We start from the raw sequence: 56,923 nt of genomic DNA on the forward strand, positions 1-56,923 counted from the left end.
TGAAGTGTATTTATAGTTGCATTTAATCCTGGTTTGAAAATCCCTTGATTGCAGGTTTGACCGATTAGTATTGCAGGTCGCTACATATAGTCTCTAGTTTTTTGTGATGCTTCCTGGTGGTGGACTCCATCAACCTCTAGAATCATGCACTTTTGTTTATGAAATACCAAAAAATCAATTTCTACTCTCTCTTTAGATTGATTATCACTATTAGAAATAGGTAAATCAGTTAAATCCATATAAGCCCGACTATTGGCAAAGAATAAAATCCTTTGACTGTGTAAGGCGTGGGCTATTCTTACTTCTGTTTTTGACCTAAAATTTAAACCACCCCATTGATATTGGGAGTTACTATCATCTGGTGAATTTTGACTTTTAACTAAGTTAATTTCAATTTTTATATGAATTAATATACTTGGTTTATAATCTTCATTGAAGAATAATTTCCACCAATGTTGTGAACCATGTCCATCTCGTTGATCTCCATAAGCTAAATGTAAGTTAGGCGATAATTCTTTATAAAATCCCGGTTTATTTCTGATGTTTAACCAATCACTAATACTTTTTCTGGTATAAGCAGAACTACTGGTTGTATATATTTTTAACATATAATCAATTAGTGCTGTAGTTCTTAATTCGATAAAATACTTCAATCTAGAACTTTGAACTACAATTGCACTGGCATTTAGATTTTGTTCTTCTCCTGATGGATTAAATTTGGTTAGCGGTTTTTGGGCTTCACTCATTTTTTACAGTGCTGGTAGAGCTTCTATTAAGAATTTAGTAGGGACGAGGGCGATCGCTCTTTTTCCCTTAAGAATTTGGTGGGAGTGCGATCGCTTGTTTTCCCCTAAGAATAGTTTCAGATAATAGACCTGAAAAAGCTTTATGGTTTTAGATTTAGTGATTTGATAAAAGATGCGCCATTGTTTTTAAGTTCCTCATCGGATGGAGTAAACACAACTGCTTCAACAACCTGATCATCTTTTATGCACAACATATTTCTTTGGTAATACAATTTACTTTTTATATTTAATCCTGTTTTCTTGGCTTCTCCTTGGACAGAAACACTTGGTTCACCTGTTAAACTAAAATCCTGACAATTGTACCCATCTTTGTTAACAGCAGTTTGAGATAATTTCTTACCTTTGCTAAAATTTGTTTTAGTAGCAGCGTTAATCAGTGCTTGCAAAACCTGTTGCCTTTTGTCAGGAGCAATTTTATTAGCAAATTTTGAATGGGCTACTGTATATAGGGATTCATTTTTAACAGTTGTCCAAGTGCGTACAGTAATACCTTGAATTGCTGTAGTTGTTTCTTCTGGAATAGCACCTGGCATGAATATACTAAAGTTTCCTTCTCTATAGGTAAACAGTTGACCTTGAGACGATGCAGGAGTGCAAGCCGATATCATTAGCAAGCCTAAGTAATTGATTTTCCTAAAATGTTTAAACTTGGTGAGTAAATTCATTGCTTTGTTTCCATTAAAAATAAAAAGTCGGGATTAGCTTTGTCGGTGTTATCTGCGATCGATTGTTTTCCCTTAAGAATTTGGTGGGAGTGCGATCGCTATTCATAAACTACAGAAGTTTCTCCAAACTAGGGACATTCATACTCTATTTCTGGGTATACTTTGTTAGGATCGGGCTTTTTGAGTCCGTACCATTGAACTTTGGTTATTTTTGCAGTGCCATAATCAAAGTATTTTCTGAAGTGAGTTCTTGTAGATACTTTTGCACCTGGAGGTAATTTTTTTTCAATATCAATTATTTCATAACCACTAAAACAAGTGTCATTAGTTAATTTCCTCTTTTCTTTATCATAAATATCTGCTTTAATAACTAAATATCTTTGCGGTTGGCGTGTAGTATTTTGAATGGAAACCCGCAGCGATGATTCGCAGACAACTGTAGTTTTACTACATACAGACTCAATCTCAACTATTTTTACACCTGCAAAAGTATTAACTGGATTAGCCTGTTGTGACCAAGATACTTCTGTTGGTAAATTAGAAAAAGCTGAAAATATAGTTATTGCAAGGGCTATTTTTTTGTTCATGTTAACTCCAAATATTCATTGTGCTTCGCACTAAGCGCTAGACCTGGACTCACTAAATATTTAAAATCAAATATTAATTACTATTTCCAGACATTCTTTTTGCAACCTTATTAACTCCAATGCTTTTGTTTCTAAGCGTTTAAATACATCACTTGGCTGTTCAGCTTTTGTTACTAAAGTAATGATTTTTCGTTCAGCATTGATTTTTTTAGCAATATCACGAACTGAATTGGTTTTGAATTTATTATATTTTTTAATTTCTTTTGTCTGCGCTGATACCAATGGATATGCGAATATACCTTTTATAAGATTTAAAATATATACATGATTATAACTTTTTATCGCTGAATCAACACCGTACTTATTAAAGCCAAAGGATGAATCTCTTTCTTGTAGATAGATATCACTGTATATACTAATTTTTGTAGCCTCTAGTAAAGCAGCTTTAACATTATTCATATCATTAAGTAAATAATGACAAATTGCTAGACCTAAGTAAGCAGAAAAGAGTTTTTCACCCTTTTGAATGCACGTAGCTTTATTAAAACCATTTCTGGCATCATTAATAAGAATATCTCTTTGTTGTTCCAATGCACTAGAATTACACGCCTGAATAAGTGTTTTCCAAGCAGCATTAAATTCTACCTGCATTAAGCAGTCAAGTTTACTTTCAATAGATTCTATTAATCCTAAAGCCTGAGATATTTTTATGAAAATATCACCCCCTGCTTTAGAAATTCCGAAAAATGTAGTTAAAGTAATAGGGTCACTCATGAAAATAACTACCTAATTGATTACAAAATTATAATGTGTGTGGCGATCGCTTCACTCGTTGTAGACATCACCAGATTTCCCCTAAGAATTGGGTGTTAAGTTCTCAATTCATGTACACGCTGCCATTCTTCGGTGTCACTTTGTAGTTAGTGCCATTGGGTACACGAATAACCATTAAATGCTGTAGTACGGGGTCTTGTTTTAAGTTTTTCCTCAATATTGGTTTTTCTAACAACTTACTGGTGAAGCGAATCTTGGCATAGGTTCTGTTACTGGCACGACTGGTATCAATCCAATAACCAATATCAGGAGGGGTGGCGACGTTCTTAGGGGATTCAATAATTTCAGCTATGGCGTAAACTCCAGCTTCTGCACCAGATATCCAAATCAGTACCCCATCACCAGAAACCATGTCTTTGGCATAGCGTGTAACTAACCACAGCATCTGCTCAAAGTCTCTAATGCCGTCCATGATTCGGTAATATTTGGGATTACCTTGAAATAACCAATATGCCATTACTTTATTTTTCCCTTAAGAATTTGGTGGGGATAGGGGAGCGATCGCAATATACTGTCTACTTCTGTCATCTAAATTAATAAATTGCATTTCCATATTTATGTAACTTTCTTAATTACAACTCTTTTTAATAAATAACCGCTGATCACTCTAGGATTGAATAAAATGAACTCCAAATCTTTCTGCAACTGCTGTGACTGCATTAATAAAACCTGCGGCTCCTTGAGCAAGACCCCAGAGTGTCCATAAGGGAGTTTCAACATTTTTAGTTAGTGTAGGGTCATCTACTACAGCTTCTATTTCATCAATTGCTGCATTAGCTATACTTTGCCTATTTGCTGCTAAGGTGCTAACTTGTTGGCGTAACTCTGCGATCGCTTGGGCAATATCAGTTAAATCCGAGTTCGTATTCTGTTGAGATGTCACAGTGTTTGTTACTGAACCAGTGACTTCAGAATTACTTGTATTACCAACCGCATCACGACCAGCTTGAATACTTGTTGATTTATCAATATTAATTCCATTCATATAGCCGTAGTTATCTCCTTGAACTTGTATAATAACTTGATTAGTTTCTGCTTCTTCTATATCAATTTGTAATTTAGTTAGATATTTTTCTATGTGACGATAAAAAGGTAAAATAACACGGCAATTGAACTTATCTAATGTTTGTTGAAATTTCGCTGAATGTCCACAAAAAGCATCAGCCAAATCTAAATAACCGTTGGAATAATCGTACTTTAGCAGTGCATATTTTAATAATTGATAGAAAAAAGATATTTCTTCGGACTCTGATTCATCAGGAATAGGATTACTAAATTCTGGATAATTATTCATTATTGATTCAATAGAAACCTGATAATAGTTATGTTGTTGAATAAATTGATTAATTATGGGTTCATTATCAATATATCTTATAAACCTCTTTAAGTTGCTTGTCCCATCTTCATATCCTGTTCTCATAAGACGACCTGCTACATCTCTAAAATCCAAGGATATTTTTTGAAGTTCCTGTTTCGTGAGTTTAATTTCTTGCATTTTATCTTACTCCACAACATGGACAGTAAATACCAATGACTTTGCTTAAACGTCTAGTTTTAACTGCTAATTGACAACATTGAAGAACATTAGTTTCTAATTCCTCTTGTTCAAATAAAAATTTTTCATCTTCCATCTTGAAAGGTTTACCTGCTTTAAATTTTATATGCTTGTTATGCTGAAAATTTCTCTCTAAATTTTTTGTCCATGTATTAATCAGAGACTTAGCATAGTTTTCAGCAATAATGTGAGCTTGTTCAATAACTTCATCTCGAAGAAAATGACTATGCTCATGTCGCAGTCCACAATATGGACAGAATATCTCAATAATATCTTCTCGCTCAAAGTCTGTAATTGTTAGTTTAAACCTGTCATTACAAAAAGGGCATTGAAGGGTAATAAACCCATCATTGTCACTAGGAATAGTTACCTTAAAAACTACATCACTCATATTTTTACATTTCAATCATTATTAACAATATTTACTAAACAAATGCGATCACATCCTTTAATTTCCCTCAAGAACGGAATCCGGTAGAACTCCTGAAATGAATTTCTGGCATGGTCGTTACCTCTGGTTTCCCTTAAGAATTGGGAGGGTGGGGAGTGAGGGGCGATCGCATGAAAATATTCATAAAGATATTGCTTTTTTATTATGAATATTCATTCAGTACAGAAGTATAATCACCTTTATTTACATCACTAGCTCTAATCATTGTGTATGTCATACCGTTAGCAGAGGCAAGTTGTTCTGCAAATTCTTTTTTAGCCAGCACCACTGAATTATCAAATTGATCATCACCTTTAACCTCAACAATTACATAACAACCATTGTCTTTTTGAAAGAGAAAGTCAGGGTAATAACTTCTGACAGTATGTGATTCAGGGTCAATATACTGAACGTAGAAATCAGATTGTCCATGTGTGAGCATACCTGTAAAGTAAAGTTTCTTGATTTTGTTTTCTGTTAACAGTCTCATGAACAGACTTTTTTCTGGGTAAGAGTCAAAACAATAATTATCTAAATGAAAGCTCTTATCAAGATAAGATTTATTTAATGGATCATTAGCACGGACAATTTTATCAACTTCTGCTGTAACGTGATAATAACCTTCTTTTGACAGCTTAACTAATTCAACTTCATATTCTTCTTTTTTCTCATATTCATCAATTTCATAGAGTTCATTAAATAGTCGAGGAATTACCCAATCATAAAGAAGTTCGTTAAATTCATTTACTGCATTTAATATGTTTTCTGTTGTGTCTTGGGTGGTTGCAAGGATGTTTTCAATAAATAAACAAGATTTATTTAAGTAGCGTGAAATCTCTGAAACTAAGGAAATTTCACTAAACTTTCGTTTCTGTCGAATGTAGGTAATATCTTCAGTTCTCTGCTTACTTTTAGCAGCATCTCTCAAAGATAAACCTTCCTGTTGAGTATGAATTAAAAGATATTTTTCAAGATTATTTGGGTCTAATGCTTGTTTTAACTCAAGATTAATTCCATTGACTAAATTTTTCTCTTTCAATGTAAACTGACGACGCACTCGTTTAAGTTTAATTTTTTCCTGTTTAAGAACACGAACTTCTACTTTTTCTTTATCCTTACCTTTGCTTTCCATTTCAGCGATACTGATACGGAAATTCTGCTGTAATTCATCTTCTAAAATTTGCTTGTTGTCCTCACTAAGATATACATAACCCGTTTCTTGTGCATCTCCTATTGCTCGTAAGCAGCGCATGGTAGCTTGAAGAACAAAGATTTTTGATTTGGGTTGACGGAAAAGAGCAACCCCAAATAGTGATCTACAGTTCCATCCTTCTCTTCCCTTGTTAACCAGTAGAATGAACTGTTTATCTGATTCTGGAGTGTCCAGGCGGTTAAATTCCCTAATATCGTCATTAGTGGTAATTTTTTCATCACCAACGTTAACCAGAATGCTATTAGTAGAAATCCCTCTATCAATTAGTGCTTTTTCAACGGCTGGTTTTAGTTCTTTCTGTAACTCCTCAACCGTGGCTGCAAAAAATGCAAGTTTCGGTAACATCCCTTCATGGAGTTGGTTGTTAGTTTCTTCAATAAAGTTAGCGATCGCAATATCAACAAATTCATTATTACGGGTGTTGTTGTAGCTGTTGATTCTGACTTTTTTTAAGTATTTCTTTTCAATAGCATCTTGTAGGCTAAAAGCGTAAACTACTTCTGGTAATACTTGATTACCAATATAGGGTGTTCCGGTGTAGTTATAACAAGCAACAACCTGAGTTCCTGCCTTGGCTAAACTAGCAGCAAGTTCATCAACGGTATTACGCAAACTGGTTTTACTGTCTTTGACTCCCATATCAGTAGCTAATTGATTACCAAAAGCATGGTGAGCTTCATCAATGTAAATACCTAGTTGGGTAACTCGTCTAAGTTTTTCAAACCGTTGGTTAGTGGTGAGAGAACCTTCATCATCTGGTTCATCAAAACCATAAAGGTCAGCATTTTTGTCATAGACACTATTGGGCTGATACGTTGGTTTACCACTACTGAAAAATTTCTCAATAGCAGTAGCCTCTTTATTTTGACGTTTGAGAATAATTTTTTGAGTATTAGATATAATTACATTAAAGCGTGATTTATCTAAGATTGTTAAAGTTGCACCAGATTCATCTAAAAAGTGAAACTTAATGTGAGAAGTGAGAACGTTAACATAATTAGGAGGAACAACTTTTCTGAGGTCAAAGGTTTGAATTTCTCTTAGGGACTGAAGAACGGTTTTATCAGGTGCAAAAACTAAGGCGTTGTGACAATATTTTTTATCGTTAGGCCATTTATTAGCTAACAAAAATTCATAGAAGATACAGGTAGCCATGAGAATGGTTTTACCTACCCCCATTGTCAAGGCGAAAATATAGTTAGCATAAGAACGCGCATTAGAACTCATTTGTTTAAATACTGCGTCATATTGTTCCTTAGATATTTCTTGAAAGATATCTAACTGCCCTGAACGTTCTGCAATAGTGCGACCTTCAAATTTACCTTCATTAGCTGCCCACTCCTGAAAGATTTGATGAATAGGGGCATTGTCTAAAAATTCTTTGAGAAACACATACATTTCTAATGCTTCAAACTGGGGACGACGCAAAAAAGCATTAGAGTTTTCGGGGTCATTGTAATCTAAAAAGCGTTTAGAGAGATTACGGTAATTTTGACGAATACGCCCTTTATTTTGTTGGTAGAAACTCAGAAGATGCGTAAAAAATGCAAAATCTAAGTTAACAGCCTTACTACTTTTTCTAGGCATTTTGCACCTCTACCTCTAATGATTCTGAGAGTAAGTCAGTAATTTTTACACGAATTGTTCCTGCATCTGCTGGTATTTCGTACCTACCTTTTACCAGTTCATTCTTTTCAGGAATATCTATTAAAGCAGGTTCTAATATTGCTCCGTCATAGTTCCAATCAATCATGATTGACTCAACTAATTCCCGCCAATCTTCTACCGTTTCCTGTTCCATACTGAGTTTTTGTAACAGGTTCATTGGGTAAAATTTCTCAATTACTAGATATTTACCGTTAACCGTAATTTTGGCTTCTGAATCCCGTTTAAATTGGATATCTTGCCTATCACGGAGAATATCAACTACTTCTACATCAATTTTGTAAGGGAATACTTCTTTTTGGAGTAAGTCACCTAAGTTTGCTTCATGTCCCATACAAATTAGAGTAATCTTCTCTACAGGTTTGTTAGGTGCATCTTTTAGACGTTTTTCAAAGGCTTTATAGTCAAATCCTGCTATCAGTTCATTTAAATCAGTGCGTGTTGCAATCCTGTTAACGGGCATAATCTTGATCATCCGCCCGTCTTTTTCTCCATCAAATAGGCTACCCTGTTCTAGTTTTTGAATTTCTAATGCTTCTAATAATAGTTCTTTAGCCTCTATGGGGTTTCTGAAAACATCGTAGTGATTGACGTTATATACCTCAATTCCGGTGTATTTAGTTAAAGATTCTTCTTCAGTAACTTCTAATTTTTGTTGTTGATTTTCTTGGTTGATTTCAGATGCGATCGCTAATAATCTTTTAGTGGTAATTTGCACTGCACCTAAGTTAATATCTGCACCAATAAAGCGACGACCTAGTTTCATGGCTACGGCTTGGGTTGTTCCGCTTCCCATAAAGCAGTCGAAGACGATATCGCCGGGGTTTGATGAGGCTTGGATTATACGTTCTAGTAGGGCTTCTGGTTTTTGAGTTGGGTAATTCAGTCTTTCACTAGAATTTGAGCTTAATAAAATATCATCCCAAATACTTTGAATAGGCATTCCTGGCATTTTATCTAAATATTGTTTTAATCTAGGAACATTTCCTTTTGAAGGCCAATATATATACCCTTCACTATCTAATTTTTCTAATTTTTCTATTGGATACTTCCAATGATTTCCTTGTATTGATGGATCAATATTACGCCAAGGTTTTCCTGATGACCCGTTTCTTATTCCAGGGACTATTAAAGTAATAGCTTGGTATAACCTACCTGTAATTTCTTCGGTTCTATACTGCTTTGCTACTTTTTCTTTATCATAAGATGTAAATAAGCGATTCCAAATAAAATTATTTAAGGATTTTGTATAAAATAAAATTACATCATGTATATGATTATAAGTTTTTTGATCGCTTCTAGCTGTAGTTCTTTTCCAAGCAATTTCATTTTGAAAATTATCCAGTCCGAAAATTTCATCTAAGATAATTCTTAAATAATGAGATTTGTGAGAATCACAATGTACATAAATGCTTCCATCCTCAGCTAACAATTCTCGTATTAAAATCAATCTTTCATACATAAATTGTAAATATTCATCATTATTCCAAATATCTGTATATTGCTTTTCCTCAAAAGCAGTCTGGTCATTATTTACCTGTTTACCTTTTAAACTAATTTTCTTTTTATAATCAGCCTTAGAATCAAACGGTGGGTCAATATAAACTAGCTTAACCTTACCCCTAAACTCCTTTAATAAATGACTCATTACCTGAAGATTATCACCCCAAAAAATCTTATTTATCCAGTTATCAACTTCATTAGCGTGCCGTTCCTTTAATTGAGCAGGATAATAAACTGTAGACGTAAAGGGGCGTTTACCCTGCCAACGAAGCATAGGATAACCTTTAATTGGCTCAAATTCATAATCTTCAATAGAGTCAATCTTTTTAGTATCGGTTAAGTTAAGGTTGAGTTCTGGTTGGTTAGTCATAACATTAATCTGTATTCCTAAGTGAATAGTAAAAAATAAACAAAATTTATCTGTCAGTGCGTTGTCTTATATAAGTCTGGGCTATTTCTCTAGCTATTTGTGTTATTGGTATCTGATTTTGATTACATGAAATCCAGTTAAAATGACTTTCTTCGCCGTCATATAATTCAAATTTATCATTATAAGAAGCCTTACACATAATTTCCTTACACTCATAAGGATGTAATCCTTTAAATAGAAGATGATAAAAAGTTATATAAGCTACTGCTGCATCATTCCAAGGTACAGATTCTTTGTTTCCTATTAAAAATTTAAAAGGAATATTTCCCGGATACATTGTTGCCATACAATTAGCGAAACTACCATAGCAGGAAGACATACAAATTAATAAATCTGATGAATAATTTCCCAAAAATGTTTTAATTTTCACAATAAATGGCAATAGTTCATGCCATTGAATAAACTCTTTATCTGTTAACCCAATCCCCTGATGGTTTCCGTGCATACTAAAATGAAGTATTGGCAACTTATTTTCTTCTGCTATAGCATTAAATAATCGTTGAGTAAGTGCTATATTTAGTGAGTTTTTTGTTGTTACCAAATTGTAGCAATATCGGATCTCTGCTAATTCAAGTGCTGATGCAAGAGAGCGTCCTTCTGTAAGTCCATCAAGCATATCTTCATCACTCGGTGATTCTATAATATAAACAAATGCTTCTTTTTTTCTTAAATCTTGCATATCAATTACTCCTTAAAATACCAATTTTTGGTATCACAATAAAACTTCATATCGCAGGACTTACAGATTTTAACAGGACGTTCAGGAATGCCAAAATCCTTCTGTTCAATCCGATGCACTACCTTATCAAAAGTTTCAATAGTGCTATTAATAGACTTAGCATCAACTGAAAAACTAATATAGGGATTCCCCGATTCTTCGCTAGTATAATAAAGATGGGTTTTACTCACCTTTAAACCTGTTCTCTCCTCCACAATATGAGCATAAACTTCTAACTGACGACGATAGCGGTTAATTTTATCCCTATCCTTGAGGTTGTTGATATCTGGTTTTTTCTCAGACTTAAAATCAATAATCTCAACAGTGTTATTATTCCCCTCAATTAAATCTACACTCCCAGCTAAAATATATTCATCCTTGACTAAAGAAACATCAACCTCAGCCTCCTTAATTACAGACCAGTTACCATTACGCCGACGGTAATAACTTAACACCTGCTGTAAAGCTACATTTTTAATAACAGGAGCAAGATAAACTTTTTCACGTTTGGTTAAATAGGCATAATTAGTATCAAACCAACTGGTAATTTGTGCTTCTGATAATTTATGTTCTTCTCCTCTTAATACAGTTTTATGAATATCCTCAATAGTTTGATGAACCAATGTACCAAATAAAATTGGACTGGTACGAATAGGAGCAAATTCTAATTCTTTAAAAAAGCGATATTGTTCAGCACAGTTTTCGTATAAAGTTAAATGAGAGGTAAAGGAATATTCTTTCTTAAGATTGACATCCTTAATCTTCTCTAAAGGTAAGTTTCTTAATTCAACAGATGGATGTTTCCAGTAAGGAATACTTGCATAATAATCTGCAAAATATTTAGAGGGTGTGCGTCCCTTTCCTGACTTTTCAATACAAGTTAAAACTAATAAATTTTGCGCTCGTGAATATGCTGTATAAAATAACCGATAAAAATCAAAGTTTTTGGTTTCTTCTATTGGTTCAAAAGGAGGACGGGCAAAGTAATTATTTTCTAAAACCTCGTTTAAATCACTGTACTGTTTACGGGGGACTGCATTTAAAGAACTAACAATCACCACCGGGAACTCTAAACCCTTAGATTGGTGAATTGTTAAAAACGAGACACAACCACTAGGGGCATATTCAGCTTCGTCTTCATACTCATTAATTCCCCCATCCTTTAAGAATCTAAAAAACTGATTGAATAAGTCTCTAATATTTTTATCTAAAAATTGAGGTGTTAATACACTAATATGATTAAGATATTCAAACTTACCTATTAACTGAGAAAACAAGGCTAAATTTCGCATAGCTCGACTGCTAATAATTCCCTTCTGATGTAAGAACTTTTCATCTAAAAAGTGACTAAATAACGGGAACTGTAGCAACTCATAAAATAACCCAGAAAAAGCATAGTTAGTGTTTTCTACTAAATTCAAATGGGTTTTAATTATTTTCCTGCCCCATTTGAGCAAATCTAAATTTTCAGGTTTTCTCAGTTCGTTAGCGAATAAACCAAAACAGTCATTATCATAGTAATTCCAAATTTCTAAATGAGCTTCATCATTCCATTTTCTAACTTCCGAGAATTGAGGAAACAGAAAAATCAAAGCTCCAATCATTAGCCTTATTTCTTCCCGTTCAAAAAACTGATTAGAACGTGGCGAATAAACACTAATTCCTTCCTGTTCTAAGAATTGAGCTAACCTGACAACCTGCTCATTCTTAACAGACCTGAACAAAAAAGCTACTTGATTCCAGTTTGTTAAATGTCCTTCATTTTTAAGACTGTGTAAAAATGCTAAAATTTCCTCATTCCATTCTTGCTCATCTGTCCCAGATACCTTAATTACCGTTGGTACTTCTGGGAAGTTATCAGGACGTGGTTGAATCTGTTTCTGAAATCTAAAAACTTGATTATCAACTTCCCAATCCTGCTCTCTCATCCAACGGTTATAGAAGTCAATAATATTGGGATGTGAGCGATAATTAACAGTTAACTTTACCTGCTGACACTGACCACTGGGGAATTTATCTTTAAACTGTAAAATATTACGGATACTTGCACCCCGAAAACGATATAACCCCTGGTCATCATCTCCCACAACACAGAGATTAGGATTATCACCAGCCAATAGAGTTAAAATCATTTCTTGAATAGTGTTTGTATCTTGGTACTCATCCACCATCAAGTAACTAATTTTTTCCTGTAACTCCTTGAGAACTTGAGGTTGATTTTTTAGTAATTTAAATGCTTCATACTGAATTGTTGAGAAGTCTAAGGCGTTTTCTTCCTCTAATTGCTTTTGGTAAAGGTCATAACACTGACCTAATACTTTCACTTCTTCATGAGTTGCATTAATTAAAATCTGTGAATGTAACCCTTCTTCACTGACAGTATTAATCCATCTCATCAAATTTTCTGTTTTGTTCCACGCACTCTGTTGTCTATCTCCAATTACTAGATCAAGATTAGCGATCGCTTGATAAGTAGATAATTGTTTGTAGACAAAATACTGCTGATCAAACTGATCCATCAAGATAAAATTGCGTTTGAGTCGGGTAAACTCTCTATACTCTTCCAGCCACCGTAAACAAATTGAGTGGAATGTCCCTAAATACATCTCATTGAGATTAAAGCGGATGCCAATTTGATTGAGACGGTTAGATATTCGAGTGGTTAATTCCTGGGCTGCTTTATCTGTAAAAGTAACAACTAATAAATTTTCAGGTTTTACAGCTTTGTGTGTAATTAGATAAACAATGCGTTCAACAAGGGTAAAAGTTTTACCTGAACCTGGTCCAGCGATGATTAACAAAGCACCTTCAGTATTCTGAATTGCTTTTAATTGTTGAGGATTAGCTCGACTTATAAAAGTGCTTTGTACAGTGTTCACGTAAATTCCTTTTCGCCTTATTTTCTAAGCTGCCAAATACTTCTGTAACAATTCCTGACCCTGTTCCCCAACTTCCCCAAGCTTCTGCTGAATAAGTTGCATGGCAATTGGTGAGGGCTGCGATCGCCCATTCTCCCAGCGGTTGATAGTGCCATAGGTGACACCTAAACTAGCTGCAAATTGTTCCTGTGTAAGTCCAGTCAACAGCCGCAGTTCCCGAATTAGCCCCCCAATTTCGGGTTGTTTAATTAGTTTTTTTAGCATCAGCCTTACTACTTGATGTAGCAAGTATTATATCTTTTGCCATAATAAGCACGTTTAAAAATAATTGCAATAGGACAATCCTTAACTTCAGGTAAATAAGCTGATTTTTACACATTCTCTATTTTCAGCTTTATACAAATTAAAATTTCTTCTAAGTAAAGTCCGCATATTTGCAATATAAATTATCCCCCAACCTTAAAAATCAGTAAAACCCTTGATTTCTCGCCAGTATCATCTACCCAGCGGCATAGATTAAAACTCACAAAAACATGAAAAACTTTTTATCATCTATCTAAAGGCAGGTATTAAATTATAGGTTTTGATTCTTGGGGGAAATTTATTAGATGCCTACCGCAAAAGCGATCGCCTATGGAACGATTAGCGATTGGCTACGCCAGTGCCGAAGGCATCGCACCCCACGCACCCATTACTCCCCATCCCCTAAGAATGAACCAATGGTACAAACATTCTGGTAAAATTCCTCTACAAACAGAGGTAATGATATGGGTCAAGGATTTGGCAACCCAAAGAAATCAAAACTAGACATATTAGCAGAATCGGCTATCAGGTATTGTCACCAACGATATCCAGAAGCCTTAGACAACATTTTTGATAATCATTCCCCAGAGTTCAATCGGCCAATATTTTCTAAGGTAATAGCTGCGCTGCAAACAGACATAGATACCCTCAGTTGGTTTTGCGGTTATTTAGCATCAGAAATTAATACAAGTGAAGACAATCGCAAAGCTCACCCAATTAGTGAATTATCAGGGTTGCTAATTAGTTGTGGTATGGAACTATTTGAAGATTTTAGCCCTTACCCCGGTCGTCGGCTGGTCATTGGTAATGCTGAGAAATTCCAATCTTTACCCCAAGAAATTCAAGATAGAGTCAATCAGTTTTTTGTAGTTAAGCCAACTTCCAGTGAAGAAGCCCAACAGATAAATAATGCAATACTGCAAAAACTAGAGGCAGTTAATCTAAATTAAGAGCAATGTTTACGGCGATAGCTTCGCCCCCCGCAAACATCGCTTGATGAAACAGCTTCATTTTGAGATACCCAATACCCGCCATTTTTCCCGACTAAGGAAAAAAGTAATGTCATTAGTGTTAGTACAAGTCAGTCCGGTTTTTTGAGAAATGCACTTAAACCCGCCATTTTTCCAAGTTTGACCATAATTAAGGACAGATTTATTCGGGTCAGAGATAGTATCACTAATACAGAGAATTTCCGGTTTACTCGTCGCAGGTAGTAAAAAACCACGTCCCCAGTCAAATTCACAATATCCAGGGTAGGGCTGTGGAGGTTTGGGTTTGAGTGAACTAGCAATTTCACAGCGTAAACTGTTGTTAGTAGTATCACTACCTTCAAGTAGCTCACAGAAAATATTACCACTGGGGGTCTTAAACCCTTTCGGTGCAGCAATACTTACTTGTGGTAATAATAAACTCACTATTGAAGTTGTAACCGCTAGAACAATTATTTTATTGATTTGTTTATACATATTCAGGGCTTACTTGTTATTAATCCATATCTTACTGGGTAAAGTTGATTAGCAGTTAAAAATCAATCAAGTGATGTTTGTCAAGCGATCGCCTATGGCGGTTCCCTAACTCCTCTGCTCCCATCCCTTAAGAATCAATAACCCTGATAAATCCACTCACGCCCTGCTTTTTCTGCGGCTTCTGGGGTGTAGTAAAGTTTGCGCTCACCGAATACCGAACCACCAGCACTAATTAAGCGGAACTGCCAGCAATCCAATTCTGTGTAGAATACCAACAAGGTAACATTCTCAATAATACTAACTAAATGAACTTTGGTAGACATGGTGAGTAGGTTTAGCTGTCTACCTTAATCAAAACATATTTACTCAAAAACTATTATCTTTCCTCCCATTCTTAAGGGAAATTGATATTATGCCTAAAATTCTAGAATGCGATTCCTACGGAGCGCTTCGCTATCGCTGTCTTCTCTATGCCCATAACCCCTACATTATTTGTGCTGTTCATCCATCGGGAGTAGAGAGTGATAGTTGCATTGACTTTAGAGAAGACCCTAATGCAGAAGTCGAGGAACAGTGGCAACCAGAAGGCGCGAGTTATTACAATGGAGAACTAATTTTACAACCGCCATTGTTAACCACAGAACAACAATTAGAAATATTAGATACCCACCCCATGTTTACAGGCACTTGTCCCCAGTGTGGTGCTTTTTTCAATAGAGATTATGTCTCACGGGTTCACTGGGACTGCGACAACTGCGGCTGGAAGGATGATAGTATTTGATTATTAGGGGAAATTTATTAGTAGGTGATTAAAGCGATCGCTTCGCAGCGCAAGCGCTACCCCTGCTATTGTCCTACAAAAATTCTTGGGGGAAGCTTTGGGTTTACAATAGTCGATATCACCCTCAGATATCATGACTGCCAACAACACCCCACCCAGTGAAATGATTCGCGTGCCTACTGTACTAATTTCTGTAGTACGACATTTAGCCAAAATCCACCGCAACGGTCACACAACAGCGCTACTGCAAGCATTACAGGAATTGATTACACAATTTGATAGCAGCTTGGAACTGGAAGCAACCACCGAATTACAGCAAGTTGACGAAAAACTGGGGCAATTGGAAGCGCATCTTTGCCAACAAGATGAAGTAGTGTTTGCTAAACTCGAAACTCTTGCAAAACAACTAGAGAAAATAGAGCGAACTGCTTGCAGCAGCGCTTACGCTATCGCTTGCTTCTGGTAAATACAGTGGTGGTAACTCTAGACCCCGCCGTTCAGGATACGCCTACCAGTATCAACAACCACCAGTAGAAATACAATCTTTTGCCAATGAAAATTTAGCGCAGAGATTGGGGGTCACTGCCCAAAGTCTGATTACAGAACGGGAAAGCAAAACTGAGCAGGAATTTCTGAGTTGGTCGAGAAATCGTGACCCAAGTGGGTTGGGGTGGAAATTTCAGGCTAAAGATGGGTTGTATTATCCAGTGAGGCAGTAGAAAGCTCATTTTCCACTACTATCATATCCTTAAATCAGTTAAATCAGTTAAATCAGTTAAATCAGTGATAAAGTTTGATTTAAAATTTCCTCAATAAAGTGTATAATAAATAGTCATAAAATCTATTTTCACTAATTACTAAATTGAGCTACGATAACGCTTGCAAGTATTTATCAGAACAGTATCCAACCGAATTTATCCGGTGGTTACTAGCAACAGAACCGCAACAAGTAGAAGTCCTCAAAACTGAACTAACCTTAGAACCAATTCGCGCTGATTCTGTGAGTTTTTTGCAAACAGATAACATAATTCTGCATATTGAATTTCAGACTTTACCCAAGTCGAAAACACCTCTAAATTTCCGAATGCTAGATTATTCTGTCAGGTTAAAACGTCAATATAAATCTCCTGTAATTCAGGTATTAATATTTTTGCAAGAAACTGATAACGAAGTAGTTTTTACAGAGGAATTTAGAGATGAAACCACCATACATCGCTATCGTGTGATTAGGATGTGGGAACAAGACTCAGCATTATTTCTGGATAATCCGGCATTATTACCACTTGCACCACTGACCCGCACCAATTCACCATCTACATTACTAGCGCAGGTTGCTGAAAAAATTGCTAAAATTCCTAACAGGGAAGAAAGACAGAATATAGCAGGATGCACAGAGATTTTAGCGGGCTTAAAATTTGAAAAAGATTTGATTCGCCAATTTTTACGGGAGGATATTATGCAAGAGTCAGTAATTTATCAGGATATTTTACAAAAGGGTGAAAAGCAAGAAGCTGTAAAATGGATTACCAGTTTTCTAAATTATCGCTTCGGTGACGTTAATTCATTACTAATAGAAGAAATTCGGGTATTACCCCTGCAAAAATTAGAAGATTTGAGAAATGTTTTATTCAATTTGGCAACAATAGCCGATTTGGAAGTTTGGTTAAAACAACAATAATTGCCAGTTCTAAATTAGCAGATGCCATTACTTCCGTTTAGGAACAATAATAGACTGTACAGCCCGTTGTTTAACTTCCTCACCCCGGCGGTCATATCTTGACGTGAGTTCTGGTGAAGCGTGACCGGCTAATTTCTGCACAGTGACGATATCAGTAGAATCTAACAACTCAGAGATAAAAGTTCTTCTAAAATCGTGAGCAGAGAAATTTTCTACACCAGCTTCCTTACCCCGTTTCTCCAAAATGAACAGCACCGCTTGGGGTGTTAATTGCTTCAAGGTTACAGCCCCGGCTTTATTGATACGACAAATTAAAGCCCCAGCTTCTGGTCCCCTAATTTTTAACCAATCCTCCACCACCGTCACAGCTGTATCTGGTAAATAAACAGTTCTATCTTTACCACCTTTACCATTGCGGATTTTAATACTGCCAGAGTGCAAATCACTCAACATTAAATTCACCGCTTCCCCCCGCCGTAACCCTGTACCCCGCAAAATGGCAATTAAGGCTGCATCTCTATAACCGATGGGGGTAGGGTCACTAAAACATACTTGCATCAGGGCATTAATTTCATCTGCACCCAGATAACGCCCCTGTAATTCCTTAGACACCTTAATATTAGCGATGTCTACCGCCCGCTCAAAGTCCCTAGCATCCATTAATTCCAAACGTAATGCTTCTCTCAAGACTCTCCTTAACGCACTCAGCATTTTATTAGCCGTGGCTGGTGCATACCTCTCCATCAGTATAGAGCGTAATGTTGCTGTATGTTTATACCTGAGTTCAGCCCAATCAAGAGTAATGGCATCACACTGATTGCTGGTTAATATTTGAGCGATCGCATCCAGTGCCTGTTTCATTGCCGGACGCGAACCAGGGGAAAGGGAGGAAAGGTAGACAGCAGCGGGGTGTTCTGTGATGGGAATAGGAGCAGTCAACCCTAGGGAAGCTGCACTTATTTCATCTATATCGGTAGACTCACTCATTTACTTATCCGAAGAGGCATTCTCGCAAGTTATATTCTCATAAGTAATATTGTAGTTTCCCTTAAGAAAATTTTCACGTCTTCCTGGTTTCCCTTAAGAAAATGGTAGGGGTAGGAGGGCGGGGCGATCGCTTATTTGAGATTTCCTTTAAGAATATGGTAGGGGTGCAATCCGTAGGAATCGCCGCTGCAAGCAGTTCGGCTAAGATACTAGCGATTGCCTGCGGCACTGGCGTAGCCAATCGCATCGCCAATCGCTTATGTGAAAGACGCTACTTGAGTGAAGAATTGTTTAGAACTAGCAATACTTTGTTATACAGTTGGTAGTATGCCGTATAGTTACGCAACATCAGGTATGAGCAAACCACAAATCGCTATCAGAATGCCTCCGTCTCTCCTTCAAGAACTCAACAACTATGTTGAGCTAACTGGCACGTCGAAAACTGATGTGGTTGTCAGTGCGATCGCTCAGTATCTTGGTTGTGCTGACAATGTACCGTTGAATCAGAGGGTGGGTGAGTTGGAAAGAAGGCTCAGGGAAATAGAAAACTTAGTCAAAGTGAGAAAATAAGTAATAAATTATAATGTCATACGATCTAAAATTTATTCGGCAGTTAATCAGAGAAGCTCTAACTACAGAAGAATTTAATGACTTGGTTTCTGATGATTTTCCTGAAGTAGCGGGACAATTTACTAATGGACAAGAACAATCTCAGCGAATCCGAACTTTAATTAATTATGCCGATAAACATAGAGAAATAGATAAATTACTCGAAAGTATTAAAAATATTAATCCGATAGTTTATGAAGAATATGTACCCAAATTAGGGATTCCTGAGAACTCACCTACCAATACCCAAGAAGATAATCTCCCACCAAAAATCAATAGATGTGATATTCTTATTCTTGCTGCTAATCCTATTAATACCCAAAAACTACAATTAGAAAAAGAAGCAGAATTAATTAGGGAGAGATTACAAGAAAATGAAATAGGAAGGCAGTATATTGTTAAAGACGAAGCTACTGCTTGTATAGAAGATTTATCTAAATATTTGCTCCAATATGAGCCAATTATTCTTCACTTTAGTGGTCATGGTAACTCCAATGGTGAAATCATCTTAAATAATCGTCAAGATCAAGCACAGGTTGTTTCTATAGAGACATTAGCCGAATTATTATCTACTGTGGGAGGACGCATAGAATGTGTAGTGCTTAACGCTTGTTTTTCCCTAGAAAAAGCCGATGCAATAGCAGAGCAGGTCAGTTGTGTCATTGGCATGGATAAAGAAATTGATGATGAATCCGCTTTAAGATTTGCTGGAGGCTTTTATCGAGGATTAGGATTTGGTAGAGGCTATTATAGTGCATTTGAACTGGGTAGAAATGAAATTAAAATATTACAATTACCCGATAATCAAGTTCCTCATTTTATTACCCGTGATACTTTAATCTTTCAATCTCAATTAGAAGAAGTAGTTAAACAGAGAATCACTCGTAGTGATTTAATAGTACTAGAAACTCTACATCCCCATACTTCAACGGCAACTCTATATCCTCTATGGTTTGGCACAAATCGTAAACCTGTTGATATACAAGATATATCGAAAGGTTTTTCAAAAGAGAGAGATGGACAAATTCACTATGGTATTTGTCAAGTAGCTGTTCCTGAATCTCATAAAATTGGTTCTACAGGTTCTCCTTGGTGGCAAAGATTGTTAACCTCAACTGATGACCGTCTTAAACTTCAGCCAGAAAGTTTAAAAGTTTTAGATGAAATCATGTTTTGGGATAGTGTGCAAAAAGCTTTACAGGAACATGAACCAGATGAAAATTCTGCCTTAGTTTTTATTCATGGATTTAATGTTAGTTTTGAAGATGCAGCATTAAGAGCAGCACAAATTGGGTTTGATTTACAAGTTCCAGGAATTATGGCGTTTTATAGTTGGCCATCACAAGCTAAATTGATGGGTTATACAGCAGATGAAGCCACAATTGAAGCTAGTGAACAATATATTGCTGAGTTTTTACTGAACTTATCTCAAAAAACCCAGATTGGCAAAATTCATATTATTGCTCATAGCATGGGAAATAGAGGCTTACTTAGAGCAATGCAACGAATTTTAGCTCAAGTTCAAGCAGCAAGTGAAGTTCCCTTTGGGCAAATTGTTCTAGCTGCTCCTGATGTTGACCCAGATTTATTTAGAGACTTAGCTAAGGCTTATCATACATTGGCTGAAAGAACAACATTATACGTTTCTTCTAAAGATAAAGCTTTATCTTTATCAGGGATTATTCATGATTATCCCCGTGTTGGTTTCTTTCCACCTGTTACAGTTGTTGAGGGAATAGATACTATACAAGTTTCTAAGATTGATTTAACTTTTTTGGGACATGGTTATTTTGCTGATGCTCGTACTTTACTAGAAGATATTCGTGACTTATTAATTCACAATACACCTCCCAATCGACGACAGGGTAGATTAGAACCTTCAATAGGTGGGAACTATTGGATTATTCGGGGGTAGGGGAATAATCAATGGAGTATAATATTGGAGCAATTCGTAAACTAGTCGAAAAGGCTTTAGTCTTAGAAGAGTTTAATAACTTGGTTTTTGATAATTTTAACTATGTTTATAATCAGTTTACAAATGGACAAGAACAAAGTGAACGAATAAGACTATTAGTTAATTATGCTAATAAACATATGGAAATAGATAAATTGCTAGAAAAAATTAAACAAATAAATTTACAAGTTTTTAATGAATTCGAGTCTTGCATATTTGAACACAATACACCAACTGTAATAACTACAGAAACAGGTTTAAAATTATTACGCTCATTAAATTATTCTACTGATGAAAGCTACTTTAAAGAATTAATTAAGCTCAAGGAGGTAGCGTTTCTAATTCAAGCGCCAAATGTAAGGGTTCAAAATTGGCTTATTGAGCGATTAATTTATCATGTACCAAATTCTATTAATGCCAGAAAAAATTTAATTGATTTTCAATCATATGCTGTAAGCTCAAGCATTGAAAATTTTTGGCATGAATTCAAAGATATTTCCACAGAAGAAAATCCTAATTTTACATCTATAGTTGATGATTTAGCTAATTTATGTCAGACTAAAACTATAATTATTATTATGCGTAAGTTAAATTTTCTAGATCAGGAAACGATTGATAAAATTTTTGACTTTTGGCATAATTTAGTCAATAAAGTACGTTCAAGAAAAGGCAGTAAAATTCAATCACGTCTTGTATTATTGCTGATAGCAGAACCTACAGAGTACAGCAATAAATTTTGTAGTCAAGAACAAAAATTTAATTTTATTAAGCCAAATCTAAATAGAATCAAGCAAAAGCTTATTAAAAATACAGAACCTAAAGATATTTTTTTGCTATCACCAATGGATAAATTACCACCAAAGGATGTACAGGAGTGGTTGCAGAAAAACGAAGTATTATCATCACTCAAATTCAATGAACAAAATCATATAGACAAGCTTTTAAATAATGTTATTCCCTGTTGGGGAGAGGTTCCTGAAAATGTAATATATAATATTTGCGAAAACATATTTAATTTTACCAATGGGATTGCCGAAATTGAAACAATGTGGAAATACTAAAATGAACAAAAAACAAGAGATAAAGTATCAATACATAGGAGATTCCCAACCTCCTCAAAGCGGGGCTAAAGACCCAAAGGAACGAGTATATTATCCTTATCTACCTAGCCCTGATTTAATAGAAGCGGTTAATTTAGCGATCGCACTGGAGCGCCCATTATTATTAGAGGGAGAACCCGGTTGTGGTAAAACTCGCCTAGCTGGAGCAGTTGCTTATGAGTTTACTAAGAAGTATCTGCAAAACGATAAAAATAAACAGCGTCAACAAAACCCGGAAAATAAACAGAGTGAAGAAAAATGGTGGGATTATTATATTTGGAATATTAAATCTACAACCCGCGCCCGTGATGGATTGTATAGTTATGATGCGATCGCTAGATTACGAGATGCTCAATTAATAGGAACTAACCTCAACGAAGTACAAAATTTTTTGGAAGATGGAGAAATTGAACAATTAAGGACACGATTAAAAGACAAGAAAAATTATCGAAAATTGGCAGCATTAGGTCAGTCATTAACAGAACATTCCCATCGTCCTATTTTATTGATTGATGAAATTGACAAAGCAGATAGTGATTTTGCTAATGATTTATTACTTGAATTAGACCAATTACGCTTTGAAATACCTGAAACTAGAGAAGACTTTCCTACACCTAAGAATAAGCCAATTATTTTTATTACCAGTAATCGAGAAAAACCATTACCAGAACCCTTTCTTCGTCGGTGTTTGTATTTCTTTGTGAATTTTCCCGAACAAAAGCATTTAAAGAATATTATTAAGCAACGATTTGGCGAATTGGCAGAAAATCAAGAATTATTGGTAACAAAAGCAATAGAACGCTTTTATGATATTCGCAGCAAGATAGAAAACGTTCCGGGAAGTAGACCACCGGGAACAAGTGAATTTATAGAGTTTCTGACTGCTCTTTTAAATCGAGAGGATGTTGAGAAAGCATTAAAGGATTTAGAGGATTTATCTAACCGATTACCTTTACTGGGAATACTTCTGAAGACTAAGCAAGATCAGGAATTGTACTCACAAAATAAAAGACCTTGAACGTAAATATTATGAGTAGTTTTCAATCTGTTGTCCTGGATTTTTTATTATTAGATTTATTCCAAGAATTGCGAAAAGCGGGAATGGCTCTAACAATAGAGCAGTATGATCTATTGCGAAAAGCAGTTACTCAGGGATATGGATTAGGTGGATGGCAAGATATTAAACGGGTCTGTCGGTTATTGTGGGTTAAACCTTGTGCTAACTATGATGGCAAGATTTTTGACCTCACCTTTGAACGCTATATCCAGCAGCATCATGATAAAATGCCAGTGCCGCTCCCTGCAAAAGAGCCAAAACCTCCACAAGCTCTAAAACCTTTATCAAATCTGCCCCAAATTCCCCCCCGAATTCCTCTCCGCAGCAAGAGTCCATCAACTGAGGAACGGGATAAAGTGCAAGTTCCGACTGCTGTTCAAACTGGAACTACACCAAACCCTAAAAAACAAGTATCTACACTGTTTGAGGATGCTAGAAAGGGAAAAGAATTTCATTTTAACCCCACTGATTTTCCTATTCAATTGCAGGATGTTCAGGTAAGTTGGCGTTTACTACGACAAGCAAAACAGGTTGGTTTGGATTATGAACTGGATCTGGAAGCAACTCTGGTTCAAATTGAACGGGAAGGCAATTTTAGTGATGTGGTAATGTGTCCGGTACGAACTCGACGGGCAGAACTTTTACTGCTGATAGATGATAGTTCGGCAATGATACCGTTTTTTCCGGTACTTAATCCCTTCATTCAAGCAATTAAAGAAGCTAGAATTACACCTGCTAAAATTTATCGGTTTACTAATTATCCTGACAAATATCTTTATCATTGGTATCATCCAGCCCAAGCCGAACCCCTGACTAATCTTTTACCAAAACTACATCGTCATCGCACCGTTGCCTTAATTTTCAGTGATGCTGGAGCCGCAACATTCACCCATAGCCAAGAGCGAATTCAGGGAATATCGAAGTTTTTGACGGCATTATCCCCATGTGTGCGCCAAATCATCTGGCTTAATCCTTTACCGTTTCAACGCTGGGAGCAAACTTCAGCCTGGACAATTGATGCGGTACTCAATGGCAAGATGTTAACCTATGAACCTGCCAGTCTGCAAAGGGCAACAAGAGAAATTCCCCAAGAGAGTAAAATAAAAATATGGCAGATGTATCCCCAAATCTAATGTTGCCGGAGCAAAGAGACGATTTAGCAACACGCCGCCTTCGGGTTTTTGAGAGACGCTACGGAACGAATGCGCTGTATTTGGCCTACCATGCTGCTTTTCCCCTTACACTCACTTCAGACTTACTCTATTGTTTGCGGGAGAATTTTGTCTCTGATGTTCCTTGGTATGCGGTAGCTGATGTATTGCTATCAGGATTATGCCAACCCATAGGTTATGACCTGTATGAAATGGAGGGGAAAACCAGAAATCGCTTACTTAGTGATTTATGTAATGAGTTTGGGGAACAACGACTCAAAGAATTGGCTAATTTCATGTCCGAGTATATTGCCAGTCGTTTGCTAGTCAAGGATAACAATCGGGCTTTGGTCTTTGGAAATCGGCCAAAATGGACAGCATTAGCCTACATAAGTCCAGATGCAAATGAAGTAATTAATGCTATCAAACAAGAATTGCAACAGTTGACAGCTTCCACAGATGGTAAAGAACGAATTAGATGGGCAGCATTAGTAGAAAGTTATGCTGACTTGTTATCAGAAAAGGGTTTTCAGCCATTGTTATTAGAATGGGTGCAGCAAACACTCGATAATCAACCCATTCAGGATGAGTGTACAAAATTAGCCGCAGAGATGGGAGTTACGCTGTTATCTTTAAAGTTTAAAGTAGCAATTATCACTCTAGCAGATGAGCAGACAGAGGAGTTACAACCCTTTGATTTTGAAGTAGTAAATGTTGATGCTCATGGGCAAGTTATTAAAAGAGAAAAACAACAAGCATTTTATTTTGTAGAGTTGTTAGGTAATAATAACCAAGTTGGTTTTGAGGAGTCAGAAAAGCTTAAAGAAAAATTAAATTTATCAGAAGAAAAAGATAAACTAACAAAAGTTATACAAGAGTTATCACAAAATTTAACATATCAACAAACTACTATTGATGAACAAAAGACTCATTTCAATATAATAAAAATTAATGAGCGAATTTCTGAAATAGATGAGACTTTAAAAAATTTACCATTACAACAAGCACAGCTAAAACCAATAGGGCTAGAAATGGTGGCAATTCCCGGAGGCACTTTTATCATGGGTTCTCCTCCAGAGGAATTAGAACACCAAGACGATGAAAGTCCCCAGCATCCTGTCACAGTGCAACCCTTCTTTATGGGTAAATATCAAGTAACGCAAGCACAATGGCGATTTGCGGCACAGTTACCCCAAATTAACCGACAGCTAAAGCAAGATCCATCTAATTTTAAAGGTGCAAATCGCCCTGTAGAGCAAGTTTCTTGGGAAGATGCGGTTGAGTTTTGCTCACGCCTTTCTCAATATACAGGTAGAACCTACCGCCTCCCTAGTGAAGCAGAATGGGAATATGCTTGTCGAGCGGGAACTACTACGCCATTTCACTTTGGACAGACGATTACAACGGATTTGGCTAATTATGATGGTAATTACGCGTATGGCGATGGAGTTAAAGGAATTTACAGAAAAGAAACAACAGAAGTAGGCAGCTTTGGAGTAGCTAATAACTTTGGATTATACGATATGCACGGTAACATCCGGGAGTGGTGTCAAGACGATTGGCATAGTAACTATGAGGGTGCGCCTACAGACGGAAGCGCATGGATAAGCAACAATGAGAGTAATGACAGTAAGCTGTTGCGCGGTGGTTCGTGGTTCAACATTCCTGGGCATTGCCGTTCTGCTTATCGCGGCTACTACTACTTCGGCAACTACCTTATTGGTTTTCGGGTTGTGTGTAGTGGTGCGGCGAGGACTTAATAGCACTATGCGCTTTTGCCCTCTTGCTCTTTATTTTCTGCACTCGTGAGCGTAGCGAACGATTTTTTTTTAACAAAAATGATTAATGGGACATTCAATAAAAAATATCAACAAACCGGTGATAAAAAATGCCAAAAATTCTGATTCATGAGTATGAAAGAACAGCACAGTATTTTATTGAAGATTTAGGTAATGGTATTGAATTAGAAATGATGATGATTCCTGGTGGCAGTTTTATGATGGGTTCACCGGAAGAAGAGGAAGGTAGCAGTGATGATGAACGCCCTCAGCACCAAGTCACTATCAAAGCCTTTTGTCTGGGTAAATATCAAGTCACACAGGCACAATGGAAGGCTGTAGCTACATTTCCAAAAGTAAACCGTGAACTAAAACCAGATCCGTCTCATTTTAAAGGTGATAATCGTCCTGTAGAGCAAGTTTCTTGGGAAGATGCAGTGGAGTTTTGCTCACGCCTTTCAAAACATACTAAAAGACAATATCGTTTACCCAGTGAAGCTGAATGGGAATATGCCTGTCGAGCCGGAACTACCACGCCATTTCACTTTGGAGAGACGATAACAACGGATTTAGCTAACTATCGAGGTATAGATGGTGACAGTATCAGATGGTCAGGTTCTTATGGACAAGGACTAAAAGGAGTTTACAGAGAAGAAACAACAGAAGTAGGCAGCTTTGGGGTAGCTAATAACTTTGGATTATACGATATGCACGGCAACGTCTGGGAATGGTGTCAAGACGATTGGCATAGTTACCATGAAGGTGCGCCTACGGATGAAAGCGTATGGTTAAGTAATGAAGAGACTAATAACGCCAAACTGCTGCGCGGTGGTTCGTGGTACAACGCTCCTGCATATTGCCGTTCTGCTTATCGCTACTACTTCAGCTTCGGCAACAACTATATTGGTTTTCGGGTTGTGTGTAGTGGTGCGGCGAGGACTTAGTAGCACTATGCGCTTTTGCCCTCTTGCTCTTTTCTTGTCTTATCTTCCTCGCTACGCGAGGAAATTTTTTTGAAAAAATGATCAGAACTCTAACTTCTTGGTTTATTTTGTCAATAAATCATCAATTAATATCAGAAATTCGGGATTTTATGGGTAGAAAATAATTTTTTATTTCTATTTTTTGTCAGCTATACTATAAACAGTATGACCAAGGAAAATTAATTTGCTAAAAACAGTTATTGCTTAGTAAAATATTTGCGTGTGCCAAATAAATTAACTTAATGTTGAAACTTGGTAATTTTAAAAAATTAATTAGAAGTTAAATGGAAGAATTACCGATTATTCAAAAAACCTATGATTTAATTAAATGGTATGTTCCCATTCTTAACCGTCTTCCCAAAGACCATAAATTTATATTAGGAGACAGGATGATAAAAGAATTATATGAACTACTTGAAGGTTTAATCATTGTTCGTTATGCCAAACAAAAATCAATTCAGTTAGAGTCTTTGAATAGTCAATTAGACATTCTTCGCTATCAAACGAGACTATTGCTAGATTTTCAGCTAGTTCCTGTTCATAGATATGAATATGCTGGCAAAGCAATCAATGAAATCGGCATGGAATTAGGCGGTTGGATTAAACAACAAAATAAACGCCCGATAATTAAAAATTAGTAACCTAAGTAGGTAGGCGGGAAAATTTCAAGGTATGTCATTGCTTCACTCCGCTACGCTCCGTTCGCAAGGGTTTTGAGGTTTTTACATTTTGTTACATAGTTAGGTTTATTTGTGCCTACCTACTTAAGTTGCTAGTTAGGTATATTGTCAGATATGGCTTACACCTCCTGTAAGGAGGATGTCCAGGATTAAAGGATGAAGATGGGGATTTTATCACCAATTACCAATTACCAATTACCAATTACCAATTACCAATTACCAAAAATGCTATGAAACGCTATGGTAATCTTTATCCTCAAATAGTTGAATTTGAAAATATATTAGCATCAGCCAAAAAAGCCCAAAGAGGTAAAAGATTTCGACACAACGTTTTAGAATTTAATTATAACTTAGAAAGCGAATTAAGTAAACTACAACAAGAGTTAATCAATAAAACTTATCAACCAGGTGAATATAGAACATTTTATATTAAAGAACCAAAGACCAGAATGATTTCCGCCGCACCATATCGAGATAGAGTGGTGCATCATGCCTTATGTAATATAATTGTTCCCTTAATTGAACCAACATTTATCGGTGATTCCTATGCAAATAGGGTAGGATTTGGAAGTCATCGGGCTTTACGTCGTTTTACTAAATTTGCGCGTTCTAATCGCTATATTCTTCAGTGTGATATCCAAAAGTATTTTCCTAGTATTGACCATGAAATTCTCAAAACATTGCTACATAATAAATTAAAATGCCCGGATACACGTTGGTTAATAGACAGTTTAATTGATAATAGCAATGAACAATTCGCAGTAGTTGAATATTTTCCGGGAGACCAATTATTAACGCCATTAGAAAGACAGCGGGGTTTACCAATTGGGAATCTTACCAGCCAGTTTTTTGCTAATGTTTATCTTAACTATTTAGATCATTTTGTTAAAGACAAGCTAAAGGCGTGGAAATATCTGCGTTATGTTGATGATTTTGCCTTATTTTCAGATGATAGAGAATTTTTGGTAGATGCTAGATATGCTATAGAAGAATACCTAATAGAATTAAGACTAAAAATCCATCCTATCAAGAGTCAATTGTTTGAAACAAAGTATGGTACTAATTTTTTAGGTTTTCGCATCTTACCAGACTGTATTCGAGTCCGTGCAGAAAACTTGCGTAGGGCAAGACGGAGAATAAAAAATATGCAAAGTAATTATATTCAAGGTAAGATTGAATTAGACAAAGTATCCCAATCAATTCAAAGTTGGTTCGCTCATTTAGAACATGGTGATACTTGGCGATTACGCCAACAGATATTTACTACTCTTGCCTGGACAAGAGAGTAGAGAAGGGGTGGGCTATCTTAACTGCTGCGCGGTGGTTCGTGGAACAACAATCCTGAAAATTGCCGTTCTGCTTATCGCAACAACAACAACTTCGACAACAACAATATTGGTTTTCGGGTTGTGTGTAGTGGTGCGGCGAGTACTCTTCTGTACCAGAACTGGCGGGTGGGAATTCGTCGGGCGTGTCAAAGAAGAGTCCAGACCTGTTCCTGTAATGTCGGTGACGGCATCCGAAAATCAAACTGGGTTGGGTAGCTTGGTAGGTGTCAAAGCCGAAGACTTGCCCAACTCTCCAAGAATAACTGGCAACTGAGAAAGATGCCTGGTACTGTTTGCTTTTGCTTGAATCCCCTGCTCGAAGTTTCCCTTAAGAAAATTTTACCAATTAACAAGTTAGAGGGATGCGATCGCTCTATTAAAGTATACAAAAATTTCCCTCAAGAAAATTCTGCACGGTGTCTTTAATACATTTTTCCCCATTATTCTTGGTTTCCCTTAAGAAAATGGTAGGGGTGCGATGCCTACGGCGAGCGAAGCTATCGCGTCTCGTAGAGAAGCGCTCCGTAGGAATCGCCCAAGAAAACCCATTAAAAATTTCCCCTAAGAAAAAGCAGACACATCAAACAAGCTTAACTGTCCTTCCACAACATTACCCCTACCCCCACGATGGTAATTAAGATGACATGACGCGCACACTGGTATCAAGTTCTCAACCCTGTTATCAGTAGGTATCATATTGTGGTGATGAACTTGCAGGTTATAGGCACGGGGTTTAATATTGTCAGCAGGTATTTCACCAGGACGTAAACAGACACGCCCACATTTTTGACAACGCCAATCAGCTTTTTCTTTGATGGATTGAGCTAGTTCTTTCCAGTGCTTTGGGTAGTCACTCATGATAACTATTAAAGCTAGATACTAGTATTTTACAGTTTCCCTTAAGAAAATTCACTCTTATGGGTTCTACAGTCACAATTCATACAACAAAAGTAATTACTTTTGCTGGCTTTGGGTTGAGTTTTTTAACCAATCCTCAATCAATTCATTGACAACATCCCCCATAGGTCTATCCTGCTGAGTACACGCCACTTTAAACCTCAGCTTTATCTCTTTGTCTATATACACACTCAACTCAGCTTTACCTTCGGGAATCTTTTTAGCCATCATTCCACCGTTATCTCGATTACTCGATAACTAGTATTCTCGCATTCCGTTGTTAAACCGCCGTTTTTACGAGATTGCGAGATTGCGCGGTAATTGTTAGGATAAAAATAAGGCGATGCTTACGGCTGGCTTACACCTACGCCTATCTGCCAAGAATCCGCGATAGCTGCGCCCCCTCAAGGCATCGCCCTAACCCTTACAGGTAAATTCATGATGACACAAGTTCAAAGTCTTATATCAGGTGCTGAAAGCAACCAAATCAGCTACGTCAAAGAACCCACTGCTGGCAGAGAACCATTGAAACATCTGTTGATTGGGACACGCACAGCCGTAATCAGCACAATCCATAATTTACAAGTTCTTGGCTATGCCGATGTTGGGGACTGGAGCCAACCCATGCCCACCGGCAATACTGGGGAAGTGATGAGCATTTTAAGTAGACAAATCTTGATTAAATAACTTGCCTAAAACGCTATTCTTTCAGCCCCGGTTTTCACTGGGGTTTTTTTATTGCTGCTTTCAGTATGATAGCGATCGCTCGCTTCCCTCTATATTTTCCCTTAAGAATATGAAAAATCATGATTGGATGCTAGGAATATTAATGTTAATGGTTGTGAGTGCAGGGTTAATTATTCCAATTACGTATAATTATGATTTATATAATCAAGACAAGCAATTTAAAAAGGAGGGATTAAGACCCTCCGAGTAAGTAGTATATCTGTATTCAATGTTTTAATTCAATCCTCTTTGTTGAGTCCGCCGTGTGAGTTTCCATAATGTCCAGCAAGAGATGATGATTCAAAAATCATACCTCCTGTTTTATGTTTACACTGGAGAATAAAATGTTTAATTTCATCCACAGAACAATGATGTTCAATCATGATTTTTACCTGTGGAACTATTCGGGCTGGTGTAGGTAAGCTGCGATTTTTCCATTCACCATTGACCTTAATTTCGTAGTAATAACCCCATCTCCAATGCAGATGGTTGAATTTATCCCTTTCCCCTTGAACCCTTGGATAAGTAACAATTGTTCCATCCTTGAGTTTCTTATTTTCAAGGTATGGGGCAAGGCTACCTGATGCTATTTTTTTCTTGGGGGAAACTTCCGGCTCAATTAATGGTTCAGCACTTCGACAAAGCTCAGTGACCAAGTTTTCCCTTAAGAATTGATCTATTAAATCTGGTGGTGCGATCGCTAACTGTTCAATCAAATCGTCATCTTGACCCCAGAAATAGCATTTTAAGTCAGCGTAGCTGTTGCCGTATTTAACAGAGAAGTATTCACCAGGACTTGCTTCTATAATTTCCCCTACCCTGCCATTGAGGATATATTCACCAGGTTTAAATTCAGGTTTAGGTGACAGTAAAGAAAGTTCAATATCCCATAGTCCGGGCATACCCCTAGCTGGTATTGGTTCTGGTAAAAACTGCACATTTTCCAACTTCCATGCATAGCGGTCAACTTCCCACAAACCACATCTTAATTCTGTCTCTGACTGCTGACTGATAAATTCCTCAGTCATTTTGATACAGTCGGTAAGGTCTGCGATCGCAACTATAGAACCAAAAGGCACATTTTCCCCTAAGAAATCTGGAGATAAATCTGCAAACGCACCTAACCAATAATATGTATCCTCTTGTTTTACAGCAGCGTGTATGGCAATTTTTCCCCGATAGTTGGTAGCTTTACCCCTTGTTTCATAATGCTTATATTTGCCTACCAGAGAAGCCCAAGGTTGATGTAGAGTAAGGGCTTTAATTTTAGTTGTCGTGGTTTGATTGTCGGTGTTTGTCGTGGTTGCTAAAACTTCCAACTCCTGCGAGTTCTGCAAGGTAACAGACTCGTTTAAGGACAATTTCTGCTTGTTGGGGTGTAACTGCTCTGCCGTAGAGATCAATGCAGTGCCGTCTATTTTTGATGTGGTGTCCCGTGCCGGGATAAGTGGGAGTTGCACTGATAGTATCTCTCCAGTGTCCGCTAATGGGTACTCCACCCAACCAATCGGGAACCCCATCATCCACCCTGCCACCATTGGGTGTAACTTGTCCCCCTGGTTGATGAATGGCCTCAATTTCTGCTCTAATCTGTTCGTTCCAGCAGGTCGGCAGTTTCCCGAACCTTTGGGGTAAGTCGTGGGGGTAGGCAATAACAAAAACTCGCTCTCGTTCGTGGGGTGCGCCAAGCTCCGACGCTGAAATGATTTCTGGATCTTCGTAACTGTATTCGACCATTCGGAGTCCCCCAAGAACTGCTCTAAGTCCGTTGTTAATAATTCCTCTGGGCTGTTCAACAACAACAAATTCAGGCTGTTCAACTGCGATCGCTCTGAGGGAGTAGAACCACATTTTTGATTCTGGGTGGTTGAGTCCTTCTCGCTTGCCGGCGTTACTTGTTCCCGTGCAGGGGAATGATACCCAGTGGATGTTATGCCGTTTGAATTGTCCTTGATAGGTTCTGATATCTGGGTGAATAGGGATTTTTGGGAATCTATAACTAAGCACTCGTTGGGCGCTGCTGTCGATTTCGATAAACTGGGTTGTTCTAATTCCAAGTTTGTCACCTGCAATGGTGGCTGCTCCTGTTCCGGCGTAACTGTCGAGCATGGTAAGCATGATTTTATTTCCCTTAATAACTGAAGCTTGTTAATTTCAGAGAATGAGTAAGCACATTTAATCCAGCCGTCCCAATCAATAGAAAAGCCAGTTTTACCAACGCTGCATACTTCACCGCTGCGCTGCTCTTTTTTAGAAAATATGCGTAGCCCTAGTCCATCGTAGATGTCGCTTACTTGCAGATTTTGATTTTCCCCTAAGAATTGCTCACCTCTCTCCTGCTCCCAAATATCCCTACTAGATAGCTGCTGAGAATCGTCAAAATCCTCATCATCACAGTTATGCAGCCATTCTTGATAAGCTTTATCGAACTCGCTAAAATCTGTATAGTTTTCGGCTTGTGGAACTGGTAAAAATGATAGATTAGCGATCGCAACCTTTTGTTTTTCGATTTCCCCTAAGAATAAAACCTCAGCTAATCCAGTGGTTTTGTAAAACTTATAAGCCTTAATCTTTTTCCCACTGGAATGTAAATACACTCCACCCTGTTTAAATTTATGGGGCTTGTTTTTATTAGCCCTTGCCACAGATAATTCTTGCTGATTTTCAGCTTCTACCTTGGCGCAATGTACATACCACCTGGGGCTTAAGTAAGCTTTTTTAATCTTACTGGTGATGACTTCTTGATTGTCTGTGGAGTTGCAATAAATTATCTCACCATCATAATGGTATTTATCATTACCATATTTCCAGTATTGTGGGTATGTATCCCACAGCCCACCATTATCTTTCCAATCATTGGGGATAATCACCTCATTCTTAAGGGAAAATAAATCATGACTAGAATCGCTACTAAAGCCATGATTTTTTAATTCAGGATGATTTATCAGCCACTCTTCCCAAGCCTTGTTGTAGGCTTCTGTAGATATGAAATTAGCGGGTTCTGGTGGTTCGTTGGATGAATCATAGAATAGTGTAGTTTGTCCACTTTTCTCAGTTTGGGTAATTTCAAAATCTAGGATAATTTCGTTTTCATTCTTAGGGGAAATTTCAGGAAACGCAGATCCATCATCCCAAGCTGGATCAGATTTTCCCAAGTAAACATCAGATTTAGGAGCTTTAGACTTAGTTTTAGCCATAATCAAACCTCACTTTCTAAATAAGCTTCTGTTTGTCTCATCCACTGATTATGAGAAATAGCCTGAATTTCTTGCTTGCGATGCTGTACTTCCCGGTTGTCATTTTCGGTTCGGTCAGTTGTCCCAGGCATTGCCATTTTTTTAGCTAATCCATGAAAATCAATCTGACGTTTTACAGTATTACGCCAATCTTTGCGACTCCAAAGATCAAGTTTTTGACAAATTGCTGGTAAGAAGCGAGTATCAAAATTTTCGAGGTGTATATTACCCCATTTTTCGTGAAATTTTTTACATGAAGGATTTTGACAAGCTACGTTTTTATCCTGTTGGTAGTTATAGTCAGGGATAATTATCTGTACTAAACGAAGTTGCACAAATCCACTATCCTGACAACAAAAACAGTTCCATTGAGGGTAAAAGATTTCTTTATCCTCGTTTTGTTTATGAGGATGTGAAGGTAATTTTTCAAATTTAGGAAAATCTTCAATCATCTTTCATCCCCCCAAATCAAATTGTTAGCATCAGCCCAAACGTAAAAATCACGCCGAAGCTTTTGATTGTCCATATCTTCAGCCTGAAATCCAGCAGGTCCTAACTGTCGTATCTTTTCAAGCCATTCTTCACGCTGTGGGTGGTTTTCCCACTTACAAGAGAGCGCGGCAGAAACTTTTCCTTGGGATTTTTCCCACTGACTGCGTAATTCTTCCCAATGTGTTTCTACCCATTTGCTGGTTAAAGTGGGTGGATTGGGCAGTTCAGAAGCTTTTTTCTTACCAAATTCTAAAAAACTCTCTCTCTGTTCATCTGAAAGAGAGTTTGTATAAGTCTTATAAGTCTTATAAGTATGAGAAGACTTGGAACGCTTGCCAGGAGAGCGTTTTGAGCGTTGATTTTCCGGTTTTTTGGAAACTTCTCCGTTTTCTTGGAGCGTTTTCCGAAAATTTGGAGCGTTTTCCGAAATTTCGGAATCACTTCCGGTTTCTTGGAAAGATTTCTGAATCTTCGGAATTCCCCGCAGGTTACGAAACTGAAAGCCTTTATCCTGAAAATCAAACAAATCAAACTTTTGAAACTTAGCGATCGCAGCGTAAAAGGTGCTTTTTTTGATTTCTACCTTTTCCATGACAGCTAAAGTGTTTGGTAAGTCTTTGTACTTATCTCCCCAAGGGTCTAAGGTAACTAAATAAGTCCAAAGTCTCCATTCAGCAGCAGTTAGGTTGGCTTTGTAGAGTTTTTCTAAAGTTTCGGCGGTTAAGGGGTAAAAATTATTGCTGCTCATCTTCTACCCTTTCAAGCGTAATTCTGTAATGCTGTTTGCTAGTCATGTAGCACCTTCCTTGAATAACTCCAAAGAAGGAACAGATTTTGTGGGATCTGTGTCATAATAAAAATAAGGTTGTTGGTGTGTAACTTTGGCAATTCTTAGTTGCACGCCACTTTTACAAAAGTGAATACTGCTGTAGTACTGTGGCAGAAACCCAAAGAATTTGCTATAAAGAAATGATAGCACATATTTCTATATCGCAATATGAATCATAGAGAAATTCTGGTAAATTCCCTTAAGAAAGCGATCGCCCAAGGTAAACCCGCATCACATATAGCGAAAGAAAGCGGTGTGCCTCCAAGTACAATCAGTAAATTAATGAAAGGTCAACAGGATGATTTGATTGCTGGCTTCTATTTCAGTATTCTTGACTGCTTGCCAGAGGAGATTAAGAATGATGCTTATTCTAGCTTAGGGATTCGCCAAATCAATCCTCAACAGATAACTAAATACTTAAACGGTAGAGATATTGCAGAGATAATTCCATTCTTAGGGGAAAGCGATAAAGAAGAGGTAGTAACAGCGATCGCTAAGTCTGGAGTTAGAGGTGTGTTTGACCCTAAACAGTTGCGGGGTGAGGATATTGCTAAATTAATCCCATTCTTAGGGGATAGAGATACAGGTGAAATACTGTCAGCGATCGCCAAAACTTTGCAAAATTCCAGACAAAAAATCAGTGTATAATTCAGTATACAACCCAGTAGTTTTACGGTATAGCGCCTTAACCCTATTATAAGATATTGATAACATATCTCAATAATGGAAGGTTTGTGATGCATTACCAGCTTTCACTTTCATTAAATCTTATGCTACTTGCTCCTATGAATACAAACGGCAACAATACAGATTTTCTCAATCTTCCAGATGCTGAAAAATTAAACTTAATTGAAGAGGTGATTCAAAAACTATCAGTTGATGATAAGGCCAAGCTGATTAAATCCTTGCTGGGTGGAGGACTGCAAATAGTGGCAGCACCCTCTCAAATAAATGCTGCTAATGTATTTAGTAATAATATTTACCAAGTATCACTGATGGATAAAGCAGAGATGGGGAGCATATTAGAAGCGATCGCTGATAAGTTGAAAAGTTCAAATTAATTCTTAAGGGAAGTGCGATTATTTTAGAGAATTTCTAGTAACTGCTTGGCTAATTCCTTGGGCGAATCTAAGCCGCGTAGAGTTTTGCGTTTTCCCTTAAGAATCAACTCAATCCGATCTTGTTTGGATTGCAGTAAAGTATCTATTGCATTATCAATTTCTCCTAACTGTATCCAGGTGGCAAATACAGAATTAGATTGTCCGAGTCTATGGCATCTATCTTCAGCCTGTTCACAGTCTCCAGGAGTCCATGCTCTGTCCAGTAAAATTACATTACTAGCAGCTGTTAAAGTTATTCCTACACCACCAGCCTTTATGGTGCCGATAAATACTTTTTGCGCTCCTGACTGAAACTTATCTACCAATAATTGACGCTCATCCCTGTGTGTACTACCAGTTAGAAAAACGCCCCCTAATTTATGGTGAAGTTCTTCAGCAGATTCTAGAAACTCTGTGAAAATCACTACCTGCTGCCCTTGATCTAATAATTCCTCTGCAATCTCTACAGCAGTATCTACTTTAAATTCACTACCAATTTTACGCAGGTAATTTAAAGTTACCAAAGCTTCTGCATCTTCGGAAACTTCCCCCGCCTTGGCGCGGGCTTTGTAACCATCTATAAGCGATCGCAATTTTGATTGATAATCCTTAACCGCTGCTGGTTCTAATTCAGTTTGTTTAAACAATCTAGTTTTGGCTGGCAACTCTGGTAAACATTCTTGTTTGGTGCGGCGTAAAATAATATCCTCAGTTTTTTTGCTCAGTTCGTCTAAGTGTGCAGCCCCGGTGTTATCCCAGATTGACTTTTTACCAACAGATTTATGATGAGCATTGCAGTAATGGCGCTCATACTCCCATTTATCTGATGCTAATGGGTGATTAACTGCAAATAGTAAGGGATAAAGGTTTATTGGTCTACCGTTTTTAATTGGTGTACCAGTTAGTAACCAAGTTGCTAAACAATTGCTATGGTGTCCCAACTCCAGCATTTTTTTAGTGCGCTGACTGTTGATGTTTTGTGCGTAGTGCGACTCATCACAAATCAGCACATAATTCTGTGTTTCCAATGGTTTGGGAATTTTAGCCCAGCTAAAACACTCAATACTTACCCCTATCTTCTCAGCTTCCCTCACCCAATTATCTAAGAGTGATACAGGTGCAACTACAAATACATGGCATTGCTGTGTACACTGCATAGCTTTAGCCGCTGCCAAAGCTGTGAGAGTTTTACCCAAACCCATGTGATCAGCAAGTATTCCACCATCATAAATACCGCCGCGACGGTGAGCGAGTAACCACTCTGCACCCTGTTTTTGATAATCACGCAGATACCAGCCATTAGTTAAAGGTGCATCTAAATTAGCAGCTTCTACTAATCTGACAATTTCGCTGGCTTTATCAAGCGCCTCAGCTTCCCTTGCTGCTTTTTCTTCAGCTAATCTCATTTCACATAATGCGATCGCACCCTTAAATTGTGCAGATATACAGAAGTCGTCAGTAACAAGCTTTTCATTAACTTCAATAGCTTTTTCTAGTGGGAAACGCCAAGATTTATCTTCACCTATAAACTTCCAGCCATCTATTGTTTTACAGTTTCTCTGAGATTTCCCAGTCTTATCATAAGGAGTGTACACAGCAATTTCATTACCTTTTACTTCTACTCTGTAATCAGGTACATACTTTTCACCAATGTCATTAATAGCTTGAGTTGTAGGTAAATTTTCAGGATATTGATCCTTGATTAGTTCCCAACTTGGTAAGGTTAAATTGCCTCTTTCCAACTGCTTGTTATACTTAGTAACCATTTTTAAAGCAGCTTGAGCATGAGCTTTAATAATCGGCTTTTTACCGTTAATTCTTTCTGCTAACCAATGCCCAAAACCAGTATCCGCACCATTGAAGCCTATACCGTCCTGAGCGTAAGCGCCATCACAGTTACCAGCTAAATATAAAATACAATTCTCAAGGAAATAATTTTTTGATGCGTTTTTCTTTCCCTCAATAATTAGCGGTAGCTCTAATTGTAGTTTAATTAAATCTTGTAAATTCCAATTGGGTAATACTTTAATAACAGAGTTTAAATCTATTTCTGATAATACTTGCTTTCCTGAATCAAGAGCGATCGCATAGTCTCTAATTTCCCCTAAGAATTTCTCAGGAACTCTTAGTGCAGATGTTGGTAAATTTTGCCATTTAGTTGCTTGCTTTGGCAAATGATCCGTCTTTGGATTTTTGTTGCTCATGTTCAACCTGGTCGGTTTTTTATTAATACAATTATATTTCAATGCCGTGTACACTGCAATAAACATTAATTAAATATCATCGAACGCAGTGAGCAGACCAGTTCCCCCACTCGGCGGGGTTAGGGGGGTGGGGAGGCGAAATGGGAGCGCTTACCGTAACTGTGTGCGTTGCGATAACTTTTGGGCGCGACCTCACTAGCGCGGATGAGTAATTTAGGACACTAACAGATCAATATAATTCCGCGCGAAACAAGAGCGTAGCAACCACTAGCGCCGGGAATCGTATTTAACACATTAATAAAACCATGCCTTGAAAGTGACCAATGACTGGTGAATAAAGACAAATTGAATCAAGAACTATAGCCCACCCACCCAAACCCAAAGCGGCTTCCAGAGGGTGCTGCCCAAAGCCCAACCCGACTACGCGAGAGAGGGCAAGAAGAAAATGAAAAAGCTGGGGAAACCCGGCTATTACGGCTTCTTCCCCTCCCTTATCGCGCAGTCGCCGGCACCCTCTTACAGCCGCTTTCCCTACAGTTCTAAAACCATTGGTCATTAGTCAGTTGTTGGTGTTTGTCGCGGTTCTGTTGTTTTGGCTGTGTCCCTTGCTGTGTCTGGCTTTGGGGTTGCTAATAGCGCGGTTTCGTGCTATACTAGTTACATAGTCTACCGGGTGGTGTCGTGGTTTCTTCCCTTTTTGCTGGTGTGGTTTCTGTCGGGTTTTCCGGCTCTCGTTCTCCCTCTGCGGCTGCTGCGGCTGCGCTGTCTGGGGTGCTGGCTTGTGTCCCTCGTCGTGGTTGTCGGGTTTCTGTGGGTTGCGCTCGTGGTGTCGATTCGGTGGTGCGTGGTGCGTTGGCTGGCTCTCAGTCCCTGTTGGTGTTTTCGGCGGTTTCTTCCCGGTTCGCTCGTGCGGGTGCTGTGGGTGCGCTGGCTCTACGGTCTGCGGCTTGTGTGCGTTCGGTTGCTCCTGGTTCGCGTGGTTTGCTGGTGGTTTTGCCGTCTGGGGCGTGTCCTTCTGGGGTGCGTCCTTCCCGGTCGTTCCGTGGTTGTGGGTCTGGTTCCTGGGGGTCTGCTGCCTTGGCTCTCGGTTTGGGGCGGCGTGTGGTGGTGTGGTTGCCTTCCTCCGTTTCTCCCCCGGTGTGGGCTGGCTTTGCTTGGTCGTCGGTTGGCGGTGGGTGGTGGTTGTGTGCGGCGGCCGTTCCGGTTTCTGCTCCGGTTCAGTTGGCGTTGTTTTAGTTGTTGTGGGGGTTGTTTCCCCCAATAAAAAACCCTCAGCGAGTGAGGGTGAAGTTATCAAACTATTAAAAAGCTAAATTTTCTAGCTCTGTCATCACCTGGCTAAATTTGTTTGCAGGAATTTCTTTTGTAGAAACTAAGTTAAACTTTGCGATCGCTTCCTTCACATCGTCCTCAGATAGTTGTAATTTTCTGGCAGTTGCCCACAGTAATTTTACTTGCTCCAGGTCTATTACTTGAGCAGCGGTAACTGGTAAAACTTTTTTAACTGGTTGGCTTTTTTTAATAGGTATTCCTCTGGCTCCCGCTGCTAGTTCGTCGTTTTCCTTACCAAATTTATAAGCCCTCAAATCTCCCTGCTTCCGCATGAGTTTATCTGTCAGCTTTTGATCATCCAAGTACGCCGCAACTCCGAAAGCTTCAGCAGCATTTTTAAAAGCATCTGCTATCGCTCTCTCTGTGGGCGTGCCTCTAGCCATATTTTTGCCCTCATTTGAGAGCAGTACAATGGGCGCGATCCCTGGAGCTTCACGAGAAACACCAGCGATGGTGATAGTACATCTTATGCAGCAATCATCACCCACATAAATCGGGTGGGAATACGAGCATGACCATTCTGGGTAAACATCATTGAGCCTATCTCTGATGTGCTGCCACGGCACAAATAGCCATCTTCCCCCGCCTCTCAATGTTCGCTCTTGGTGCTGCTCTGGCAAAAACGGTTTAGATAGCTCTGCAAGAATTTGTTTAAATTCCTCACGAGTGACTGTTAACATATTTTTCTAGTGGGAAATTCTGATATATGCGATAGCGTAAGCGCTGCTGCAAGCAGATCGCTCCTTATCCCTTAAGAATTGAAAGCGATCGCTAAGTTAATTAGCTAAAAATCGTAATCGTCTTTTTTCTGCAACCAGGAAAAATCCTCGTCTGGATCTATACCTTTTACTGGTTCTGATTCTTCCAGTTCTTTTATTCCCTCTGTAATTGCTTCTCCAAGAGAGTTGGCGCTTCTCTCGTTGTTATCCGCGCTAGTAGTCCACTCCATTTCGTTGCAGTCTATGTTCACTGAATACTTCCCAATTACGATCTCTATATCGCCTTTTCCAAGGTCTTTTTTGCTAAATGGCATTGCTTGCACCCCTAAATATTATGGTTGTCGTAAACGTCTTGGCAGTTGCTGAAAGCTTGATTGAGAAGATAGTCTGCGCTTAGGTCAGCGCCTTCTTCTACCTCTTCCAAAATTTCAGCTAATCCGTTCAGCACTTCAGCTAGTTTTTCCAGCAGTTCTTGAGACATAGTGTTATCCTTTGATTGGGTAGGTGAAATTAGGTTCAATTTGAGCTTGGTTTTTTAGCGTTCTTAATCCTTGGTCGGTTTTTGGTTCGCCCCTGCCCTCAATTATGGCTGTGGACTGCGGCCAGCTTTTACCAGATATATTCATATTCCGGATCTGGTTCAAACTGCCAGTCAGTCTCTAAGTTTTTATCTCTGCGCTCAGTCCAGCAATACTGGTACTGTTTATAGTTTTCTGCTCTCAAGTATTTCCACGCCGCGAATACGTGCTTGTCTGGTATCTGCCCCTCCACAACTGGGTGATCAATTAAGTACTGCTGTGCTTTTAAATCTTGCATGAAAGCTTTTTCTGTACCGCTGAAAGCATGGCAAGTACAATTAATTGCATGAGGCATTAAATTAAGCTCATAAAAATCCCCGGTGTTTCCTTTTGCAATCAACTCATGCCAGTTTGATCCAGGTTCTAGTTTATAGGGGTCAGCCTTTGCCCAACAGCGGTTTATAAGTGCATTTACATAATCAGCCTTTGACACAAATCTAGATATTCCTCTAATCTTCACTTTCTCACCGCGCTTAATAATAAATCCGGGAATATGAAGGTAAACTACTTTTTCATAAACATCAATAGTAATGATGTCAATTCCCATTTTAGTTTGTTCATCAGTCCAGCCAAGCTTTTTTAATATTTGCTTGGTATTTTCTAAGGAATAAATATGTCTTAAAGCATAATCTTCACCATTGTTTTCATGCAATAGCGACTGGTGAAATATAGAATAATTATAGTCGGTTTTAGTATGAGCTTTAGCAGAAAATCTTTTAGTAGTAGTCATTTGTTTTACCTGGTCGGTTATTTCTCTATAATAGCACGAATTCGTGCTATTGGCAATACTTTTAAGTAAATTCTTAAGGGAAATAAAAAAGCGATCGCTCTTAGTAGTTTAGATGCGATCGCTTGGGATTATTGATTAAAAGGGAATGTGAGTTTCCCCTGTTTGAGCGTTGTAATATTCACCATCCTCGGTTTCATAGCTGCCATCTTCATAGATGGTAACTCCAATTTTTTCCCAGTAACTGTTGTCTTTGGTTTCTTCCGTTTCTTGCTGTTGATCGTCGTCGCTCTGATCTTTTTTTTCTTCTGGATTTATCACTTTTTCAATCCTTTATCTTTACTCTTTCTGCTTCAACCCATCTTAGAAATAAGGAGCGATGTCTGCGGCGGGCGAAGCCATCGCGCTATACTTCATCAGGATTGATCGGTTTTAGATAGTAGCAATTCAGCCGCTTTATTAGCCAAACTTACAGCTTTGAAAAAATACTTTTTGTCATCTTTCAAGTGTGACAACCAATGATCAATGTAGCTTGCGTGATTTTCTATTTCTCCTGAATAATTAAACTCATTTAGGACAAAGGCCGCTGTTAGTTCTGCTATCAACTCCTCAAATGCGTAGGAGTTTGTACCAAAATTGCCTGTTAAATCTCTATTGAGTCTGCTTTCATGTCCTGTCCAGTGTCCTAGTTCATGAATCGCTGTAGCATAGTAGCCGGATAACTTTTTGAAGCTGGATAATTCAGGTAGGCGAATCTGATCAGTTGCGTGATGGTAAAAGGCGCTATCGCCTCCGTGCGAAATTACAGCGTTTTGAGAGTTAATAAAGTTTTCTAAAGTCAGATCGGGTGTGTGTTTCTCAGTTGATACTGATTGAGATTTAAAGAAGGTGCTAGTTTTGATTTCTGCTTTGGAATCATCTATACAAGCAACATTGAACACATTAAACCATTTAGCGGCTGATCTGTACTCCTTCAATGTTTCGCCGTCTTCGTTCTCTGACTCGACCGTATAACCTCCTCCCCATCGTATCCAAGTTGACTCTGATCCTTTTTTAACCGTCCAGTTGTTTTCCTTAGCTTGATTGAAGCTAATGAAATATGGCTGATCATAATCTTTTATCATGCAATCCACAGCACACAACAAGGGATTAATGCCTGTGTACTGATGACCTGTAACTAAGTTTTGGTAGCCTAAACTATTCCAAGGTTTAGCCCAGGGCTTAACGCCTACTTCTAGTAATTGACTAATGCGATCGCTGATAATTTGGAACTTATCAGACTTTTGGAATTTTTGCTTATTCACAGTAGTAAATTGTTTTTAGGGTGATAGCGATGCCTGCGGCGGGCGTTGGCGCAGCCTCTCGTAGAGAAGCCATCGCTATTCTTAAGGGATAGTTGCGATCGCGTAAGCGCTGACTTGTCAGTTCGCTCTAATATCAACTCTCAATAATTCCTCTGTTGTGTGCCTACTTTGGGTTTAATCCTTTCCCTGCCAGGTTTCCGCATGGTTGCTTTGTGGTGGCCTTCGCACTTTGCTGGAATTATGGAAAGCGATCGACAAGCGATGCCTGCGGCGGGCGGAGCCATCGCTAAAAGCTAATTAATTGGCGCGAGATTTGATATAGCTATCAACAAACTCAGTACTAATCTTGAAATCAATACAAGCCATTTTTAATCGGCGCTTAACATTGGTTCTAGCGTCGTTTAACCTTAAACTTTCTTCTTCCTCTGATTCTTCGATATCAAGTAAAGCGTTGATGCTCTTTGCAAGCTTTCTCAGGTAATCAAGATCAATCTCTTCCTTACCCGTGATCATCGTAAAAGCTGGATCGTTGGTTAAAAACATTGTTGTAAATTCCTGGTCGGTTTTTTACTTCACTTTTATATAATAGCGCGAATTCACGCTGTTGGCAAGATATATTACAAAATCTTTACAATTCATTAGCAAGAATACGCGCTATAGTAAATTATGCAGATATAGGAGATTAATATGAATATTAACGGCAATCCTGACATAACTAAATTCTCATTTAAGTGCAAGATTGCAGAGATACCAGCAGAGCAATATTCTATTAGGCTGGTTCCTGGAACTAAAGCAGCTTTGAAAAAAAAATTTGGCAAAGACTTTGGTGATAAAGTTCGGGAAGCGATTATGATGCTCTTAGAAGAATAACTTTATGCGATTGAGGAGTGGGTGGGCTTGCCCCACCCCGACGAATGAGCAATAGATCAACTCAAACGAAAGCGATCCGAGAGTTCCGCGAGCAGTGATATGTTATCAAAACAGTGATAATTGAGCGGGTGCTTGTAGCTCTTTTAGGTAGAAAAAGCATATACACCACCTGTCAAACTGAACTGGTGAAACTGAGTGGGGTTGCTTGTTGTCAAAGCTTATACAGTCCCCCTCAGTTAAATTAATTGATTCTAAAAATTTCTCGTCACCCCAAGAATATAAATTAAAAATTGCCTCACCTATTACATTTATGGATGCTGCACCCTTTGCATAAGCTGGTGAATCTGCGTGCTTTTTGATCTCTGTTCCTGCGGGGTAATGCAGAATAAGAGCTTGGTCAAATTTTGGAAGTAATCTTTCTCCTATCAGTTCCACCTGCTCAGATTTTAAAATTAGCCTTCTCTGTGGTGAAATTGGCTCGATTTTAGAGGGCTTACCTGATTTTGCAGATACTAGCTCTACTGTATTTCTTAAAGAAATCTCTCTTCTACCCTTTGCATATGTTGATGGCGAAATCTGCATTAGTGGATCAATTCTCTTTAGCCATGCCTTAGTTAGATCTAATTCTTGCTGGCTCAGTTTCCCTAAATTTTTTATGGTCATAGTAGTTAAAGAAATTTTTTATTGGGGGAAAACCCCCGTTGAGAACTAGAACAAGGCCAACTGCACTGGAGCCGGAGAGCCGCAAACCACCGGACAGCCCACCCACCCAGGGCAACCGGGAACTGGAGAAAGACCCCAGCCAGTGGGACAGGGGAGAGAGCCTAAAAAAACCAGGCAGGGAAGGCCAGAGCCGAGAGCAAAAGCCAGGGAAGCCCAGGAACCAGAGCCAGAGCCAGAAAAGCAGCGGGAGGAAGAAGCAGAGGGGAAAAGGCCAGCAGGGCAGGGAGAGGAAGGAAAAGCCACCCACAAACCGCCCGCAGTAGCCACCGCAGCCACCACCGCAACAGACCGCCTAGCAAAAGAGGAGCGGCCAGACCCAAAGGAAGAGGCCGCAAAAACTGAGGCAGTGGGAAAAGCAGCCCTGAAGAACTGATCGACCCCCTTGGCACAACCAACAAAAACCGCTGCCCCAGTAGGAACCGCAGAGGCCGCCACAGTGCAGCCGCCAGGAACCGCAGACCGAGAGCCGGAAAAACCGAAGGATGAAAACCTGGAAAAAACAGAAGCAACCACAGCACCACCTGAGAGACTACATACAGTATAGCACGAATTCGCGCTAATGGAAAGGAATCGCTAGGGTTTGTAGTATGGGTGTAGTATCTAGATTGCTATTGCTATTAGCATGAATTCGCGCTATAATAATAGCATGAAGGTTGGGATTGATGTGGATCTGACCAATTGCCGAGTGTGGGCGGTGATTGTAGCAGCGCGAAAAACCAGCCGGAGAGAATAAGCCTAAGAGCGAAAGGCCACCCACACCGCTGATTAGCTCTGAAGCTGTATTTTTTCTTGATTTTGCGAGCGAAGCGACGCGCAGTGACCGCTGGCACAGCCAGCAAAGCTAGAAAAACTGAACGCAAGCTAGGTAACTGAACCGTAGGCCTCGCGCCAACCCAGACCAACCCAGACTAACCCCAACTCAGTGGAGCGACACCCAAGATTTTAAACAATGCACAGGTTCTGCGGCTAGTATCCTTTGATGCTAACAGATAACCTCTCAACAAGCAGGTTCTGTGCTAAACTAGCAACTTTGTGGAGCGGAACGGCAGGCGCAACACTAAGCGAAGCACGCGAACGAGGGTAAGTACCTTTGTTTTTTGAGCTAATTTTACTAACCCGAAGTGAGCAAATCCGAGCGCAAGCGAGCAGTATCATTCTGCCGAACGCAGTGAGCAGTGACATAATAATAAATCCATTTCTTGAAAGCTTGAAAGCAAAGCCAGAAGCGCTTCGCGGGTATCTTTTTTATATTAGTTAAAATGCGCTTTTAACGCCGAACGCAGTGAGCCGACAAGTTCCCCCACTCGGCGGGGTTAGGGGGGTGGGGAGGCGAAATGGGAGCGCTTACGATAACTATGTGCGTGTAGATAACTTATGGGCGCGACCTCACTAGCGCGGACGGCTAATATTTGATACCAACAGATCAATATAATCCCGCGCGAAACAAGGGCGAAGCAACCACTAGCGCCGGGAATCGTATTTGTCAGAGCAATAAAACCATGCCTTAGTTTGTTAGATCAGGGTGTGGTTTGATGACTGAGAAGAGGTTTTGGAAAAGTTTCGCACCCGTGCATTATCCGTGCGATCGCTTTCATGTATGCCCCGCCTGGCGGTTCAAGCTCAATATTCAATCTCTAATTGTTTTCTATTGCAGTGTACACAGCATTATTCACTTGTTTCGTTTAGCCTTGCGGTAATTCCAAGGTGTTTGATGGTATCCATTCCACACACCTATTTTCTGCTGCTGTGCGATCGCTTCCCCATTCTTAAGGGAAATTTCGTTAGGGCAATTTTTAGAATACTGTGCATAGTGATAAGCCATTCCAGCTTTAACTAATTCTTCATTGAGAAACTTTTCCGTACCATCTGGATTAATTAAAAATATCTCGCCAATTTTCCTGTTATATCTATCTGTACCAACAATAGAAATCTGTACCATTTTCTTAAGGGAAAAAATAGAACGCAAATAATCACGAGATTCTTTACCTAGCGGTTGCGAAATCTCAGGAGCATCTATGCCACAAAAGCGAATATTTTCGGTAATTCCATCCTTTGTAACTTTGATAGTATCGCCATCATGAGCGCTTATTACTTCCCATTCTTCTGTTATGGCTGGCACTGAAAGCTTTGCTGAATAAGAATTGTACGCCGTACCAAATTTTTTATCAACATACAAATTAAATGGAATGTTCGTACCAAATTTTTTATTAGCATATAAATAAAATGCAATTCCCGTACCAATTACGCTAAAAGAAAGTAAGGTTACAACTATTTTTGAAATCTTCATAAAAGTGATTTACAAATGTATCTATATAGAATATTATAAAGTTTACTTGATACTTATCGTGATATGAAAAATAAACTAAAAAGGTTGTTTAGTTATAGCTTACTGGGTGCGATCGCTTCTTTAGGATTTATCCCCCAAGCTAATGCAATTCCTTACTCAGGAAACACAGTTTACAAAACGATTATTGATGGTGCAACGACCGTTTTCATCAGCGGAACACCAAATGGAACTACTTCTGTAGCACTAGGGTACATAGACAGATTTAGCTCTAGAGTTGCTGGAAACTGCGGAGAAATTAGGCTTACTGCTAGCACGGTAGGAACAACACCAACCATTCAGGTTGCAGGGACAACTGTCACTCTTTCTTCATTAAGTACTCAGCTTTTGCCAACTTGCACTGGAGGATCTTTTTCAGAAGCTAGGCCAGATAACTTTAAAACTCCTGCGGGAGATGTCGTTATCGTTGGACAAACTGCAAACAGTGCAGTACTTTTAAATATTCCTAGAGATACGACAAGGACGGTAAGAATCAATTCTTGCGGGTTTGGCACGCTTCGTAATTCTTCATCCTTTAGCATTCCGCCAACCTTTAGCGTTGACGCAATCGAAAGGGTTCTGGCTGATCTGCCAAATGCAGGAAACGCGCCAAGATGTACAAGCGGAGTTGGGTATGTTCCGGCAGCTTGGGCTCAAAACGGCGGCGGATCATAAGTATTGCAGTAGTGCCAGTCCTTTGCCAATTCCCAAAATTTCTATTAGGGTAATTGGCAATTCCTCCAACCACATCTCTACAGTTTTAGATTCTTCAGATCTAAAGTAATCATCTATTACTAAGTACGTTCCAGGTTTAATAAAGTTTTTTAATAAATGTGGCGCTGGGTGTCTAGCTAACATAGCACTTCTAGAAGGTGGTCCATCTACAATTATTAAGTCTGCGTCAAAAGGTTCAATTCCAGAAATGTTGTACCAGCTAACTAATATTTTATTACAAGCTTGCTGCTTTCTTGGGGTTAGTTTAACTTCTGTATAATCAGCAAGGTTTTTCTCAAGTAATTTTCTACAAGTATAATCATACCAATCTTGATTATCTTCTAAAGTAAGCGATCGCTCTATAACCCCTTTCTGCTGCATTTCCCCTAAGAAAATAGTGGAAAGTCCTGATCCACACTCAACAATTGATTTAATATTTTTCTCAATTATAAAACCTTCTAACCATTGTAATACATCCATTGGCAAAGCCCAATTTGTAAACTCGCTTGGATTAACTTTACTGTTTTCAACTATCATGACTATTTTAGTATCTGTAATTATTCCAGTTTATAACGACTCTAGACTATTATCAACATTAGATACACTTAAAAAACAATCATATTTTAACTGTCAAATAATTGTAGTAGATGATTGTTCTGACAAGGTTAATATTAAAAATATATGTGACAATTTCTTTGGTGTTAAGTACATCAAATCTAACGTTAATGTTGGTTCTTATGCTTGCAGAAATATAGGAACAAAAGCGGCTCTTGGAGATATATTAGCCTTTACAGATAGCGACTGTATTTTAGATAAAGATTGGATAAAATTAGGTGTTGATTTTATTAAAAAAAATAACTTATCAATTGTCGGTGGAAAAATTCAGATGATTGGATTTGAATTTAAAATAGATGAGTATCTAGATTCTTGTTTGCATTTGAGACAAGATATATGGGTTAGCAAGAGAAACTTTGCAGCTACAGGTAACGCCTTTATTAAAAAAGAAGTTTTTGAAGAGGTTGGATTGTTTGATGAGAAGCTGCGCTCTATGGGTGATTTTGAATTTGGTAATAGAGCATTTATTAAGGGATACAAGATAGGGTATGCAGAAGATGCGATCGCTTATCACCCTGCTAGAAGTTGGGATGATTTAATTGAAAAAGTTAGGCGTTGCAATTTAGGATTACTTCAAATAAGTAAACCATCTCTAAAGTATTATGCTGAAATTATAATTAATATCATTGAGTCTACGTCATTAATACTAAAAGATAAAAGCGTTCCTAATCAGTTGAGTAGAGTTAAGTTGTTAAAAATGTTTCTCTACCTTCAGTTATTAAAAATTCAGCAGGCTTTAAATTTCAGCATTTTTAACGCCGAGAACTAGTAGCTTTATTTCAAAGAGCGATCGCCTCATTTTCCCCCAAGAAGAATAAGTATCAGCCTTGGTTTTATCAAGCTGACTTTGCTTTGCTAGATATGCCTCAGTGTCGTTGTTACCTCTGATGTACCTAAGCTCGAATACTTTAAATTGATCAATAGCTCTAGCACCTACAACTTGAGATACTTGAAAATCAGTCCGCGCCTCATCAAATTTAACAAGAGCGATCGCTACTTTCTCTCTAGTAGTATCTGCTAATTGCGCTCTGCTCCGTTGAAGTTCAGCTACTTTTATTTGTAAGTCAGAAATAGCGATCGCATTCCGATTAGCTTCAGCATTTGCACCTTGAGAGCCTTGAAATAGTGGCACACCAATCACATTTAGCAACCCGTTCAATATTCCAGTTTTACCAGAAAATATCCCCAGTAAGTTATCTATTAATCCGTTTCCTTGCTGGGGTTGTCCTGGTGTGGGAGTGGGGCCAAGTAAGTATTGTAAAGCAGGGGTGAGAATAGATAACCTTACAGTTTTGGCATTACGCGCTTTCGCCTCATTTATTTTGTCATTAGCTTCTTGAATTCTGTTGTCTAATTCTTTTAGTAGAACTGAACCACCAACAGCTTTAGTTTGGAGTTGATCCAAACAGCTTGATGTCGTTTCTAAACAGGGTAAACCGCCCCGCATTATCCGCCACATATCATCATTGAATTGATCACTTAAAAGTTTATCAATATCCGGTCGATTAAAAGGGTTTTGCTCTGTTTTAGGTACTAATTTATCAGCTTCCTCTTCTGCCTGTTCAGGGTCTATATCATCGCCTTCTGTCGGCATTATCGGTGTCTTCCCAGAAGGCTTACTAGCAGGAGATTCAAGGGTTTGCTCCTCTTCTGGAAAATCATCTGTCGTAGTTGTCGGAGTTCCTTTACTGGGGTTTGGCGGGGTTAATGTCGGGCTTTGTCGTGGTTGTGGGTTTTGTCCCGCTGCTGTCTCTATTCTTAGGGGAAATATTAGAATCAATAGTAATAGAAGTTGTATATTTGCCGTCTTTCCCCGTCCACGGCTTAATTTTTCTAATGTAGCCATTTCTCGGACTTCTTACTATAGGAATATCTGCTAATTTATCATCAATTGCTGAAAGTGATATATCAAGTTGTGCAAGTTGATAATCTTTATTTCTTGCAGCTTCCTCGTACTGCAATCTTGATTTTTCATAATCCTGATTTGACTGGGTTATAGATTGCGATCGCTTCGATTCCTCTACACTGGCTTCGTACTCTTGAACCTGTCGCCTTGTACGTGCTGCTTCTAATCTAGATTTAGCTATATTTAATTCTGACTCTGCCAAAGTAATGTTAGTTTTTAGCTGTTCTAACTCCTGATTTTGAGCAATAGCAGCAGCGGACAGTTTAGCCTGTGCTTGTTCAACTTCTGATAGTGCTTGACTATGTTTTGATTGCAGTTGCCTTAACTTCGATTGTTCATGCTGCAAAATCTCTGATTGCATTTTCATATCATTCATAGCAGCAATCATCTGTTCCTGCTCATTGATATTCTGGGATGCGATCGCAAGTGATGCACCAGCCTTTTCAAATTCGGCGCGGCGCTCTGGGTTATCAGTTATTAGTATTGTAGAACGGCTATTTAGTACTGCTCTAGCTTGCTTTAGTTTTAACTCAGCTTGTGCAATATTAGCTAGTTCTTCGTTAAAGTTGGCTGGTGGAATTTCCCTTAATAATGGTGTGGGTAATGGCTGTGTAGGTGGAATTAAAGTTTTAGAGTTTAAGTTGTCAATCTGTAGCTGAATAGATTTTTTCTGACGCTGTAACCTTTGGCGTTCGGTAGAGTTATCAGAAATAATATCACCCTCTTTAATTTCATCCCCTAGTTTTACTTTAAGGAATGAAGGAGAATTAACAGATATAGACATCTTTAATGGTCTATTTTTTTGTAAAACTGAGTTAAGTTGCTCTGGTTCTTCATCATCCTCATTTGCTACCTGCTGGCTTACAGCTTGAGCTACTGCGGGGTTTTCCACAGCATCCTTATTTCCCTTAAGAATGAATAAGAATAGAGCGATCGCACCTATAACAGTAATATTTATTAATAATTGGTTATTCTTTATATCTTTCATAAAACGGTTTTATAGATGTTTTGATTCCATCACTCCCCATTCTAACTAATGCCTCTAGCGGTTGCAATTGTGCTACTAAATTAGCTGAAAATCTAAACCTATTAGAAACAGCCTTAACTTCTGTTTGATCCAGCATAAGTATAATTTTTGTAGAAGTATTAGCTATAACTTCTTTACTTAATTCACAATCTCTTTGAGAAGCTAAGATACAGCATAACCCGTATTTTCTACCATCTGCCAATATAATATTTAAAGTTTTACTGTTCTTAACTTCTTTAGCCTCATCAATAATAATAAACGTTCTGGGAATTTTATCTTCAATTTCACCAGCAATCCTATGAGAATCCATTAATTGTTTAATTATCGCTTCAGTTGCGATCGCACTTAACCCCGGCACTTTACCAAGTGCAGATAGATCAAATCTAATCAAGGGTAAATTTAGGCTGGGTTGAGGTTTATTAAAAATACCATATTCAAACATAGCAGCAAGCTTTAAAGCTAGTTTTGGTGATTCTTTACAACCATCCTCAATCCTTGACTCAATTTCGTCTCTAAGGTTTTGGAATGTTGGCGGTTTTCTGCTCCAGGTGCTTGGATCTTCCTGTGTTATTCCACAAGCTTTGTAATTTCCCACTAGAATGTCAATCATTAAGCCTTCTTGGTTCGCACCCATAACCAAGGCTTTACGTAAAATAGAGGCTACTGCGATCGCTTGCAGTGATGGACCACCACCTTTGGTATCTAAATCTATGGTGAGGGGATTAATCCCATAATTTGATTCCATATCAAGTGGGTAGCAAATTTCATCAGGTAGTTCCTGATCACCATGAAAATCAATTACTATGCAGTGTACACCCGATATAAATTCAGGTAGCTCAAAGGCTAGTGATTTTAACGTTTGAGTTTTACCACTTCCAGAAGTACCGATAATAGCTACATGACCATTAGGCAAAGTTGCAGGATTCCAAAAACACTTTTCCCCTAAGAATATGCCTGAGTGCGATCGCTCCTTTGGTAATTTGTTGTTACTATTTGGCTTGAGAGTAGCCTGTGGTAATGGTTTCATATTTGGTTAGTCGTAATAATTTTGATTTGAATTTGTCCGGTAGCATATTCATCCCCTAAGAATTTGCTCACAGCTTGTAATGGTGCAGCTTCTAAAGTAATGCTACTAGATGTAGCTTGAATGCTAGGGAATTGGTAAGGGTCACGGGGAATTGAAGATGTATCTAAGTCGTCAACTGATAGCTGGCCACTAATAAATACCGTCGAGCCGGCGCGTTTATATTTAGCGATCGCTCCTTCAATAGATTCATCATCTAAAAATATAGATTCAATTGTAGTAATAGCAGGTTTTCCAACATCTGCGGTAATTTCTTGAATAATAATCTGACTATCAGGATCAGTTGCAGCTTTATACAGTTTCCCTGTATTGGGTTCAGAAACTATAAAGCCGTTACCTTGACTTTGAATTATGTGAAACTGCCCATTAATTTGTGATCTGTCTCCAGCCCTTACACCTTTGATATTTGCAATGATTTTATGAGTTGCCCCAGATTCGTTGTAAATATGCTGTACACCAGAGCTAGATGCAATTAATCGGTTAAATTGGGTTAAAACTCCACCTCTAGAATTAATACTAAAACTGCTAAGAGCGATCGCAATCAGAATACAAAGTATGAAGTATTCAGCGTTGCTACCAGTTTTTAGGCGCAAATTTCTATTGCCTGGGCAGACACATCTAACTGGTGAAGGCCAGAACATTTCTACACCACCACGGGTAAAACAGTCGGCGAACCAGCCAAATGTATAACCAATTGTTAAAGCTGAAGCTAGGGGTAACAGTTTAGGCAGAAAAACTGATATTCCAAAGGATGCGATCGCAACGGCAGCGGTGGCAACTAATGAATGTGTACAGCTTCTATGCGGCATTGTTTCCTCAAAGTACCCAGATATCCAAGGGAACATTCGACCAGCCGGTGATGTTGAAATATCAATATCTGGAAGTAAGCCACCCATTGCACCAACGGCAATTATCACAGGATCAGCACTTCCTAAAAGCAAGCTGGCAGCAGTGCCACTAATTAAAAGGTGAGATATTCCCAGCATTATCTAATTCTCCTCTCTTCACTTTGATCATCAATCAAAGAGGGATATCCTAAAGCAAGATAGATTACGTTGAAAAAACTAGATATTTTTGTATCATTACGCAAATTTATACCACAAAATATTAAACATCTGGCAAGTACAGATACTAGAAAAACCATCAATATTAAGGGCATAACGCACAATATATAATATTCAGGAGTTTTTCTAATTTCTCTAATTTTTCTAATCATCTAATTCTCCTCTCTTCCTGGGGCAAGCTATAGAGCAAGCGGGAAAGCCCAAGGAATACAGCCGCAGCAATTCCACCAAATATATAGAGAGCTTGGTCATTTGTTCCAAGTCCAATAAATCGCATAATTACGAAGATTACGCCAATAACTAGAATTAATGGGGTGATATCAAAGTAGCGCCGATGATCTGCACCTTCAATATCTAAGCCTAAATATTCTTCCTCGATGGCACGAATCGCCAACATCGGATTACCCCCTGCCCGCTCCTGAAGTTTGGATAAATCAGCAGCTGATAAATCAATCATTCTCTCAGCCGCTGCGCTCCTCATTATTTCCCTGATTGCCTTTTCCGGTAATGGTTTCAGTTCAATTCTGGGGATATTGATAAAAATGTCAGAGCGTGGTGGATCGGTTGCTAAAACCAACATTGGCACACCCTTACGCCGTAGCTGCTTCAGCCAAATCCTAAACTTCATATCACAGCTTTGGGCATCGTCGAGAATTATAAAAGCTGTGTTTTCCCCTAAGAAGTCCGCGATCGCTCTTTTCAGTTTATCCACAGTTAAATTTTTTCCCTCTATATCCTGTGTGGGTAAATCAAACTGTTGAGTAATTTCTAAAAGCATTTGTTTAGGTGTAGTTGGTTCCACAAAGGCCACCATAAAACCATCATCAGTTAGCTTTTCAACTACTGACTGAGCCAGTACAGATTTACCACTGCCTTCTTCACCGACAATCAAAATTGCACCATTAGCTAATAGTGATGCTGTGGTGCGGTTTAATTCTGCTTGTCTATAAATGACAAAATCACCGGCTGTAACTTCTTCCTCAATTTCATTCTTAGGGGAAATCTTGGAAGGTTTGGGAATTAGTGAAATTATAGTGGGAAAAATTATTAAGGGATTAAAGCTACTAACCCGGATTTCTGCGGAACGCTTCGCTAATCCTCCAATAAATAATTTAAGAAACTTAATTATCCGATTCTTTCCATTGCTTGATCTATTAGCTTCTGCGGGTCGAAAATCGAACGATTGTAATTTGCCCGCGACTGCGTAAAATTTTCGGTAGCCTCCTGTACCTGTTCTTTTAAGTCATCAGGTAATTTATCAGGGTTCATATAAAAGTGAGTAGCGATCGCGCTATTCGCAATTAACATCCCTGCTGCACTTTCTGCACCGCCGCGAACTAAATTTGCCATGTCGTTATCGGGCATAAAAGCATCATTTATAGGCTGTGCGCGTACCTCAGTACCATTGTTTGTTCCAGCAACGGCTTGTGAATTTGGCTGTTGAACGACTAAAGCTTTTGATTCTTTCCAATCATTAATGTACTTGCTTAAATCTCGGTCGCTTCCTCTACCTGCGCGTTGGCGCACTAATTTTCTTGTAATGCTTGGGATATTTTTAGAATCTCTATATAGATTTTCACAAATTTCAAAAACAATTTCCTTTAATGGTCTTGTGTCTGTACCACTTTCTGTTTGTTCAAACTCACTGGTATTATTTTCTTTCAGCCCTTGTGCATCAATGTTTTCAGCTTCTTCTGAACCTAGTTGCTTAGACATTATTAATAAATCCTTAAGCTACATTAAAATTATGGTACGCTACTTTACGTAAAATTTGCTAGAGTACCTTCACTCAATATTATGTGAATTTTGCAAAACTTAGTTAAGAAATATTGAGGGAAATCTGGGAGAAAGCGATCGCATACCTGCAAAAGTTCTGAGCTTAATGCTGAAATTTTTTAATCAGGTGGCTGTAGAATTTCCCAAATTACAGGATCTTCAACCAAATTATCACTAACAGAAATAAACGTATCAAGGCTTTGTTTTATAAAATCTAAGCTTTCATCAAAAGAGCAGTTTAATTTTCTGCTTATGTTTTCAACACTTTCAACAAACTTATCTACTAATTCCATTGGGTAATCTCTCCCAGTTAAGTTTGAATCACAAGCATTGCAGTTGTTTGGTCGCAAGTCATTATAAAAGTGTTCTTGTCCGCACTCTGTACAAACCGTTAATATCTTGTTCATCATAAAACCTCATTAATATAAGCTTCCAAGTCAGCCCGCTTCATACGCCACGATTTTGGATTTTAACTCATTGTTTGCGAGCCGGAGAGTTTATGCAAAAAAAAACCCAGCCACAGGAACATACACCACCGACTGGAGACAGCCGGGATATCTGCAAATTGGGACACGATGTAAATAAATGTTGCAAAAGCTGCGGACAGATGCCTTTAACTGCAAAATAAAAGCCACCTACGCGGCGGCTGGCTCTGTGGCGATAGTCAGGGATCACTTCCTTAGCCCTGTTATGCCACTATTGGAAAACAATAACTGAAGCAAAATTCTCAACATTTATTATTGGTCAAACTTCCTTAAGCATTCCAATTACGAGACTCACTATCATCGGGCATCCAAAGTTTGCCATATTGTGAACGGCAATAACTGGGAGGATACATGATCCACGATGTATCACTATTAGTGTTAAAAATCGCCAATTTGCCATCCTCTCTTACGATCATTACTGTCAAATCACTAGCATTAGCTATAGCGCCATATTGACTAGGATTAAGGTAATGAAATGGGTTCGTGTTGGATCTTTGGATTATATCCGTAACCTGACCGTTCTCGATAGTCGTTCCTTTTTTTGCAAAAGCTTTATATACTTGAACACCAACCCCGACTGTTGCTCGAAGAGCTTTTGTCGCGGTATAAAGTTCCATCAAAGTACGCGCTTGCTTGATCGCATTTAACCCTGATGGTGCAGAAGACCCAAGGCTAGCAACAAGTATTGCAGCAGAAGCACCGATATCTGCATAGCTCCAATCTTTGTTTGCCGAAACGACAACCGCAATTGGCATTCCAGTAGCATTTGCAATATGGACGTGCCTTTGCGATATAGTGTCGAGTTGGTCATAGATTATTCCTGCCGGAGTAAACTTTTTCGCCATATCCAGCAACCCGTCACCCACTTTACCTTCAGCTATCTTTTTAAAAGGTGCTGAAATATAGTCTGTTGCATCGTCCCAAAAAGACATGATTGATTTCCTTTCTGCCAAAAAGCAGACTGTATAGTTAATACTTGTATTTGCTAATACTATCTTTAAGCTTTAGATTAAAAGTTTAGTTAAATTCAGGACTATTTAAATTCAGCTAAA

64 protein-coding genes and 2 pseudogenes are annotated in these 56,923 nt (G+C 38.5%); 25 read left to right on the forward strand and 41 right to left on the reverse strand.

From position 1 onward, the window contains the following. Positions 1–80 precede the first annotated feature (80 nt). The 12 genes from VB713_RS20130 to VB713_RS20185 all read right to left on the reverse strand — a co-directional run bounded on the left by VB713_RS20130 (position 81) and on the right by VB713_RS20185 (position 13,549). A complete protein-coding gene (locus VB713_RS20130) occupies positions 81–746 on the reverse strand; it encodes a hypothetical protein (protein ID WP_323313283.1) in 666 nt (221 codons plus the stop codon). Positions 747–886: 140 nt separating this feature from the next. After that, positions 887–1,471: a hypothetical protein gene (locus VB713_RS20135; protein WP_323313284.1), complete on the reverse strand. Its 585-nt coding sequence runs from the start codon at positions 1,469–1,471 to the stop codon at positions 887–889. Positions 1,472–1,599: 128 nt separating this feature from the next. Continuing rightward, positions 1,600–2,058 (reverse strand): hypothetical protein, encoded by a 459-nt coding sequence (locus VB713_RS20140; RefSeq protein ID WP_323313285.1) that lies wholly within the window; start codon positions 2,056–2,058, stop codon positions 1,600–1,602. A gap of 66 nt (positions 2,059–2,124) precedes the next feature. Then, positions 2,125–2,832 carry a hypothetical protein gene (locus VB713_RS20145; RefSeq protein ID WP_323313286.1) on the reverse strand — a complete coding sequence of 236 codons (708 nt, stop codon included), beginning with the start codon at positions 2,830–2,832 and terminating at the stop codon, positions 2,125–2,127. A 103-nt stretch (positions 2,833–2,935) separates the two neighbouring features. Then, the gene (locus VB713_RS20150) at positions 2,936–3,349 is read right to left on the reverse strand and encodes an EVE domain-containing protein (RefSeq protein ID WP_323313287.1); all 414 of its coding nucleotides are present in this window, start codon (positions 3,347–3,349) and stop codon (positions 2,936–2,938) included. Positions 3,350–3,499: 150 nt separating this feature from the next. Continuing rightward, complete coding sequence (locus VB713_RS20155; RefSeq protein WP_323313288.1) at positions 3,500–4,387, reverse strand: hypothetical protein; 888 nt, start codon at positions 4,385–4,387, stop codon at positions 3,500–3,502. Between the two features lies 1 nt (position 4,388). Then, complete coding sequence (locus tag VB713_RS20160) at positions 4,389–4,838, reverse strand: hypothetical protein (RefSeq protein ID WP_323313289.1); 450 nt, start codon at positions 4,836–4,838, stop codon at positions 4,389–4,391. A gap of 202 nt (positions 4,839–5,040) precedes the next feature. Then, positions 5,041–7,677: a TnsA endonuclease N-terminal domain-containing protein gene (locus tag VB713_RS20165; protein WP_323313290.1), complete on the reverse strand. Its 2,637-nt coding sequence runs from the start codon at positions 7,675–7,677 to the stop codon at positions 5,041–5,043. Next, entirely contained in the window at positions 7,670–9,628 is a 1,959-nt protein-coding gene (locus VB713_RS20170) for a site-specific DNA-methyltransferase (RefSeq protein WP_323313291.1), read from the reverse strand. Before VB713_RS20170 ends, VB713_RS20165 begins: the two co-directional genes overlap by 8 nt. A gap of 46 nt (positions 9,629–9,674) precedes the next feature. Next, positions 9,675–10,367, reverse strand: coding sequence for a hypothetical protein (locus VB713_RS20175; protein ID WP_323313292.1), 693 nt, complete (start codon positions 10,365–10,367; stop codon positions 9,675–9,677). 5 nt (positions 10,368–10,372) lie between these two features. Beyond that, entirely contained in the window at positions 10,373–13,285 is a 2,913-nt protein-coding gene (locus VB713_RS20180; RefSeq protein ID WP_323313293.1) for an ATP-dependent DNA helicase, read from the reverse strand. Positions 13,286–13,309: 24 nt separating this feature from the next. After that, positions 13,310–13,549 (reverse strand): helix-turn-helix transcriptional regulator, encoded by a 240-nt coding sequence (locus tag VB713_RS20185; RefSeq protein WP_323313294.1) that lies wholly within the window; start codon positions 13,547–13,549, stop codon positions 13,310–13,312. A 344-nt stretch (positions 13,550–13,893) separates the two neighbouring features. On the opposite strand from VB713_RS20185, the gene VB713_RS20190 reads away from it, so the two are divergent. Further along, on the forward strand, positions 13,894–14,025 hold the full coding sequence (locus VB713_RS20190) for a hypothetical protein (protein ID WP_323313295.1): 132 nt from the start codon (positions 13,894–13,896) through the stop codon (positions 14,023–14,025). 27 nt (positions 14,026–14,052) lie between these two features. After that, positions 14,053–14,538, forward strand: coding sequence for a hypothetical protein (locus tag VB713_RS20195; RefSeq protein ID WP_323313296.1), 486 nt, complete (start codon positions 14,053–14,055; stop codon positions 14,536–14,538). Positions 14,539–14,595: 57 nt separating this feature from the next. On the opposite strand, the gene VB713_RS20200 is transcribed toward VB713_RS20195, so the two are convergent. Further along, the gene (locus VB713_RS20200) at positions 14,596–15,054 is read right to left on the reverse strand and encodes a DUF6636 domain-containing protein (protein WP_323313297.1); all 459 of its coding nucleotides are present in this window, start codon (positions 15,052–15,054) and stop codon (positions 14,596–14,598) included. Between the two features lie 134 nt (positions 15,055–15,188). Next, entirely contained in the window at positions 15,189–15,377 is a 189-nt protein-coding gene (locus VB713_RS20205; RefSeq protein WP_323313298.1) for a hypothetical protein, read from the reverse strand. Positions 15,378–15,466: 89 nt separating this feature from the next. Between VB713_RS20205 and VB713_RS20210 the strand changes: the two genes are divergently transcribed. The 3 genes and pseudogenes from VB713_RS20210 to VB713_RS20220 all read left to right on the forward strand — a co-directional run bounded on the left by VB713_RS20210 (position 15,467) and on the right by VB713_RS20220 (position 17,513). Continuing rightward, positions 15,467–15,835: a hypothetical protein gene (locus tag VB713_RS20210; protein WP_323313299.1), complete on the forward strand. Its 369-nt coding sequence runs from the start codon at positions 15,467–15,469 to the stop codon at positions 15,833–15,835. A 133-nt stretch (positions 15,836–15,968) separates the two neighbouring features. Next, positions 15,969–16,554: pseudogene (locus VB713_RS20215) on the forward strand (hypothetical protein). A 143-nt stretch (positions 16,555–16,697) separates the two neighbouring features. Then, positions 16,698–17,513 carry a DUF4351 domain-containing protein gene (locus VB713_RS20220; protein ID WP_323313300.1) on the forward strand — a complete coding sequence of 272 codons (816 nt, stop codon included), beginning with the start codon at positions 16,698–16,700 and terminating at the stop codon, positions 17,511–17,513. A gap of 27 nt (positions 17,514–17,540) precedes the next feature. Here the strand turns inward: VB713_RS20220 and VB713_RS20225 are convergent, their stop codons facing one another. Next, positions 17,541–18,500, reverse strand: a complete 960-nt coding sequence (locus tag VB713_RS20225) for a site-specific integrase (protein WP_323313301.1) — start codon at positions 18,498–18,500, stop codon at positions 17,541–17,543. 101 nt (positions 18,501–18,601) lie between these two features. Here VB713_RS20225 and VB713_RS20230 point away from each other — a divergent pair, with 101 nt between their 5' ends. The 11 genes from VB713_RS20230 to VB713_RS20280 all read left to right on the forward strand — a co-directional run bounded on the left by VB713_RS20230 (position 18,602) and on the right by VB713_RS20280 (position 29,414). After that, entirely contained in the window at positions 18,602–18,826 is a 225-nt protein-coding gene (locus VB713_RS20230; protein WP_323313302.1) for a hypothetical protein, read from the forward strand. 28 nt (positions 18,827–18,854) lie between these two features. After that, entirely contained in the window at positions 18,855–19,070 is a 216-nt protein-coding gene (locus VB713_RS20235; RefSeq protein ID WP_323313303.1) for a DNA-binding domain-containing protein, read from the forward strand. A 13-nt stretch (positions 19,071–19,083) separates the two neighbouring features. Continuing rightward, positions 19,084–21,024 carry an alpha/beta hydrolase gene (locus VB713_RS20240; protein ID WP_323313304.1) on the forward strand — a complete coding sequence of 647 codons (1,941 nt, stop codon included), beginning with the start codon at positions 19,084–19,086 and terminating at the stop codon, positions 21,022–21,024. Between the two features lie 11 nt (positions 21,025–21,035). Next, complete coding sequence (locus VB713_RS20245; protein WP_323313305.1) at positions 21,036–22,124, forward strand: hypothetical protein; 1,089 nt, start codon at positions 21,036–21,038, stop codon at positions 22,122–22,124. A 1-nt stretch (position 22,125) separates the two neighbouring features. Next, entirely contained in the window at positions 22,126–23,181 is a 1,056-nt protein-coding gene (locus tag VB713_RS20250; RefSeq protein ID WP_323313306.1) for a MoxR family ATPase, read from the forward strand. 11 nt (positions 23,182–23,192) lie between these two features. Continuing rightward, positions 23,193–24,353 carry a hypothetical protein gene (locus VB713_RS20255; protein ID WP_323313307.1) on the forward strand — a complete coding sequence of 387 codons (1,161 nt, stop codon included), beginning with the start codon at positions 23,193–23,195 and terminating at the stop codon, positions 24,351–24,353. Further along, positions 24,329–26,131, forward strand: coding sequence for a formylglycine-generating enzyme family protein (locus VB713_RS20260; RefSeq protein ID WP_323313308.1), 1,803 nt, complete (start codon positions 24,329–24,331; stop codon positions 26,129–26,131). The genes VB713_RS20255 and VB713_RS20260 overlap by 25 nt, the downstream gene beginning before the upstream one ends. Positions 26,132–26,259: 128 nt before the next feature. Continuing rightward, complete coding sequence (locus tag VB713_RS20265) at positions 26,260–27,093, forward strand: formylglycine-generating enzyme family protein (protein WP_323313309.1); 834 nt, start codon at positions 26,260–26,262, stop codon at positions 27,091–27,093. Positions 27,094–27,416: 323 nt separating this feature from the next. Next, a complete protein-coding gene (gene avd, locus VB713_RS20270; protein WP_323313310.1) occupies positions 27,417–27,770 on the forward strand; it encodes a diversity-generating retroelement protein Avd in 354 nt (117 codons plus the stop codon). Between the two features lie 272 nt (positions 27,771–28,042). After that, the gene (locus VB713_RS20275) at positions 28,043–29,101 is read left to right on the forward strand and encodes an RNA-directed DNA polymerase (RefSeq protein ID WP_323313311.1); all 1,059 of its coding nucleotides are present in this window, start codon (positions 28,043–28,045) and stop codon (positions 29,099–29,101) included. Between the two features lie 31 nt (positions 29,102–29,132). Further along, on the forward strand, positions 29,133–29,414 hold the full coding sequence (locus tag VB713_RS20280; RefSeq protein ID WP_323313312.1) for a hypothetical protein: 282 nt from the start codon (positions 29,133–29,135) through the stop codon (positions 29,412–29,414). Between the two features lie 287 nt (positions 29,415–29,701). On the opposite strand, the gene VB713_RS20285 is transcribed toward VB713_RS20280, so the two are convergent. Together VB713_RS20285 and VB713_RS20290 are read right to left on the reverse strand one after the other, a co-directional pair. Continuing rightward, complete coding sequence (locus VB713_RS20285) at positions 29,702–29,998, reverse strand: HNH endonuclease (RefSeq protein WP_323313313.1); 297 nt, start codon at positions 29,996–29,998, stop codon at positions 29,702–29,704. Positions 29,999–30,094: 96 nt separating this feature from the next. Further along, positions 30,095–30,274: pseudogene (locus tag VB713_RS20290) on the reverse strand (plasmid partition protein ParG); the annotation flags it as partial. A 201-nt stretch (positions 30,275–30,475) separates the two neighbouring features. Here VB713_RS20290 and VB713_RS20295 point away from each other — a divergent pair. After that, positions 30,476–30,724, forward strand: a complete 249-nt coding sequence (locus VB713_RS20295; RefSeq protein WP_015217747.1) for a hypothetical protein — start codon at positions 30,476–30,478, stop codon at positions 30,722–30,724. 278 nt (positions 30,725–31,002) lie between these two features. On the opposite strand, the gene VB713_RS28295 is transcribed toward VB713_RS20295, so the two are convergent. The 4 genes from VB713_RS28295 to VB713_RS20310 all read right to left on the reverse strand — a co-directional run bounded on the left by VB713_RS28295 (position 31,003) and on the right by VB713_RS20310 (position 35,239). After that, complete coding sequence (locus tag VB713_RS28295; RefSeq protein WP_416242461.1) at positions 31,003–32,100, reverse strand: hypothetical protein; 1,098 nt, start codon at positions 32,098–32,100, stop codon at positions 31,003–31,005. After that, a complete protein-coding gene (locus tag VB713_RS28300) occupies positions 32,030–32,881 on the reverse strand; it encodes a DNA cytosine methyltransferase (RefSeq protein ID WP_416242462.1) in 852 nt (283 codons plus the stop codon). Before VB713_RS28300 ends, VB713_RS28295 begins: the two co-directional genes overlap by 71 nt. Positions 32,882–33,962: 1,081 nt before the next feature. Next, complete coding sequence (locus tag VB713_RS20305; protein ID WP_323313315.1) at positions 33,963–34,451, reverse strand: hypothetical protein; 489 nt, start codon at positions 34,449–34,451, stop codon at positions 33,963–33,965. Further along, positions 34,448–35,239: a hypothetical protein gene (locus tag VB713_RS20310; RefSeq protein WP_323313316.1), complete on the reverse strand. Its 792-nt coding sequence runs from the start codon at positions 35,237–35,239 to the stop codon at positions 34,448–34,450. The genes VB713_RS20305 and VB713_RS20310 overlap by 4 nt, the downstream gene beginning before the upstream one ends. Positions 35,240–35,488: 249 nt before the next feature. Here VB713_RS20310 and VB713_RS20315 point away from each other — a divergent pair, with 249 nt between their 5' ends. Beyond that, a complete protein-coding gene (locus tag VB713_RS20315) occupies positions 35,489–35,968 on the forward strand; it encodes a hypothetical protein (RefSeq protein ID WP_323313317.1) in 480 nt (159 codons plus the stop codon). 137 nt (positions 35,969–36,105) lie between these two features. Further along, complete coding sequence (locus VB713_RS20320) at positions 36,106–36,381, forward strand: hypothetical protein (RefSeq protein WP_323313318.1); 276 nt, start codon at positions 36,106–36,108, stop codon at positions 36,379–36,381. 23 nt (positions 36,382–36,404) lie between these two features. Here VB713_RS20320 and VB713_RS20325 read toward each other — a convergent pair whose 3' ends face one another. From VB713_RS20325 to VB713_RS20360, 8 genes are all read right to left on the reverse strand, one after another. Further along, complete coding sequence (locus VB713_RS20325; RefSeq protein ID WP_323313319.1) at positions 36,405–38,624, reverse strand: DEAD/DEAH box helicase; 2,220 nt, start codon at positions 38,622–38,624, stop codon at positions 36,405–36,407. 286 nt (positions 38,625–38,910) lie between these two features. Then, complete coding sequence (locus VB713_RS20330; protein ID WP_323313320.1) at positions 38,911–39,180, reverse strand: hypothetical protein; 270 nt, start codon at positions 39,178–39,180, stop codon at positions 38,911–38,913. A gap of 745 nt (positions 39,181–39,925) precedes the next feature. Further along, positions 39,926–40,636, reverse strand: a complete 711-nt coding sequence (locus VB713_RS20335; RefSeq protein WP_323313321.1) for a Rad52/Rad22 family DNA repair protein — start codon at positions 40,634–40,636, stop codon at positions 39,926–39,928. Between the two features lie 104 nt (positions 40,637–40,740). Continuing rightward, the gene (locus VB713_RS20340; protein WP_323313322.1) at positions 40,741–40,989 is read right to left on the reverse strand and encodes a hypothetical protein; all 249 of its coding nucleotides are present in this window, start codon (positions 40,987–40,989) and stop codon (positions 40,741–40,743) included. Positions 40,990–41,000: 11 nt separating this feature from the next. Next, entirely contained in the window at positions 41,001–41,156 is a 156-nt protein-coding gene (locus VB713_RS20345) for a hypothetical protein (RefSeq protein ID WP_323313323.1), read from the reverse strand. A 128-nt stretch (positions 41,157–41,284) separates the two neighbouring features. Continuing rightward, on the reverse strand, positions 41,285–41,983 hold the full coding sequence (locus tag VB713_RS20350; RefSeq protein ID WP_323313324.1) for a hypothetical protein: 699 nt from the start codon (positions 41,981–41,983) through the stop codon (positions 41,285–41,287). A 135-nt stretch (positions 41,984–42,118) separates the two neighbouring features. Beyond that, entirely contained in the window at positions 42,119–42,301 is a 183-nt protein-coding gene (locus VB713_RS20355) for a hypothetical protein (protein ID WP_323313325.1), read from the reverse strand. Positions 42,302–42,396: 95 nt separating this feature from the next. Next, positions 42,397–43,284, reverse strand: a complete 888-nt coding sequence (locus VB713_RS20360) for an ArdC family protein (protein WP_323313326.1) — start codon at positions 43,282–43,284, stop codon at positions 42,397–42,399. A 159-nt stretch (positions 43,285–43,443) separates the two neighbouring features. On the opposite strand from VB713_RS20360, the gene VB713_RS20365 reads away from it, so the two are divergent. Then, entirely contained in the window at positions 43,444–43,581 is a 138-nt protein-coding gene (locus tag VB713_RS20365) for a hypothetical protein (protein WP_323313327.1), read from the forward strand. Here VB713_RS20365 and VB713_RS20370 read toward each other — a convergent pair whose 3' ends face one another. Next, on the reverse strand, positions 43,582–43,827 hold the full coding sequence (locus VB713_RS20370; protein ID WP_323313328.1) for a hypothetical protein: 246 nt from the start codon (positions 43,825–43,827) through the stop codon (positions 43,582–43,584). A 144-nt stretch (positions 43,828–43,971) separates the two neighbouring features. Here VB713_RS20370 and VB713_RS20375 point away from each other — a divergent pair, with 144 nt between their 5' ends. Further along, positions 43,972–44,154 carry a hypothetical protein gene (locus VB713_RS20375; protein WP_323313329.1) on the forward strand — a complete coding sequence of 61 codons (183 nt, stop codon included), beginning with the start codon at positions 43,972–43,974 and terminating at the stop codon, positions 44,152–44,154. A 105-nt stretch (positions 44,155–44,259) separates the two neighbouring features. Here the strand turns inward: VB713_RS20375 and VB713_RS20380 are convergent, their stop codons facing one another. Further along, complete coding sequence (locus VB713_RS20380; RefSeq protein ID WP_323313330.1) at positions 44,260–44,817, reverse strand: hypothetical protein; 558 nt, start codon at positions 44,815–44,817, stop codon at positions 44,260–44,262. Positions 44,818–45,259: 442 nt separating this feature from the next. On the opposite strand from VB713_RS20380, the gene VB713_RS20385 reads away from it, so the two are divergent. Then, positions 45,260–45,421, forward strand: a complete 162-nt coding sequence (locus VB713_RS20385) for a hypothetical protein (protein ID WP_323313331.1) — start codon at positions 45,260–45,262, stop codon at positions 45,419–45,421. A gap of 1,125 nt (positions 45,422–46,546) precedes the next feature. Here VB713_RS20385 and VB713_RS20390 read toward each other — a convergent pair. After that, a complete protein-coding gene (locus VB713_RS20390; protein WP_323313332.1) occupies positions 46,547–47,164 on the reverse strand; it encodes a thermonuclease family protein in 618 nt (205 codons plus the stop codon). A gap of 84 nt (positions 47,165–47,248) precedes the next feature. Between VB713_RS20390 and VB713_RS20395 the strand changes: the two genes are divergently transcribed. After that, the gene (locus tag VB713_RS20395; RefSeq protein ID WP_323313333.1) at positions 47,249–47,875 is read left to right on the forward strand and encodes a hypothetical protein; all 627 of its coding nucleotides are present in this window, start codon (positions 47,249–47,251) and stop codon (positions 47,873–47,875) included. Here VB713_RS20395 and VB713_RS20400 read toward each other — a convergent pair. Further along, positions 47,870–48,451 carry a hypothetical protein gene (locus VB713_RS20400; protein WP_323313334.1) on the reverse strand — a complete coding sequence of 194 codons (582 nt, stop codon included), beginning with the start codon at positions 48,449–48,451 and terminating at the stop codon, positions 47,870–47,872. The genes VB713_RS20395 and VB713_RS20400 overlap by 6 nt on opposite strands. Between VB713_RS20400 and VB713_RS20405 the strand changes: the two genes are divergently transcribed. After that, complete coding sequence (locus VB713_RS20405; protein ID WP_323313335.1) at positions 48,450–49,298, forward strand: glycosyltransferase family 2 protein; 849 nt, start codon at positions 48,450–48,452, stop codon at positions 49,296–49,298. The two genes, VB713_RS20400 and VB713_RS20405, sit on opposite strands and share 2 nt — an antisense overlap. Here the strand turns inward: VB713_RS20405 and VB713_RS20410 are convergent. From VB713_RS20410 to VB713_RS20440, 7 genes are all read right to left on the reverse strand, one after another. After that, on the reverse strand, positions 49,266–50,309 hold the full coding sequence (locus tag VB713_RS20410; protein ID WP_323313336.1) for a hypothetical protein: 1,044 nt from the start codon (positions 50,307–50,309) through the stop codon (positions 49,266–49,268). The two genes, VB713_RS20405 and VB713_RS20410, sit on opposite strands and share 33 nt — an antisense overlap. Beyond that, positions 50,215–51,423 carry a hypothetical protein gene (locus VB713_RS20415; protein ID WP_323313337.1) on the reverse strand — a complete coding sequence of 403 codons (1,209 nt, stop codon included), beginning with the start codon at positions 51,421–51,423 and terminating at the stop codon, positions 50,215–50,217. Before VB713_RS20415 ends, VB713_RS20410 begins: the two co-directional genes overlap by 95 nt. Beyond that, entirely contained in the window at positions 51,404–52,489 is a 1,086-nt protein-coding gene (locus VB713_RS20420) for an ATP-binding protein (protein WP_323313338.1), read from the reverse strand. The genes VB713_RS20415 and VB713_RS20420 overlap by 20 nt, the downstream gene beginning before the upstream one ends. Continuing rightward, the gene (locus tag VB713_RS20425) at positions 52,486–53,532 is read right to left on the reverse strand and encodes a metal-dependent hydrolase (RefSeq protein ID WP_323313339.1); all 1,047 of its coding nucleotides are present in this window, start codon (positions 53,530–53,532) and stop codon (positions 52,486–52,488) included. The genes VB713_RS20420 and VB713_RS20425 overlap by 4 nt, the downstream gene beginning before the upstream one ends. Positions 53,533–53,758: 226 nt before the next feature. Further along, positions 53,759–54,502, reverse strand: a complete 744-nt coding sequence (locus VB713_RS20430; RefSeq protein WP_323313340.1) for an ATP-binding protein — start codon at positions 54,500–54,502, stop codon at positions 53,759–53,761. A 233-nt stretch (positions 54,503–54,735) separates the two neighbouring features. Then, a complete protein-coding gene (locus VB713_RS20435; RefSeq protein WP_323313341.1) occupies positions 54,736–55,326 on the reverse strand; it encodes a DNA-binding protein in 591 nt (196 codons plus the stop codon). A gap of 179 nt (positions 55,327–55,505) precedes the next feature. Continuing rightward, positions 55,506–55,796, reverse strand: coding sequence for a hypothetical protein (locus tag VB713_RS20440; RefSeq protein WP_323313342.1), 291 nt, complete (start codon positions 55,794–55,796; stop codon positions 55,506–55,508). A gap of 89 nt (positions 55,797–55,885) precedes the next feature. Here VB713_RS20440 and VB713_RS20445 point away from each other — a divergent pair, with 89 nt between their 5' ends. Then, entirely contained in the window at positions 55,886–56,014 is a 129-nt protein-coding gene (locus VB713_RS20445; RefSeq protein WP_323313343.1) for a hypothetical protein, read from the forward strand. A 126-nt stretch (positions 56,015–56,140) separates the two neighbouring features. Here VB713_RS20445 and VB713_RS20450 read toward each other — a convergent pair whose 3' ends face one another. Next, on the reverse strand, positions 56,141–56,803 hold the full coding sequence (locus VB713_RS20450) for a hypothetical protein (RefSeq protein WP_323313344.1): 663 nt from the start codon (positions 56,801–56,803) through the stop codon (positions 56,141–56,143). Between the last annotated feature and the right edge of the window lie 120 nt (positions 56,804–56,923).

Origin of the sequence: Anabaena cylindrica UHCC 0172 (genome assembly GCF_034931625.1) — a bacterium.
Classification (GTDB): Bacteria; Cyanobacteriota; Cyanobacteriia; order Cyanobacteriales; family Nostocaceae; genus Anabaena; species Anabaena cylindrica_A.

Bases quoted from the DNA above. Each gene is read 5' to 3' on its own strand.
- VB713_RS20155 (WP_323313288.1), bottom strand. From the start codon at position 4,387: ATGCAAGAAATTAAACTCACGAAACAGGAACTTCAAAAAATATCCTTG.
- VB713_RS20145 (WP_323313286.1), bottom strand. From the start codon at position 2,832: ATGAGTGACCCTATTACTTTAACTACATTTTTCGGAATTTCTAAAGCA.
- VB713_RS20335 (WP_323313321.1), bottom strand. From the start codon at position 40,636: ATGTTAACAGTCACTCGTGAGGAATTTAAACAAATTCTTGCAGAGCTA.
- VB713_RS20185 (WP_323313294.1), bottom strand. From the start codon at position 13,549: ATGCTAAAAAAACTAATTAAACAACCCGAAATTGGGGGGCTAATTCGG.
- VB713_RS20225 (WP_323313301.1), bottom strand. From the start codon at position 18,500: ATGAGTGAGTCTACCGATATAGATGAAATAAGTGCAGCTTCCCTAGGG.
- VB713_RS20205 (WP_323313298.1), bottom strand. From the start codon at position 15,377: ATGTCTACCAAAGTTCATTTAGTTAGTATTATTGAGAATGTTACCTTG.
- VB713_RS20235 (WP_323313303.1), top strand. From the start codon at position 18,855: ATGAGCAAACCACAAATCGCTATCAGAATGCCTCCGTCTCTCCTTCAA.
- VB713_RS20425 (WP_323313339.1), bottom strand. From the start codon at position 53,532: ATGCTGGGAATATCTCACCTTTTAATTAGTGGCACTGCTGCCAGCTTG.
- VB713_RS20140 (WP_323313285.1), bottom strand. From the start codon at position 2,058: ATGAACAAAAAAATAGCCCTTGCAATAACTATATTTTCAGCTTTTTCT.
- VB713_RS20190 (WP_323313295.1), top strand. From the start codon at position 13,894: ATGCCTACCGCAAAAGCGATCGCCTATGGAACGATTAGCGATTGGCTA.
- VB713_RS20265 (WP_323313309.1), top strand. From the start codon at position 26,260: ATGCCAAAAATTCTGATTCATGAGTATGAAAGAACAGCACAGTATTTT.
- VB713_RS20245 (WP_323313305.1), top strand. From the start codon at position 21,036: ATGGAGTATAATATTGGAGCAATTCGTAAACTAGTCGAAAAGGCTTTA.
- VB713_RS20320 (WP_323313318.1), top strand. From the start codon at position 36,106: ATGAATACAAACGGCAACAATACAGATTTTCTCAATCTTCCAGATGCT.
- VB713_RS20255 (WP_323313307.1), top strand. From the start codon at position 23,193: ATGAGTAGTTTTCAATCTGTTGTCCTGGATTTTTTATTATTAGATTTA.
- VB713_RS20260 (WP_323313308.1), top strand. From the start codon at position 24,329: ATGGCAGATGTATCCCCAAATCTAATGTTGCCGGAGCAAAGAGACGAT.
- VB713_RS20275 (WP_323313311.1), top strand. From the start codon at position 28,043: ATGAAACGCTATGGTAATCTTTATCCTCAAATAGTTGAATTTGAAAAT.
- VB713_RS20175 (WP_323313292.1), bottom strand. From the start codon at position 10,367: ATGCAAGATTTAAGAAAAAAAGAAGCATTTGTTTATATTATAGAATCA.
- VB713_RS20440 (WP_323313342.1), bottom strand. From the start codon at position 55,796: ATGATGAACAAGATATTAACGGTTTGTACAGAGTGCGGACAAGAACAC.
- VB713_RS20305 (WP_323313315.1), bottom strand. From the start codon at position 34,451: ATGATTGAAGATTTTCCTAAATTTGAAAAATTACCTTCACATCCTCAT.
- VB713_RS20450 (WP_323313344.1), bottom strand. From the start codon at position 56,803: ATGTCTTTTTGGGACGATGCAACAGACTATATTTCAGCACCTTTTAAA.
- VB713_RS20150 (WP_323313287.1), bottom strand. From the start codon at position 3,349: ATGGCATATTGGTTATTTCAAGGTAATCCCAAATATTACCGAATCATG.
- VB713_RS20435 (WP_323313341.1), bottom strand. From the start codon at position 55,326: ATGTCTAAGCAACTAGGTTCAGAAGAAGCTGAAAACATTGATGCACAA.
- VB713_RS20415 (WP_323313337.1), bottom strand. From the start codon at position 51,423: ATGAAAGATATAAAGAATAACCAATTATTAATAAATATTACTGTTATA.
- VB713_RS20330 (WP_323313320.1), bottom strand. From the start codon at position 39,180: ATGACCAATGGTTTTAGAACTGTAGGGAAAGCGGCTGTAAGAGGGTGC.
- VB713_RS20160 (WP_323313289.1), bottom strand. From the start codon at position 4,838: ATGAGTGATGTAGTTTTTAAGGTAACTATTCCTAGTGACAATGATGGG.
- VB713_RS20420 (WP_323313338.1), bottom strand. From the start codon at position 52,489: ATGAAACCATTACCACAGGCTACTCTCAAGCCAAATAGTAACAACAAA.
- VB713_RS20390 (WP_323313332.1), bottom strand. From the start codon at position 47,164: ATGAAGATTTCAAAAATAGTTGTAACCTTACTTTCTTTTAGCGTAATT.
- VB713_RS20210 (WP_323313299.1), top strand. From the start codon at position 15,467: ATGCCTAAAATTCTAGAATGCGATTCCTACGGAGCGCTTCGCTATCGC.
- VB713_RS20405 (WP_323313335.1), top strand. From the start codon at position 48,450: ATGACTATTTTAGTATCTGTAATTATTCCAGTTTATAACGACTCTAGA.
- VB713_RS20285 (WP_323313313.1), bottom strand. From the start codon at position 29,998: ATGAGTGACTACCCAAAGCACTGGAAAGAACTAGCTCAATCCATCAAA.
- VB713_RS20295 (WP_015217747.1), top strand. From the start codon at position 30,476: ATGATGACACAAGTTCAAAGTCTTATATCAGGTGCTGAAAGCAACCAA.
- avd (WP_323313310.1), top strand. From the start codon at position 27,417: ATGGAAGAATTACCGATTATTCAAAAAACCTATGATTTAATTAAATGG.
- VB713_RS20170 (WP_323313291.1), bottom strand. From the start codon at position 9,628: ATGACTAACCAACCAGAACTCAACCTTAACTTAACCGATACTAAAAAG.
- VB713_RS20380 (WP_323313330.1), bottom strand. From the start codon at position 44,817: ATGACCATAAAAAATTTAGGGAAACTGAGCCAGCAAGAATTAGATCTA.
- VB713_RS20200 (WP_323313297.1), bottom strand. From the start codon at position 15,054: ATGTATAAACAAATCAATAAAATAATTGTTCTAGCGGTTACAACTTCA.
- VB713_RS20350 (WP_323313324.1), bottom strand. From the start codon at position 41,983: ATGACTACTACTAAAAGATTTTCTGCTAAAGCTCATACTAAAACCGAC.
- VB713_RS20345 (WP_323313323.1), bottom strand. From the start codon at position 41,156: ATGTCTCAAGAACTGCTGGAAAAACTAGCTGAAGTGCTGAACGGATTA.
- VB713_RS20325 (WP_323313319.1), bottom strand. From the start codon at position 38,624: ATGAGCAACAAAAATCCAAAGACGGATCATTTGCCAAAGCAAGCAACT.
- VB713_RS28300 (WP_416242462.1), bottom strand. From the start codon at position 32,881: ATGCTTACCATGCTCGACAGTTACGCCGGAACAGGAGCAGCCACCATT.
- VB713_RS20340 (WP_323313322.1), bottom strand. From the start codon at position 40,989: ATGCCATTTAGCAAAAAAGACCTTGGAAAAGGCGATATAGAGATCGTA.
- VB713_RS20445 (WP_323313343.1), top strand. From the start codon at position 55,886: ATGCAAAAAAAAACCCAGCCACAGGAACATACACCACCGACTGGAGAC.
- VB713_RS20310 (WP_323313316.1), bottom strand. From the start codon at position 35,239: ATGAGCAGCAATAATTTTTACCCCTTAACCGCCGAAACTTTAGAAAAA.
- VB713_RS20130 (WP_323313283.1), bottom strand. From the start codon at position 746: ATGAGTGAAGCCCAAAAACCGCTAACCAAATTTAATCCATCAGGAGAA.
- VB713_RS20195 (WP_323313296.1), top strand. From the start codon at position 14,053: ATGGGTCAAGGATTTGGCAACCCAAAGAAATCAAAACTAGACATATTA.
- VB713_RS20375 (WP_323313329.1), top strand. From the start codon at position 43,972: ATGAATATTAACGGCAATCCTGACATAACTAAATTCTCATTTAAGTGC.
- VB713_RS20240 (WP_323313304.1), top strand. From the start codon at position 19,084: ATGTCATACGATCTAAAATTTATTCGGCAGTTAATCAGAGAAGCTCTA.
- VB713_RS20250 (WP_323313306.1), top strand. From the start codon at position 22,126: ATGAACAAAAAACAAGAGATAAAGTATCAATACATAGGAGATTCCCAA.
- VB713_RS20370 (WP_323313328.1), bottom strand. From the start codon at position 43,827: ATGTTTTTAACCAACGATCCAGCTTTTACGATGATCACGGGTAAGGAA.
- VB713_RS20315 (WP_323313317.1), top strand. From the start codon at position 35,489: ATGAATCATAGAGAAATTCTGGTAAATTCCCTTAAGAAAGCGATCGCC.
- VB713_RS20135 (WP_323313284.1), bottom strand. From the start codon at position 1,471: ATGAATTTACTCACCAAGTTTAAACATTTTAGGAAAATCAATTACTTA.
- VB713_RS20230 (WP_323313302.1), top strand. From the start codon at position 18,602: ATGGTAGGGGTAGGAGGGCGGGGCGATCGCTTATTTGAGATTTCCTTT.
- VB713_RS20400 (WP_323313334.1), bottom strand. From the start codon at position 48,451: ATGATAGTTGAAAACAGTAAAGTTAATCCAAGCGAGTTTACAAATTGG.
- VB713_RS20165 (WP_323313290.1), bottom strand. From the start codon at position 7,677: ATGCCTAGAAAAAGTAGTAAGGCTGTTAACTTAGATTTTGCATTTTTT.